The organism is Nonomuraea sp. NPDC050556 (assembly GCF_044457355.1).
In the GTDB taxonomy this organism is placed as follows: Bacteria; Actinomycetota; Actinomycetes; order Streptosporangiales; family Streptosporangiaceae; genus Nonomuraea.
In genome coordinates this window covers 2,943,474-2,996,809 of sequence record NZ_JBITGU010000001.1, presented here as the reverse complement: position 1 = coordinate 2,996,809, position 53,336 = coordinate 2,943,474, and the positions used below count along the sequence as shown (strand labels likewise).

Genomic DNA, 53,336 nt, shown 5'->3' with positions numbered 1-53,336 from the left:
CGGCGGACGCATCACCGCGGCGGTCCTTCGCGATGCCACGCACTGGGATGAGGTCATCGCAAAGCTTGGCTAGGAGTACCTGCGCCGCCACGATCTTCGCCACACCGGCCTCACCTGGATGGCCGATGCCGGTGTGCCCGTCCATGTGCTCAGGAAGATCGCTGGGCATGGGGCGCTGACCACCACCCAGCGCTATCTCCACCCCTTCGCCGACGCCATCGCTGCGGCAGGCATGGCACTCAGTGCTCACCTCACGACTGAAGGCGGTCTGGATGATCAGCATCATCTCCCACACAAGCAGAAAGGCCAGTCGACCCGGGCTTTCGCCCAGACCTACTGGCCTGTTCCAACCGTCGGGACGACAGGATTTGAACCTGCGACCCCTTGACCCCCAGTCAAGTGCGCTACCAAGCTGCGCTACGTCCCGGTTGTGCCTTCGCCCCTGCGGGGCGAGACGTCATAACCTTAGCGCACATCCGACCCACCCGCGTACACGTAAACCCCGGAGGCGAGCCGTGCCCCGCAAGCCCACCATCGATCGTGAAGAGCTGTCCACGCTGGTGGCGGCGGGTCGCAGTGTGCAGGAGCTGGCGGTGCACTTCGGGGTCAGCGAGTCCGGGGTGCTGCAGGCGAAGCGGGCGGCTGGACTGTCCAAAACGATGCTCGATCATCGTGCGGCGCTGCCGTGGAAGGTGGAGCGGAGGCATGGGCAGTCGGGGCCTGCTACGAACCTGCGCAATCTGTCGGCGGCCGCGCAGGGGAAGCCACCGGCGGCTGAGCGGCTGAACACGGCTATCCGCTGGGCCAGGCGGCTCGCGGCCGAGGGGTTGGATGTGGCTTATGACTCTGAGGTGGGGTTTGTGGAGGTTCCTGTGTCGTCGCAGGGCTCACATGTCGCAAAAGTCCTGGCTGATGCCTTGAAAGCCGTGGAGGACGGCGAAGCGTAGCGTTTCGGACAGCGTCTCCTGGGCAGTCGCGGGGTCAACCCGACGACCCGGAGGCGACAGATATGACCACCGAGACCCTCATCTGGGTAGCCGTCGTCGTGGTTGTGGTGGCGGCGATCGCCGCAGTCGGCTACGTCGTACTGCAGCAACAGCGCCGCAACCGCCTCCGCGACCGGTTCGGCCCGGAATACGAGCGGCTCATGGCCGAGAGCGACAACAGGCGTACGGCCGAGCAGGAACTGCTGGCCCGCGAGCAGCGCCACGACCAGCTGGACCTCAAGCCCCTCAGCGACGAGAGCCGGCGCGAATACACCAACCGCTGGACGGACGTCCAGGAACGATTCGTCGACGCGCCCGCATCAGCGGTGACCGAGGCCGACCGCCTCGTGACCGCGGTCATGGGCGAGCGCGGTTACCCCGACGACGACTTCGAGCAGCGGCTGTCCGACCTGTCGGTCGGGCACGCGGCGACGCTCGACCATTACCGGCAGGCGCGCGAGATCAGCGTCAGGGCCGCCAGGAAGGAAGCCTCGACCGAGGACCTCAGGCAGGCGATGGTCCACTACCGCGCCCTGTTCCAGGAACTCCTGGACGAGGGTCGCGACGACGACGTCAGGCGCGACGACGACACGAGAGCCAGGCGCAACGACGCCAGGCCCGCAAAACACACAGGCATGGACCCGACGCGCAATGACGTGGACCCGGCGCACGTGGATCCCAGGCACAACGACGTGGATGCCACGCGCAGCTCTGGCGACGTCAGGAACCTCGACGACGCCAGGCATGACGGCAACCCGCCCGAGCGGGCCGACGACCGGTCGGCCCACCGCGACCCCCCAGGACGGTGATCATATGAACGACCGCGAAGAGCAGCAGCGCATGGAAGACGACCCCGAGGTCAAGACCGGGTACGGCAGGCCGTACGAGAACGACGCCACCTTCGTGGCGGGCGAGCACGGAACCACGCACGTGACGAACGAGCCCGGCAACGTGCTCGATGACGAGGCGGACGAGACGACAGTGCACGCCGTACCAGGACAGGACGAGTACGTCACGAATGACGTAACCCCCCACGACGAAACCATCCGCGACGACGACCTCCAGGACGAAGACGACGACCTCCAGGACGAAGCGGCCCGGGACGAAGACCTCCAGGACGAAGCCTTCCAGGACGCAGGAGTCCGGGACGAGGCGTTCCAGGAGGCGGCGGACCACCAGGCCGCGCCGCTGTTCGACCAGGACCCCGCCGAGCTTCAGGAGCGCTGGCGAGACCTCCAGTGGGCCTTCGTCGACGAGCCCCGCCAGACCGTGGAACGCGCCGGCGGCCTGGTCGAGGAGGTCGTGACCAGCCTCACGAGCGCCCTCTCCACCCGCACCAGCGAGATGCGCGACCGCTGGAAGAACACAGCGGAGAACGACACCGAGCAGCTCCGCCTGGCCCTGCGCGAGTACCGCGACGTGCTGGAGCGCCTGCTCACCCTGCACGGCGGAAAGGAGAGCTGACCATGCTCGCGATTGTCGCAGCGATCATCTTCGGGATCGGGTTCCTGCTCGACCTGCTCAACACCAGGATCGGCGGCGGGATCAGCGGAACCACGTTCATGCTGCTCGGCCTGACCCTGCTGGCCCTTCACCAGGCGGGCATCGGTACGGCGAGCGTAGGAAGCATGCGGGGCAACTGGCGCGGCCGTAGCCGCCGATAGCAAGACGCGGGCACCCTCACGGCACGGCCGGCGAGGGTGCCTCCGCGGTCAGCGCGTACGTCTCCACGATCTCGGTGCACGTCCCGTGCTCGCCCATGACGCACAGCGCGAGCGTGGTGAAAAGACCGGAGAACGGCCGCGGATCGAGCGGCTCGGACAGCGCGTCGCCGCGCGACACGAAGCGCGCCACCGTGATGTGCGGCCGGAACAGCTCGCCGACCTCGTCGTACCCCCACCGCTCCAGGTTGTCGCGCGCGACGGCCGGGGCGGTGAGCCGGTACTCGGCGAGAACCCGCCCCACGGGGTCGCGCCGCCGCAGCCCGGTGCGCAGCGGGGCGAGGGCCGCGATGACGTCTTCCTGGAGCTTCGTCAAACCCGCCGAAGCGCGGTAGAACAGCTCGAACATGCCCTGGTCGTTGCCGGAGAAGTGGTCGCCCTGAAGAGGCAACGACGGCGTACGAGCACTAAGGCCGCGCAAAAGCGCAGAAGCCTCAGCGCATGCCGAAGAATCAAAATTCGCCATAAAGAGAGACAAGTGTGAATAAGGGCCATCCGGGGTCAGGACGAACTCGGTGGCGGCGAAGGATGCGCACCTGCGGCTCAGCCGTACCGACGCGTCGTCGACCTCCTGGGGCGGCAACAGCACGACGTCGTAGACCGGGAGATCGCCCATGAGGATCACTATAGGAGAGGAAGGCGTCAAGCGATTGGCCGGTGTTGGCCACTTTGGGCAAATGGCTGTACTCAACCTGATCTGTCACTGATTGTGATCACACGGAAACGTGTCGTGAGAGTTAGGTGAGGTAGCCATGAGGACGAAGACCACCGCATTGGCAGCGGCGATCGCGCTCGGCGCGATGCTGACCGGAGCTCCACCCGCGCTGGCCGACGGGGAGGTGGCCGACGTCGGGGTCTCACTGAACGCGGCCTCGCAGGGGCTGCTGCGGCAGACCGTCATCCTCACCGGCACGCTGACGAACTACGGCCCGTCCGAGGCGAGCGAGACGCAGATCCGCTTCACCTACCCCGCGCAGTTCCGCCTCGTCGACGCCGCTGACTGCGCGGCCAACACCGAGACCAGGATCGTCTCCTGCAACCTCGGCACCATCCCGGTCGGCTCGTCGGCGAGCACGCAGATCCGGGTCAAGGCCGAGCTGCTGACCATCGGGCTGCCCGTCACGTTCAACGCCAGCCGCTCGTTCAGCCTGCCGCCCGAGGACGGCAACCCGGCCAACGACACCGCCAGCGACTCCTGCGTGGCGATCACGTCGCTGCTGGTGTCCTGCTAGGCCCAGATCTCCGGGTAGTAGCGCGGGCACACGCAGTTCCTGTCGTCCTGCGGCGGGTCCACGACGCGGGCGGCGGGCAGGAGCGGCTCGATGGACCGCGCGGCGGCGACCGCGGCGTCCGTCACGCTGTACGGATCACCGGTGTCGGCCACGCTGATCCGCAGGAGCTCGCCGTGGCACCACACGTGCGCGCGGTGCCCGGCGATCTCCACGTGCCCCGGCTGCGCGATGTCGGGAAATCCGGGAATGGGCAACGAGAACCGGGCGTACTCGGCAGCCGTGTAGGCCTGTCCGGGAACCGGTGAGGAAACGTCCGTCACCACCGGAATGCCGAGCGTGTCCATCACCTCCAGGAGGCCGCCCCGCGTGTCGACGCGCAGGGCGGCCAGGAGGTGGTCGCCGTCGTTGGCATGCCCGCCGTACGCACGGCAGAACCGGAAATACCGCAGCTCCCGCGCCCAGACCCGGATGCGATCCATCATCCGCCGGATGCTACCCGGGTCAAGCCGTGGGAGAGAACGCGAATGGCCTTCAGTACGGCTGGCCAGCACGTCGCGGAGCCGGAGAGGGCGCGCAGGGACGCGGCGGACGTTCGCCAGGAACTGGAGGAGGCCGAGCCGGACGGATCCCGGGTCCTGGACGCACTCAAGAGGCTCTCCGCGCGCGCCGGAGAGGTGACGGCGATCGTCGAGGTCATCGCCCAGATCCGCGGCCTGTTCATCTGAGTACGCCCGTGTACTCCTTCACGAGGGCGTCGAGCCGGTGGGTCACCTCGCAGGCGGCGCGCGCGTACGCGGGGGAGGCGAGCCACGCGTCCAGCGTCTCGGGCAGCGGCGGACCCGCCGGGCAGGTCGCCGGGGCGGGCAGGTAGCGCGAGTCCTGCGAGACCACGACCGCGAGCCCCTCGTCCACCCACTGCGGCGCCTCCTTGACCAGGCGCGCGTGGAACTCCACGTGGGACAGCTCGTGCGCCGCGATCACCGGGTCGAGGCCGCGCGGCGACAGCATGACCGCTCTGTTGAGTACGGCGACGCCCTTCTCCCCGCCGCCACCGAGGCGGGAGTAACACTTCTCGGTGACGCAGACGAGCAAGCGCGGTGAGCTCCTGAGCTCCCCGTAGAACGCCTTGACCCGCGCCCGCGCCGCCGCGACCACGCGTAACACGTCGGCGCGCCTGCCCTCGGCGTACACGCCGTCGCCGATGCTCTCCAGGCCGTAGCAGCCGGGGCAGGTGGCGGCGGCCACCGACGGATAGGCGAGCGCCACCCCGCCCACCCCGACGGCGCCGAGCGCCACCAGGACCACCACGATGATCTTGAACAACCGCATGCCACCGAGTCTGGCCCCGCCGCGAGCCGGAGCGCATCGGACCAGGGTCTGATCGTGCAACCTGGGCGCAACCCCGCGGACCCTAAAGTGATCTTGCGTGTCCTTACTGGGCGGACACACCCACCGGGCGGGCGACTGGGCGCCCTTCGCCCGTCCGGACGCCCGCTACCACCGCAGCAACGCTGCCACCCCGTCATAACGCCCCAGCGGTCCCGCCGCCTCCGGGGTGAGGATGGTGACCGTGGCGCTGCTGTCGAGCGCCGCCTCGATCATGCGCTCGCCCAGGTCGGGCTCTGGAACGGTGTCCAGGCCAGGCTGCGGCTGGTCGTACAGGTAGCCGTCGCGCCCGCGGAAACCGCCCCACTGCGCCGACTCCTCCAGCAGCAGGTGGTCCACCCGCCCCTCGTTGAGCAGCGCCAGCGTCTGGTTGAGCCCCAGCGACCCGCGCCCGCCCGACTTGGCGGCGTCCAGCGCCCGGCTCACCAGCGCGCCGTCGCGCGCGTCGCGGGTGGTGGCGAGCTCGTCCGCCACGTGCCTGGCCACCTGGATCGGCGGCAGGTTGTCCACGATCGTGTCGACCTGTACGGCCTCCATCGGGTGCAGCCCGCTCGCCAGCACCTCGGTGAGCTCCACGTCGCCGATCAGCAGCACGTCGGTCCAGCCCCGCGTGACGGCCAGCTTGGCGACCTCGGGCGCCGCGCCGTGCAGGAAGCGGCGCAGGTTGTCGTCGACGCGCCGCTGGAACCTGTCGGTCTGGGTGGAGTTCTGCTGGCTGGTGCCGCCGGGCCCTGGGCCGCGCATCTGCCGCCAGTCGTCGGTGTCCAGGTCGAAGGCGGACTGCTCGACCTCCTCCGCCACGCCGTACCGGTAGTCGATGATCCGCAGCCCGTCGCGGGAGACCAGCACTAGACCGGCGGGCGCGCTGGTGGCCATCGCGGTGACCAGCGGGCGGATGTAGGCGGTCGACTCCAGGACGGCGCAGTCCTGGATGGGCACCTGCAGCGAGATCTTGCGCACGTCGTCGGCGGCTACGGCGGCGAACAGCGCGCGGCCGATCCCCGACTCGGCCGCGTCCACGAGCTCGCGGATGTCCGGCTCCAGGGACTCCAGGCGGGCGAGTACGGCGGGGCCGTGCTCGGCGCCCGCCACCTGCTCGCGGATCGCGGCCAGCTCGTTGCGCAGCCGGATGCCCCAGGCCGGGCGGGTGGACGCCTCCTCACGCGGGTCCGCGGTGGTGTAGAGGGACACGACGCCCACCTCGTCCTTCATGGCGACGAGATCGCGGAGGAAGGTCTGGTCGGATGCCACAGCTCATGCTCCTTAGGTCGGGTCACTAACGACTCTAGGAGCCAGAAACCACCATAAATCGCCACTTAGAGGGATGTTTCCACCCGGTTTGCCAAGGCCGTTCCCGTAACAGTTGGGAAACGGTCCGTGGCGGCCGGGTGAGTGGGGGAGGAGCATGGCGGTTGTGGCAGGGATATCCCTCAGACGGCGGCGGACGGAAGGGGCCTACGTGGCCCGGGCCGTCGCCGAGCTGCGCTCGTGGCCGGCTCTGGCGGTGAACGACACCCGCAGGGGCGTGGCCTTCGCCGTCAGGGGCACCGAGATCCTCCGCCCGACCAGCGGGGACGAGGTGCTGCTCCGCCTCACCGCCCCGGCGATCGGCCGGCTGGGTCCGCCGCTGCGCGCCTGCGACCAGGTGGCCACCTGCGCGGACGCCGCCTGGGTGATCGTCCACGTCGAGACGGGCCCGGACGTCGACCTCCTCCTGGCCCTCACCAGCGTCGCCATCCAGGCGCACAACTCGTAGAGGAACCATGGCGAAGCTGCTCTACTCCGTCACCATGTCGCTCGACGGCTTCATCGCCGGTCCCGGCGGCGACATGTCCTGGCTGACGCCGCATCTCGGGCCGAACCCGATGGTGGACGACCTCATCGCCGACATCGGCTCGCTCCTGGTGGGCCGCAACACCTTCGGCGGCGACGACCCGTACAAGGACGACGAGGAAAGGGGCGGCAAGGCGTTCGGCGGCGGCTGGGAGGGGGAGCAGTTCGTCCTGACCCACCACGAGCCCGACGCCCGGATCCCCGGCGTCACCTTCGTCGGCGACCTGAAGAGCGCCGTCGCCGCGGCGAAGGAGGCCGCGGGCGACAAGTACGTCAACGTGCTCGGCGCCGACACCGCGCGCCAGTGCCTGGAGGCGGGCGAGCTGGACGAGGTCCTCACGCTCATCGCGCCGGTCATGCTGGGCGACGGCGTGCGCCTGTTCCACCACCCGGGCGGCGCCGAGGTCAGGCTGGAGCGCACGCACGTGAGCCACGTGCCGCACGCCGTCAACGTCTGGTATCGCGTCGTTCGCTAGAGGGGTGGCTGTTCTCGACGTAGACCTGGAAGCCGTAGCCCGCGATCCCCACGATGATCGCCAGGATCAGCAGCAACTTCCACCCGCCGGGCACGAGGATCAGGATCCACAACGCCTGGATCACCGTGCCCGCGATCATCGCCAGCGCGACGCCGATCTTCCCTAAAAGCGACATCGCTCCATCATCGCAGGATGCAGGCGGTGTCCAGGCCGAGGACGTGGTTGAGCCGCCCGAACGCGAGCCACGAGCCGATGCTCATGCTCAGCTCCACGATCTCCAGCTGGCTGTACTGCGCCCCCATCCGCGCCCAGAACTCCTCGTCGAGCCCGTGGTGGTCCAGGGCGTAACGCTCGGCGTACTCGGCGGCCAGCCGGGTGCGCTCGTCGAAGTCGGGGGTCGTGCGCCACTCGGTCACCGCGTCGGCGAACGACTCCTCGACCTTCTGCCCGTCGCGCTCGGTGCGCCAGTCGAGGCAGAACACGCAGCCGTTGATCTGCGCGATCCGCAGCCTGGCCGCCTCGAACTCGCGCAGCCCCAGCGTGGAGTGCGCGTAGACGGACAGCGAGAAGTGCGAGGCGGCGACGCCGATGCCGGGCACCATCTCGCCCCACACGTACTCGATCGGGTCCTTGCCTTCTGGGATGTCGATGTTCACGAGAGCCTCCCGGGCCTCAGCGGGACGTCGAGCGCGTCGTACAGTCCTGGCTCTGCTGCCACCAGCCAGTCGATGGCGTTCACGAGGCGGCCCACGGCCGTGGCGTTGCCTCCTGCCGCGCGGTTGCCGCCCTCGTCGGTGGCCTCGACGGAGACCTCGATGCGCGGCCGCCCCTCGATGATCACCCGGTGCGCGCCGTCCCCGTCGGGCGGCGACGGCCAGTCGGGGGCGCACGAGGCGTGGATGCGGGTGACGTGCTCGACCACGATGCGCGGCGAGCCGCCGACGATGCCCTGCACCTCGAACCGCACCGCGCCCTGGGTGCCGGCGGCGAAGTCGCCCATGGCCTTGGTGGTGACGGTGTCGTCGAGCGCGCGGCGGTCGACGGTCTCGCGGATCTCGTCGAGCTCGACGCCCAGGGCCCTGGCCATGAGCCTGACCTGCCCGCCCCAGACCATCGTCGGGATCGTCGGCGCGATCATCGGCGGCTCGTAGTCCATGGGCTGGCCCATGCCGACCAGGTAGCGGACGGAGTCCTCCTGGTCGTAGGTGGTGTAGTCGAAGATCTCCTGGCAGCGGATCACGTCGACGGTGGAGCCGAGCCCGCTGATCAGCAGCGGCAGCACGTCGTTGCCCCAGCCCGGATCGACCCCGGAGACGAACAGCGACCCGCCGCCCTCGTCCACAGCGGCCTGTACGGCTTCGCGCATCTCCTGCGGCGCGTTGCGCGCGTCGTAGAGCGCGTAGAGCGACGGCGTGACGACCACGGCCCCCGCCCTGATCGCCCGGAGGATGTCGGCGAGCGCGTCGTCCGGCCTGATGTCGCCCGACGCCGCGTAGACGACGGCCTGGGGACGGGCGGCGAGCGCCGCCTCGACGTCGCCGGTGGCGGCGACGCCCAGCTCGCCCTCCAGCCCGGCGAGGTCTCCTGCGTCGCGGCCGACCTTGGCCGGATCGTGCACGACGACGGCGGCGAGTTCCAGCGCGGGATGGGCGTGGACGGCCCGGATCGCCGCCCGCCCGACGTTGCCTGTGCCCCAGACAATCGTGGAGATCATACGGCGGAGCGTAGCAAGCGCTTGGTTAGTTTGCCAGAGTGTAGGTGAGGACGGTTGCCCCGTTGGAGAAGCCGCGGCTGTCGGCCAGGTCGAAGCGGGTCGGGCGGAACTCGCCGGTGAAGACCGGAATGCCGCTCCCGGCCACGACCGGGTAGAGCTTGACGATCATCTCGTCGATCTCCGGCAGGACCTGCGCGGCCAGGATGCCGCCGCCGCACAGGTAGATGTCCATCCCGTCCTCCCGCTTCAGCCGGCGCACCAGGCCGAGCGGGTCGCTCCCGACGAGCTCCACCTCCGGGTGGTCGATCTCCTTGATCGACGAGGAGACGACGTACTGGCGGAGCGGTGAGTAGGGGCTGGCCACGCCCTGGTCGTAGGTGCCCCTGCCCATGATCACGGTGTCGAACCGCCTGGCCGTGCCGTCCAGCCCGATCATCGCGCGGATGTGGGCGGGGACCACCTCGGGGTGGCGGTCGTTGAGGTAGGCGGCCATGTCGTCGCTCAGAGGGTAGAAGTCGATCTCCCCGCCGGGACCCGCCATGTAACCGTCGAGGGAAATGCCTACGTAATAGACGAGCTTGCGCATACAATCACTCCATTCGTAGTGGTTCAAACGTAGTACTACAGATGGAGTGGTGTCAAGTGGTGCGCAGGAACGTGGAGCGGCGGGCCGCGCTGGTGGACGCCGCCATCGAGGTGCTGGCCAGGGAGGGTGCGCGCGGGCTGACGTTCCGCGCGGTCGACGCCGAGGCGGGCGTGCCGACCGGCACGGCGTCCAACTACTTCGCCAATCGGGACGACATGTTCACCCAGGCGGGCGGCCGGGTCTACGAGGTGCTGCGTCCGCAGGACGTGCCGCTGACCGGGCCGCCCACCAGGGAGCGGCTGAAGGAGATCATGCGCGAGGTGGTCGACCGGGTCAGCACCTACCGCTCCGGCTACCTGGCGCTGCTGGAGCTGCGGCTGGAGGCGACCCGGCGGCCGGAGCTGCGTGCCGTACTCACCAGGACCATCAGGGCCGACGTGGACGCCAACGTGCGCGGGCACCGCGAGTCCGGGCTGCCCGGGGACGACGCGGCGGTGCTGCTGCTCTACCTGGCGCTCAACTGGCTGGTGGTGGAGCGGCTCACGCTGCCCGGCCTGTTCGGCGAGGAGGAGCTCAACGCGCTGGTGGACCTCGCGGTGGAGCGGGCCGTCCCGGCTTAGGGTGATCCGCATGCAGATGAGCGATTCGGTGAAGAAGATCCTGGACGGCGTGAACCCCGGCGTGCTCGCCACGGTGAACGCCGACGGCAGCCCGCAGACCTCGGTGGTGTGGCTGATGCTCGACGGCGAGGACATCCTGATCTCCTCCCAGGCGGGGCGGCGCAAGGACCGCAACATCGCGCGGGACCCGCGGGTCAGCCTCACCGTCTACGACGTGCGCGACCCCCTGGCGTACGTGGAGGTGCGCGGCACGGCCACGCTGGCCGAGGACGAGGGGCGCGCCCTCGCGGTGGCGCTGGCCGAGCGGTACGAGGGGGCGGGAGCCGGGGAGGAGTACCTCCAGCTCCCGCCCGAGGTCGTGCGGATCGTGATCCGGGTCTCCCCGAATCACGTGGCCGGTTCCGCGACGTAGGCGTAACTGCGCTCGACCAGGCGCCAGACCGTCTCCAACTCCTGGTCGTCGCGCGGGCCGTACACCATGATCACCGACGGGGCGACGGGGTGCCGCTCGGCCCACCCGGCGGCGATGGCCGCCTCGGTGTCGCCGGGCGACAGGACCATGTGCAGGCTGCCGTCGGCGGCGCCGTGCAGGTGGGCGAACTCCCTGCCGATGAGGAACACCTCGCTCACCGGCTCGTGGGTCAGGTGTAGCGCCCTCGTGTCCGGGAGCGAGATCCCGCTGGGGCCGGTGGTGACGCCGTCGAGGGCGGCCATGCGCCGCCACAACTCCTCCTGGAGGTGTGCGGGCGCGTTCTGGGAGAGCTGCTGGTGCGGGATGCGCGGCCTGGTCGAGGGGCGCGGGCCCTTGCGTGTGTCCATGCCTCGGACGCTACTATCCTGAGGATAGTAATAACCTAATGGAAAGTGGCTATCCCGTGGATCCCTGCCCCATCTCGCCGGTGATCGACCTGATCTTCGGGCGCTGGACGTCCCAGGTGCTCTGGGTGCTCAACCACGACGGCCGCCAGCGCTTCACCGAGCTACAGCGGCGCGTGCCCGCGATCACCCCCAAGGTGCTGGCGCAACGGCTGCGCCAGCTGGAGCGCGACGGCCTGGTCGAGCGCACCTACCACCCCGAGGTGCCGCCGAGGGTGGAGTACGAGGCCACCGAGCTGGGTCGTTCGCTGGTTCCGGTGTTCCAGGCGATGGTCACGTGGTCGGACGCGCACCTGCCCGACGTTCTGGCCGCTCAGGCCGCCTATGACAGCGCGCGGTAAAATACCTGTAATACCTACTCGTCTAATGGGAAAATAGGTCTACCGTCGTGGCTGTGCTGACTGCTGAAGACTTCGTCCCCGACCCTTCGAACGCCCGCGTCGCCGTCGCCCCGCCGCAGACCGGCGACGGGCACTGGGCGGGCGCGCCCAGTGCCGTGGCCGCCGACGGCGCCGTCTACCTCGCCTACCGGTTGCGCAGGCCGATCGGGCACGGCCGCGGCTACGCCGTCGTCGTGGCCAGGTCGGCGGACGGCGAGCGGTTCGAGCCGCTGCTGACGATCGGCCGCGAGCAGATGGACGCCGAGTCGCTGGAACGGCCCACGCTGCTGCGTACCCCGGAGGGGCGCTGGCGGCTCTACCTGAGCTGCGCCACCTACGGCACCAAGCACTGGCGGGTGGAGGTGCTGGAGGCGGCCGACCCCTCGGGCTTCGACCCGGCCCAGCGCAGGACGGTCCTGCCCGGCGACCCCAAGACCGGCGTCAAGGACACCGTCATCGCCAGGCGCGACGGCGTCTGGCACCTGTGGGCCTCCTGCCACCCGCTGCACGACCCCGACGAGGCCGACCAGATGGTCACCGACTACGCCACCAGCGCCGACGGGCTCACCTGGACCTGGCACGGCACCGCGCTGAGCGGCCGCCCCGGCGCGTGGGACTCGCGCGGCACCCGCGTCAGCGCCGTGCGCTTCCTCGGCGACGAGGTCGTGGCCTTCTACGACGGCAGGGCCAGCGCCGCGGAGAACTACGAGGAGCGCACCGGCGTCGCCGTCGGCACCGACCCCGCCGCGCTGACCCCGCTCGGCGCGACCCCCGTCGCGTCCTCGCCGTACGGCGGGCTGCGCTACCTCGACCTCGTCGACGTGCCCGGCGGGCGCAGGCTCTACTACGAGTGCACCGGCGAGGACGGCACGCACCGGCTCATGACGGAATTCAGAGCCTCCTGACCCCGTTGCGCGCCTGGCGCTGGCCCTCGGGCCGGTTGCCGACCAGTCCGCCTGAGCGCTGCCTCGGCTGCAGCCAGTCGCCGTAGTCCTGCCCGGTGACCTCCTGCAGCAGCGCGATGTCGTCGGCGAAGTGGCCGATCAGTGCGCTGCGCTGCTCCCACGTCAGCGGCCGCCGCGCGCGGCCGCTGCGCTGCAACATACCTTCCAGGGGTATGGCCAGCGGAGGCAGCGCCCTGACCGCCAGCGACAGCAGCCGATGGCGGCCGCCGGGGGAGGGATGCGCGGTGACGTTCTCCCTCGGGACCTCGGTCAGCAGGCCCGTGGAGACGCCGAGGAAGGCGCAGATCCGGTCGAGCGTGTCGGTGGGACGGTCGACCAGGTCGCGGTAGCGCAGCAGCAGCACCTGGTCGCGGGGGAACAGGGTGAACAGGTGGCGCAACTGCTCGCCGTACCGGCCGAGCTGGAGGTAGTGCCAGAACGGCGACCAGCCCGCGGCGATGCGGCGCGGCTCGTCCGCGCACGCCCGCACCACGTCGCCGATCGGTTCGAGGCCGGCCGACCACAGGTGGGTCCAGTTGGAGTGCGCCCGCTCCACCGGGTCGCGCAGCACGGCGATCAGCCTGGCGTGCGGGATCGCGGCGTGGATGCGGCGCTGCGCCTCCAGGGAGTACAGGTAGAACGGGGTGGACTCACCGCGTAACGCCCCAGGTGGGGCGCCATCGAACAGGGCGGAGTAGTCGGCGCGGCGCCACACGTGCTCGCGGTAGGTCCTGGCGTCGCCTGGACCGCCCGTGCGTGGCGGCGGGCCGTCGGTGAGGAAGTGCTTGGGCTCCTTCACGGCGGTCATGAACAGCTCGGGGTGCCGTGCGAGCGCGGCGTGCAGTGCGGTCGTGGCGGCCTTGGGCGCGCCGACCACCAGGAAGTCCGGCAGATGCATGACCCATGATTACCCACTTTTCCTACTTAGACTAACTGGATTATGGATATGGACATCTCCTGACATCGGAAAGAACGCCGGATTTCGTGCAGACACCACCGCCGCCGGCATGGTTAAGATCTCCCGGAGGTGATGGCGATGGCTGACGTTGACAACCCCAAATACGACTACCTGAAGAACCTTCAGACCCAGGTCCAGGCGATCCAGACGGAGATGGCCAAGAAGCTCGACAAGCCTGCCGTCAACATGGAGAGCGGCCAGGTGTGGACCAGCAAGACGGCCACCGCCTGGAAGGGCAAGCTCAACGAGAACGTCAAGACCTACAACAGCGCACTCAACTCCCTCGACGACGAGGTCGCGGCCATGCTGAGCGCCACACCGCGCAAGTGCTCGCAGAAGGAAGCCGACGACTGGTACGCGCAGATGAACTCCTACAACCGCACGCGCAGGTTCTGACGTGGCGCCTGAGCCGCAGCAGGAGTTCGCCGGGATCGACCCGGTCCAGCTCAAGAAGATGATCGGCGACCTGTCCGACGCCGCGCAGATGGTCAACGCGCGGATGTCCCGATTACGGGACGACTTCGGCCGCGCCGGCATCGACGCCAAGCACATCACCAGGCTGGAGGGTGTGCGGGACTGGATCCAAGGCGAGCTGCCCATGCTCAGGCGCCGCCAGACGATGACCGAGCAGATCTCCAAGGAGAACAACCAGTACGGCTTCAACGGCCCGATGGTCGAGTCCGAGTGGGAGGGCTACTTCAAGAGCCCCGAGGAAGCCCAGGCGAAGGCGAAGGAGCTGGCCAAGCAGTACAAGAAGCCGGGGGAGCTACCGCCGGGCGTCTGGGAAGAGATCCGGAAATATCAGTTCGACCCGGACTTCGCCGAGGCGTTCGCCCGCGAGCTCGGACCGGACAAGCTCGGCTGGCTGGCCGGGCGCGCCACCAACCCCGAGTCCTGGGGCGACGACGACGAGAACACCGAGGGCAGGTTCACCGCCATCGCCAACATCCTGGCCGTCGCCAGCCACCGGGGCATCATCGACGACGCCTGGCTGAAGGGCTTCGACGCGACCGGCCGCGGCACGGACTACAACCTGCTGGCCGACCTGATGATGCACGGCACCTGGAGCAAGGAGGCCGTCGCGAAGATCGTCAACGCCGGTCTCGGCGAGAACGGCACGTCCAGCCCGCAGACGATGGCCGCTCTGCTCGACGCCGCAGCGCGCAACCCCTTCGCCGCCAACGAGATCTACTCCAAGAACTTCGACCGGATCAACGGCATGGTGTCCGGCAACGCGTGGGGCTGGACCGGGGTCAAGGACGGCAAGATGGGCGATCCGCTGGCCCGCTTCGTCAAGGCGGCCACCCTGGACGCGCACGAGAACTACGAGCGCATGCGCCAGCCGGGCAACGCCACCTGGCAGAACCCGGCGGAGCCGCTCATGGCCCGCATCCTCGGCCTCACCCAGACGAAACGCGGCTTCACCAGCCCCGTGGGCGGGGTGCAGCAGACGCTCAACGTCATCGTCTCGACGTACGGCGAGAAGCTGACCGTGCCCAACCCGCAGATCGACGTGGGCGACGGCTTCACCTACGAGCCCGCGTCGGTGCCACCCCTGGACCCCAAGGTGCCCGTCGACTGGGAGATGGTGAAGCAGGGCGGAGTGGGTGACTGCTGGTTCCTCGCCGGGGTGATCGGCGAGCTCAAGCGCGACCCCAACTTCCTGGCCAAGCGGATGACCCTCAATCCCGACGGCACCTACACCGTGACCTTCTTCCGTGACGGCAAGCCGGTGAAGATCAAGATCGACGGCCAGACGATGGACAGGGGCGCGCAGCCGCCGCTGGTCAACATCTTCGAGAAGGCCTTCGCCCAGTTCCGCGGCAACGGCCGCTACCGGGGCACCGAGGGCGACTCGGAGTACATCCCGGACATCGGCGAGTACTTCTCGCCCAACCGCTGGCGCGACGGGCACGTGCTGCGGCCGTGGGAGGACCTCAATGGCAAGGACCGCCCGATGATGGACGGCGACGACATCACCTTCGACAAGCTGAAGGCGCTGGTCGACAAGAACGTGCCGATGACCATGAGCGTCCCGAACGGCTACAACGCCGACGGCCGCACGGGACCGGGCGAGAAGCTGGTCAGCGACCACGTCTACGTCATCGAGAAGGTCTTCAAGGACCCGAGCGGCAAGGAGATGGTCCTGCTGTCCAACCCCTGGGGTCCGCATGCTGGCGCCGACCAGAAGGTCGAGATCCCGCTCAAGTGGATCCAGGACCGGGTGCACGGGACCATCCCGCTGCTGGAACGGGTCGAAGTGAGTGGAGAAGAACGATGAGATGGCGTGTGATCGGGCTGGTCGGCATCGCAGCGGTCCTCGTGACCGCAGTCCTGGGCGTGCGTGCCTGGAACGAGCGCCCACCCGCCCCCACCCCGGGGCTGGTACGGCTGACGCTGCCGCGCGCCTCCGGCCTGCCGCCGCTCCAGCACACCTACCCGGGCGGTGAGGTCTCCCTCAACGCCGTGCTCAGCGACGACGAGGTCTTCATCGGCCTGAACAACCCGGGCCGTGAGGTCCGGGTGCGCAAGGGCCAGACGATCGACATCCCCGGCGCGACGCTCACGCTGGTCGAGGTGTGGAATGTCATGCAACGCGGCTACGACGCGGTGGATGTGGGCATCGTCCAGAAGTCGTAGGGTTGTCCCCCATGGTGCGTACCCGGTTGTACAGGAATGGCGTTCTGGAGAAGAAGGGCTTCCCGATCGCCGACGTCTCCGACTACGTGTGCCAGCCGGACTGCACCGTGTGGTTCGACCTGTGCGCCCCCTCCCAGGAGGACCTCGACTCGATCGCCGAGGAGCTCGGCCTGCACGCGCTGGCCGTCGAGGACGTGCTGAACGACCACCAGCGCCCCAAGGTCGACATGTACGACAGTCATCTGTTCATCACCGTCTACGGGGTACACTTCGACGAGGGCTCGCTCGACCCCGTCGAGCTGTCGATCTTCGTCACCAGGAACGCGCTGGTCACCGTCAGGGAGAACGACCACTTCGAGATCGACAAGGTCGTCGAGCGCTGGGACGCCAGCACCGAGATGGCCAAGTACGGCGTCACCTACCTGCTGCACGGTTTACTCGACTACGTCGTCGACGGCCACTTCGACCTCGTCCAGGACCTCGACAGCCAGGTGGAGGAGCTGGAGGACGCGCTCTTCGACGACAACCTGCGCAGCCGCGAGCTGCAGCGCCGATCCTTCGACCTGCGCAAGAACATGGTGCAGTTCCGCCGCATCACGCTGCCGATGCGCGAGGTGGTCAACACGCTCATGCGGCGAGAGCCCAACAAGATCGACCGCGCGATGATGCCCTACTACCAGGACGTCTACGACCACGTCCTGCGCGTGGCCGAGTGGACGGACTCGCTGCGCGACCTGGTGGGCAACCTGCGCGAGACGCACCTGGCGCAGCAGGGCTTCCGGCTGAACGAGATCATGAAGCAGATCACGAGCTGGGCGGCGATCATCGCGGTGCCGACGGCGATCACCGGCTTCTACGGGCAGAACGTGCCCTACCCGGGCTCCGGCCAGCCCTGGGGCTTCTGGATGTCGACGGCGGTCCTGGTGGCCCTGTCGCTCTGGCTGTACACGGTGTTCAAGAAGAAGGGCTGGTTGTAGGGCTCGGGGCAGGCCTGGGCCGGGGTCCCCGGCGCGACCGTCTCCAGCTCCAGCCGTACGGCATTGGCCCCTGCGGAGGGGAAGAGCGGCAGGCAGCCGCGGCCGCTCACCAGCGTGCGGCGGCCGACCGGGGAGGCGATGAGGTCGAGCGAGGTGTAGGTGGCCGGGGCGTCGAGCCACAGGACCCACATGCCGCCGGGAAGGCGCGAGCGCTGCCCCTCGATCGCGTAGTAGTCGAGCACGCCGCCGCTGGTCGAGACGACGGCGCGCATGGTGAAGGCGTCGTCGCCGACGGTGAAGATCTCGGCGCTCGGGGCGTGATGGACTGAATGGACGTAACCCAGAGCGAACCACTCGCCGGACAGGGGCAGGCCGCCGATGGCGGGGCGCCCGCCCGAGCTGCCGGAGAGGCAGAGGGCGAGCGCCACCACAGCCGCGAGCCTGAGGATCAGCCCTTCTCCTTGTAGTAGCGGGCGGCGCCCGGGTGCAGCGGGATCGGGTCGGACTGCTGACCGATCTTGACGTCGAGCTTCTTGGCCTCCGGGTGCACCTTCGCCAGCTCGGCCTTCTTCTCGAACAGCGTCCTGGTGATGTCGTAGGCGAGCTGCTCGTCCATCTTGTCCGGCACCAGCAGCACGTTGGCCACCCCGACCGTCTTGATCGAGCCCGCCAGCTTGTAGACCCCCGCCACGTCGATGTCCAGCCCCACGTACGTCTGGCCGAACTTGCCCGACAGCCCCGGCAGCACGTCGCTGGTGTCGAGCAGCTTCATGTCCGGCTTGCTGGTCGCCAGGTCAGTGATGCCGGCCGTGGGCAGGCCGCCGACCCAGAAGAACGCGTCGACCGTGCCGTCCTTGACGGCCTCCACCGACTCGTTGATGGACAGCTGCAGCTTGGTCACGTCGGTGTCCGGGTTGAGCCCGGCGACCTCCAGCATGCGCCTGGCCACGACCTGGGTACCCGAGTTGGCCGGGCCGAGCGAGACGCGCTTGCCCTTGAGGTCGGCGATCTTGGTCGCGGTGACGCCCGGCGCGATGACGACGTGGGTGTAGTTGTCGTAGATGCGGGCGATCGCCTTGACTGGCTGCTTGGCCGTGAACGAGCCCGTGCCGTTGACGGCGTCGGCCGCGGCGTCGGTCTGGGAGAAGCCGATGTGGGCCTTGCCCGCCACCAGCAGCTTGATGTTCTCGATGGAGGCCGAGGTCACCGAAGCGGTGGCCTTGGTGTTGGCGATGTTGGCGGACAGCTGCTTGGCCAGGCCGCCGCCGTAGACGTAGTAGACGCCGGTCGTCCCCCCGGTGGCGATGGTCAGCCGGTTGCCCTGGCCACCGCACCCTGTCAGTGCGAGAACCATGACGGCCGCCCCCGCGATGAACCGTTTCACGCTGGTGTTCTCCTTTTCCTGAAGAGGTGTACGGCTGCCGCGAGCGCCAGGAAGACCAGCCCCGCGACGATGGGTACGGTGTCGAGGAACAGCAGCAGGACCGCGGCGACCGCCGCGAGCACCCGTTCCGGCCAGCCGGCCAGGCCCCCCGTGGCCATGGCCAGCGCCGCTACCGCCAGCGCCGAGACCACCGTCATGACGACGACCAGGCCGAACGGCCCCTGGCCGAGCAGCGCCTGCCCGTTGGGCGTCAGCACGAAGGCGAACGGCACCAGGAAGGCGGGCAGCGTGTAACGCCAGGTCATCATCATGGTCTTGTAGGTGTTGCCGCCGGTGATCGCCGCCGCCGCGACGGCGGACAGCGCCGTGGGCGGGCTCACCTCCGACAGCACCGCGTAGTAGAAGACGAACATGTACGCCTCGGCCGGGGTGACCCCCAGGGTGGTCAGCGCGGGACCGATGATGACCGCCGCGATGATGAAGCTCGCGGTGACGGGTACGGCCAGGCCGAGCAGCATCACCGCGACACCGGCCAGCACCGTGGTGAGGATGAGGTTGCCCGCGGCCACGTCGACGATGATCGAGCTGAGGTTGAGCCCGAGCCCGGTCTGGGTGATGACGCCCACGATGATGCCCGCCGCCGCGCACACCGCGGTCACCGGAAGCACCTCCAGGGTCCCCCTGGCCAGCGCCTCTCCGGTGCGCCTGGGCGTCATGCGGTGCTCGGGGTCCAGGAAGGACAGCAGGAAGGCGACGCCGGTCGCGATGACCACGGACTGGAAGGCCGAGCGCTCCATCGCCATCAGCACGACGATGAGGATCAGCGAGCTGAAGTGGTAACCGAACCGCAGCATCAGCCTGCCGGCCCTGGGCGCGTCGACGGCGACGGCGTGGGTGCCGAACCGGCGCGAGTCCACCTCGATGGCCAGGAAGATGCCCAGGTAGTACAGCAGCGTCGGGATCGTGGCGTAGATCAGCACCTGGAGGTAGCTGACGCCCAGGTACTCGGCGATGATGAACGCCGCGGCGCCCAGCGTGGGCGGCGAGAGGATCGCGCCGATGCCGCTGGCCGCCAGGATGCCGCCCGCCGGCTCCTTCGGGTACCCGGCGCGCTTCAGCACCGGCCACGCCACGCTGCCGAGGCTGACGGTGGTGGCCACGCCGGAGCCTGACACGGTGCCGAGCAGGAATCCGGCGGTGGTGACCGTACGGCCAGGGGCGGCACGCGACTTGCGGAACGCGGCGAAGCTCAGGTCGATGAAGAACTTGCTCGCGCCCGAGTAGTCGAGCACCGCCCCGTAGATCGTGAACAGGATGATGTAGCTGGCCGCCACCTGCATCGGCACGCCGAAGAAGCCCTCGGTGCCGGTGTAGAGCTGCGAGACGATCTGGCTCAGGTCGAAGCCCGGGTGCGAGATGGACCAGCCGATCGGCAGGTAGGTGCCGAAATAGGCGTAGATCAGGAAGCCGACGCAGATGGCGGAGAAGATCCAGCCGACCGTGCGCCGCACCGCCTCCAGCAGCAGCGCGGTCAGCAGCAGGCCCGCCGTGATGTCCAGCGGGGTCAGCTCGACCCCGGAGCCCCGCTGGATGAAGGCGTCCATGTCGGTGAGCGGGTAGACCAGCACGGCCAAGGACAGTGCGGCCAGCGCCCAGTCGAGCACGGTCGGGCGGCCGTTCCTGCGCCCCAGGCCGGAGGAGTAGCACAGGAAGACCAGCGGCAGCGCGACCGCCAGGAAGGTCATGCGGTAGGCGGTCGGCTCGACCGGACGGAAGACCACGTAGAGCGCGTAGACGGACAGCAGCCCGCCGATGACCCAAACCCCGATTTTCAGCCGTCCGGACAGCTGCCTGGCCGGACGTTCCTGCTCGTGCGCCGCGACCAGCTCCGCGGTGCGATCACCCACCTCGGTCAACGGTCCTCCCCAGAGACGTTGGGGGGACTTTACGGTCCCTTTACTCTCCTGGGGAAGCCCTTGTCATATCGATTTGACGATCTGGGCGATATGCAACGGTCCAAGCTGGCTGCCGTCTCTCAGCCGCACCGACGGCAACCCTCCGGCCACCTCCCTGGCCCCCACGACCAGGTGGTACGGCACCAGCCGGTGCGCCCTGATGCGTGCGCCGAGGGTGCCGCGGTCGGGCGGCGACAGCTCGGCGCGCAGCCCCTCGTCCAGGCACTGCCGTACGAGCTCCTGGGCGAAGCCCATCTCGGCGTCACACAGCGGGAGGACCACGGCCTGCACGGGCGCCAGCCATGCGGGCAGCGCGCCGCCGTGCACCTCGACCAGGTGCGCGACCAGGCGTTCCAGCGCGCCGACGACGCTGCGGTGCACCATGACCGGGCGGTGCTCGCGCTGGTCGGGGCCGACGTAGCTCAGGTCGAAGCGGCCCGGCATGTACAGGTCGACCTGCACGGTCGACAGGGTCGACTCGCGGCCCAGCGGGTCGGCGATCTGGACGTCGATCTTCGGGCCGTAGAAGGCGCCCTCGCCCTTCTCCTCGTCGTAGGCCAGGCCGCGGGCGTCGAGCACCCCGCGCAGGATCGCTTCGGAACGCTCCCAGAGTCCGGGGTCGTCGACGTACTTGCCGTCGTCCCCGCCCAGCGAGAGCCGGTAGCGCGCGGCGGCGATGCCCAGCCTGGCGTGCGCCTGTTCGATCAGGTCGAGCGCGGCGTTCACCTCCTGCGCCGCCTGGGAGAGGGCGCAGAAGACGTGGCCGTCGTTGAGCTGCATCGCCCGCACCCTGGTCAGGCCGCCGAGCACGCCGGACAGCTCGGAGCGGTACTGGCCGCCCAGCTCGGCCAGGCGCAGCGGCAGGTCGCGGTGGCTGCGCGGGCGGGCCTTGAAGATCAGCGCGTGGTGCGGGCAGAGGCTCGGGCGGAGCACGAACCGCTCGCCGCCGACGTCCATGGGCGGGAACATGTCGTCGGCGTAGTGCGCCCAGTGGCCCGATCGTTCGTACAGCTCCTGCTTGGCGAGCACGGGGGAGTTGACGTGCTGGTAGCCGTTGCGTCTTTCCAGATCGTGGACGTAGTCCTCGATGGCTTTGCGTACGGCTGCGCCGTTCGGAAGCCAGAACGGCAGGCCGGAGCCGATCAGCGGGTCGGTGTCGAAGAGGTCGAGCTCGCGGCCGAGCCTGCGGTGGTCGTTCATGTCGTTCAGCCTTTGCATGAAAGGGCGAACGACCATCCCGGGCATTCGCCCGGGGACAGAAGTCAGCGCGCCGGGACGGGGTCCGGCGTCGTCGTCATTTCAGCGCGCATGCTCTGAGGCTAGCACTCAGCCCTTGCCCGCCGCATTGACGATTCTCGTGGTGGAGCGGCCGGGGATGGCCTCCAGCTCCCAGCACTCGGCGCCCAGGAGCGCGGCGGCGGCGCACCTGCCGCCGGCGTGGGGGTCGCCGGCGGTGTGGGCGAGCGCGCCCGGCTCCATGGGGGCGAACAGGTCGATGTAGTCCTCGGGGCCGTGCGCCTCGGGGGGTCCTGACACGACGAACACGCCCGCCACGCACCTGAGGGCGGCCAGGAGCTCGGCTCGCTCGGTGGCGGTGTTGAGCGGGCGGGTGGGGCCTTTCCAGGCGCGTACCCGCTGGTCGTCCTCCACGCCCACGACCAGCGGGAGGCCGCGCTCGGCCACCGCGGTCAGGAAGCGGACGTGGCCCACGTGCAGGATGTCGAACACGCCGGTCACTATCGCGGCACCCGGGTGCTCCCACGGCTGCACCCAGACGGCCTCCAGGCTGCTCACTCGGCGCGCTCCCCTAACAGTCGACTCGTCGAACGCAGCGTACTCGGTCCCCGCGAACACTCGGCGAACCCCCACCTCTCACGCCCCCGCCCCGCGCACCCCACTCTCAGCCTTTGGAGCCTTAAAGGGACCTGTACCCCTTCATGACCTTCAGGGTCTGCGGGGCCTTCAGGGGTTGAGGGCCCTTCAAGCCTTCCATCCCCGCACTCGGGCGAGAGTGAGGGGTGGGGTTGCTGGGGTGGGGGAGAAGCGCAGGTCATGAGGGTTGCGGCGGCTAGAGGTTTCCTACCTTTTCGAGATATCTCGACGCCCCCGGTCACGCGTCATTACAGCGTGACTCGAATCGGGGAGGTCGCAGTGGCAGCACCTGAGCTCGAAGGGACCGAAGTCGACGGTCCGAATCTGCTGGTCCGGTTGCCAGGGGTGCCCGCGCAGGTGTCGGCGGCCAGACACCTGGTGACCACGACCCTGGGCCGCGACCACCCATTACACGACGACTGCGTCCTGCTGACCAGCGAACTCGCCACCAACGCCGTCCTGCACTCCCAGTCAGGCGACGGCGGCGCGTTCACGCTCGCCGTCCACGCGACCGGCCGGCGCGTCAGGGTCTGCATCGCCGACGACGGCTCGGACGAGCCCCCCTGCGCCTGCCGTACCACCACCCACGGCACCAGCGGCCGCGGCCTCCCGCTCCTTGAAGCGCTCAGCCACCGATGGGGCTTCATCAGGGAGAACGGCGCCAACACGGTGTGGTTCGAGCTCGTCCTGGTGACCGTACCGGCTGGCTGGGTCTAGAGGTCGAGACGGCACAGCCCCTCGGCGAGCGCCTTCGTCGTCAGGCGGGTACGGCTGTCGCAGCCCAGCTTGGCGAAGATGTGCTCCAGATGCGTGGTCACCGTACGAACGGAAAGCACGAGCGCGGCGGCGATCTGCGGGTTGGAGTCGCCCGCCGCGACCCTGGTCAGGACGTCCACCTCCCGCCCGGTCAGGTCGTAGGGCAGCGAGCAGGCCCGCTCGGCCACCACCGCCCCCTGGATCGCCCCCTGGAACCCCACCCCGGCCCTGACCACCCGGACCTCGCGCCACTGCCCGTCGCCGTCCAGCCACAACCCCCGCCTGGTCAGCTCGCGCGACTCGATGAACGCCCTGGCCAGCCCCGCCAGCCCGGCCGCCGCCCGCGACGGCCGCACGCCGGGCACCTCGCGCCTGTTGCCCGCCCGGTCGAAGGCCACCGCGCCGAACCCCGGCGGCAGCCCGACCGGGTCGATGACGCACCTGGTCAGGTCGGTGACGTGGGCCAGCGTGGGCGACACCGCGGCGAGCATCGTGTCGCAGCGCTCGGTGTAGGCGGCCGGGTCCTTGGAGGCCAGGTGCAGCAGCCCGGTATATCGCCCCTCGGGCAGGAACAGCGGCGTGGTGAGGCCGGAGCGCCAGCCGTACGGCTCCAGGTGGCGGCGGAAGTAGCGCTCGGTGCCAGGCTCGCGCATGGACAGCGGGCGGCGCGCGGCGACGGCCCTGCGGTAGGGGCCGAGCTTGACGTACTCCTCCGCGGCGTCGCGGTCGATGCGGGCGTGGCCGTCGGCCAGCAGGCTCTGGTGGACGCCGGTGGCGGGGTCGAAGGCGACGAACTCGTAGGCGTCCATCGGCAGCACGCCGCGCAGGGCGTCCATCGCCGCCTGAGCGCCTCCACTGCTCGCGACGTGGAAACCCACTTCGGCGAACGTGCGCAGCAGGGCGATCTCGGCCACGGTTCTTTATATCAGCCCCATTCCCAGCAAAACCCGACCAAACCCGGCTGGATGGCATCGGTGGCCAGGTGAACGGCGTGATGGGCGTTGAGCGTGAGGTCGACCGACGCGCGCTGCCCGCCGGAGCGTCGGCTGTAGCGGCGGATGCGTACCGGCAGCTCGGCGGGGTCGAAGCCGACCCTGAGCACGTAATGACCGGCGGGGAAGCGGAAGCCGCGCTCGTAGTCGCACACCTCGGCCCCGCCCCGGTCGGTGAGCTCGTACCGCAGCACCTGCGTCTCGCCGATCCGCAGCGTCCTGTCGAACAGCAGCTCGGCCACCAGCAGCTCGGCCGCCGGGTCGCGGCGCACCCGGCCCACCCGGCAGTCCTCCAGCGCCGTGACGCGCACGCGCTCGACGTCGCAGCCAGGATCGCCCCGGTAAACCATGATGTAGCGGTCGGCCGCGTCCTCGTGCGCCTGGACGACCTGCACCGTCTCGCGCCGCTCCAGCCCACGGTCGCGGCCGATCCGCACGGTCTCGTACATCCCGGCGATGTGCAGCCGCCGGTCGTCGGCCACGCCGTCCAGCTGCTCCAGGAGCACGGCCAGCGCGTCGGCCCGCGGCAGGATCGCGGCGTAGCCGACCGCGCCCGGCGGCAGGCCCGTGTTGCGCCCCCTGGGGCGCGGCGGGCCGAGCAGGGAGCTGAGCGAGCGCGGCGGCAGCGTCAGGATCTCCTCCAGCGCGGCCACGGCGAGCAGCGACTCGGCCCGCTCAGGGCGGCGCAGGCCCTGCTGCCAGTAGCTGAGGCTGGTCACGCCGACCCGCAGGCCGCGCCGTTCCAGCCGGTGGCGCAGCCGGTCCAGGCTCAGGCCACGCGCCTCGATCGCGGCCCTGAGCGCCACATGGAAGGGGCCAGTCTGGAGTGCTTCGTGCAGATCGTCCGGCACGAGTGAATGTTCACAGATTTTCCCCTCCGCGTCACCGCTTCTCCGAGGGCCGTTCACACCCGCCTGTAAGGCCTCATGACCCTTCTTGTACGGCCGGCGTCACCGGCCGACCATCACCCGCATGAAGGTCTTCCTCACCCTGCTCGTGGCCGCGACCGCCTGGCTCGCGTCCGCCGCCCCCGCCCACGCATGGACGTGGTACCGCCTCGACTACACCCAGCAGGCCCAGGAGTACTCCAACTGGTGCTGGGCCGCCACCGGCAACTCCGTCGCCGCCTTCTACGGGTACTCCTACAGCCAGAACCAGTTCTGCAACATGGCGTTCAACCGGCCGGTCAACTCGGGATGCCCCAACAACCAGGCCACCCTCGCCAACGACCAGAACGCCTTCCGCCAGATCGGCATCAACCCCGGCACGTACGTCTACGACTACCTGGCCTACACCTCGATCATCCGCGAGATCGACGCCGAGCGGCCGGTCATGGCGCGCATCCAGTGGACCAGCGGCGGCGGGCACATGGAGGTCCTGTACGGCTACGACAAGAGCAAGTCGTGGGTGTACTGGGGCAACCCGTGGCCGTCGAGCACCCGCTACAACTGGACGACGTACAACTACTACGTCTCCAACAACTCCTTCTTCTGGACCCACTCCCTCGACTACATCGGCGCGTGAAGGAGGCCATGCCATGAAACTCCTCGTGACCCTGGCGGCGGCCGCCGCCGCGCTCATGCTCACCCCGACGGCGGCGCTCGCCTACCCGGTGCCGGTGGCTTATCCGGTGCCCGTCGCCGCCGTGTCCCTCGCGGCGCCTTTTGCGGCGCCCGACCCGGCTGCGGTGGCCGCGGACCCGGCGCCGCCGTCCGCCACTGACATGACCGCCGCCTCCCAGGTCGCCGCGGCCAGCCGTACGACGGTCGGGAAGTTCTTCGGGGCCAAGGGCAAGACGCCGAACGGCACCTCGGTGTCGGCGGCGGTCGCGCCCCAGGCCGTGGCCGTCTACGACCTCAACCCCGCGTTCGTCAGCGGGCAGGCGCCGCAGATCGCCCGCTTCGCCTTCCTGGCCAGCCGGGCGACGGCGGCGGACGGTCAGACGGCCTCCGTGTGGACCGCCCGCGGTCCCTCGGGGGCGTGGGAGGTGGCCAACATCACGACCGGCGACGACGAGCCGCGGTATGCCGCCCAGGAGGGGACGGTGTTCCGCGAGCCGCAGCTCAACGCGTGGTACGCGTTGCGCGGTGGCCAGGTGGTGCCCTTGAACTCCGAGGCCGTGGCCTCCGTGGGGTCCGCCGGTCTTCCCGTGGCCGACTACCAGAAGGTGGTCCACGACCGGTACGCCGACAAGCAGCCGGGCTCCGCGTACGCCAGAGACGGCCGTGCGGGCGGATACGGCGACGCGTATGGTGCTGGCGCCCCGCCCGCCAGCGCTGGTCCGAGCGCCCCGCTGCCGGGTGGGGGCTCGACAGGCATCTGGGTGCTCGCCGCCGCAGCCGCCCTGGTAACCGCCGCCTTCGGTCTACGCCGCCTCGCCCGGCGCTGACCGCTTCGGGGAAGGTCGCGGTCACCCCTGAGCGGGGCCACCGCGACCTTTCCCGCCTCCCTCACCGAAAGAACTCTCAGGGCCCCAGGACTATCGGGTTGGGACCCCGTGAGGGCTGGGGTCCTTCAATATCTGGGGGATTGTGAGGTTTGGGGCAGGGCGTTTCGCGGGGTGTTGATCATCGGGCTACCCTCGCTGCATGGCTGGTGCTGACCTCGTGGCGCGACGGGTGACCGACGTCATGTCCCCCCAGGTGCTCGTGATCGCGATGCCCCCCGTCGTCGGGATGATCGCGCACGGCTGGCAGGGCGCGCTCTGGGGGCTCCTGGCCTCCGCGCTGTGCGGGGGAGTCCCCGCCCTGGTGATCGCGATCGGCGTGCGGTCGGGCAGGCTCGACTCCCACCACCTCGTCGACCGCACCCGCCGCCGAGGCCCCCTCCTGGCCGCCGTCGCCGCCGTCGTGGCGGCGCTCGTGCTGCTGGCCGTACTCGACGCGCCCACCCTCCTCGTGGCCACCGTCACCGCCATGCTCGCCGCGCTCGCCGTCACCGTGCCGATCACGCTGGCGTGGAAGATCTCCTTCCACGCCGCCGTCTCGGCGGGAACGGTCGTCGTGTTCGCCCACGTCCTCCCGCCCGTCCCCACCGCCGTCATCGGCGCGGCCATCGTGGGGCTGATCTGCTGGGCCAGGGTCAGGGTCGCCCACCACACACCCGCCCAGGTCCTCGCGGGCGCGATCGTCGGCACCGCCGTAACCTGGTCGACCCTGGCCGCCTTCGGCGTGTAGGTTCAGGTGCTTGTGCACGACTACCGGATCATGATCAGAGGCAGGTTCAGCGACCTCACCGAGGGACAGCGGGCCGCACTGCTGCCCCAGGCGGACGACTTCTCCCAGGTCGGCTTCACTCAGGAGGGCGGCCTGGCCTTCTACTCCGACCTCGGCCCCTTCACCTTCCGCGTCATCGTCACCGTGGACGACGCCGAGGGGGAGAAGGAGGCCGTGGACGAGGCTCTCGCCAGGGCCGCAGCCAGGCTCGGAGGTGGACGCGAGGGCGGCTACGGGCACGGGCCGCTCGACGTCACCGTGACCGACATGCGTGACGTCAAGATCCGCCGACGTTGACGTTGCGGCTGAACAGGTTGGCCGGGTCGGCCGCGCGCTTGATCCGCGCCAGCCGTACCCCTGTCTCGCCCGGGTAGACCGCGGCCAGGTCTCGAGGCCGGACCTCGCTCAGGAAGTTGGCGTAGGCGCCCCGGCCGTACGGCTCGAACCCCGCCCACATGGCGTCGAAATCATCCACGTCGTGCTCGGCCGGGGTCCCGAGCACCGCGGTCGTCAGCATGATCTCGCTGTCGCGGTGCGCGAACGCCGTCGCGCCGGACGGGACGCGGCCCATCGCCCCGCCCAGCGCCCGCAGCTCCATCACCATCATCGGCACCCGCCCGGCCGCGGCCACCACGAGGTCGATCAGCTCGTCGCCCAGCGACGGCACGAACCGGTTGCGGACCATCGGCAGCCACCCCGGCGGGAACTCCATCGGGGTGCCCAGCGTGTCCTGGTACGGCACGCGAGCCAGCTCCTTGCTCTGCACCGTCCCCAGCCGCAGCAGCGGCTCGACCGCCGACGCGTCCTCCCCGGCGAAGCAGACGGTGATCATCAGCGCGCCGCCGTCGAACGGCAGCAGGTGCACGGTGGTGGTGAGCTCGTCCGGCGCCTGCCGCATGGCGTCGCGCCACCCCCTGAGCACCGTCGCCGCCTCGTCGAGGGGGTAGGTGATGGTGCCGAAGACCACGGTCGTCTCGCGCCGCGCCCTGACCTCGAACGTCGTGACGATCCCGACGTTCCCGCCGCCGCCCCTGACCGCCCAGAACAGGTCGGCGTGGTGCTCGGCGTCGATCCACAGGACGTCGCCGTCCGCCGTCACGAGCTCGGCGGCGACCAGGTGGTCGAGCGCGAGGCCGTGCTTGCGCACCATCCAGCCGATGCCGCCCCCCAGCATCAGCCCGCCGACGCCGACGGTCGAGGTGTCCCCAGAGGAGACGGCGAGGCCGTGCGGGGCGAGCTGGGCGGCGACCTGGCCCCAGGTGGCGCCGGTGCCGATCCTGACGAGGTCCCCGTCGACCTCCACGCCGTCGAGGCGGGACAGGTCGATGACCATGCCGCCGTCGTTGGTGCCGAACCCGGCGCCGCTGTGGCCGCCGCTGCGCACCGACAGCTCCAGGCCCTCCTCGCGGGCCTGCCGTACGGCCTGGGCCACCTCGCGGGCGTCGGCGGGAAGGATGATCACGGCGGGGGAGCCGGTGTGGGTGAAGGTACGGCGGAGCTGGTCGTACTGCGCGTCGCCTGGGTGAATTGTCGTCATGCTCCGTGGTCGGAGCCGCGCCACCGTTTTCTACCTCCCAAAGCGGAAATATCCGAAGAAGTCTGGCGGTTGCCGCGCTCATGGAGACTGCACAGAAGGGCCGGGTGCGCGTGGAGCCCTCGGCGAAGCGGGTGCGCGTGTACTTCGGCGGGACCAAACTGGCCGACACCACCGGGGCGCTGCTCGTGTGGGAGGTGCCGTACTACCCGACGTACTACTTGCCGCTCGCCGACGTGCGCCAGGACGCGCTGAAGGCCGACGGCGGCACCAGGCACTCGCCCAGCAGGGGCGACGCCACCCTCTACACCGTCACCGCCGGAGGACGCAGCGAGGCGGAGGCGGCCCTCGTCTACCCGGACTCCCCGGTGCTCAAGGACTACGTGCGCTTCGAGTGGAAGCTCATGGACGGCTGGTTCGAGGAGGACGAGGAGGTCTTCACCCACGCCCGTGACCCCTACACGCGGGTCGACATCCTGCACTCCTCCCGCCACGTGCGCGTCGAGGTGGACGGCGAGACCGTGGCCGACTCGCGCAACGCCACCCTGCTCTTCGAGACGGGCCTGCCGACCCGCTACTACCTCCCGAAGACCGACATCCGCCAGGACGCCCTCACGCACACCGACACGGAGACCCACTGCCCGTACAAGGGGCAGGCGGAGTACTGGTCCGTGAACGGCCACGCCGACCTCGCCTGGTCCTACCGCACCCCGCTGCCGGAGTCCCAGAAGATCACCGGCCTGGTCGCGTTCTACAACGAGAAGGTCGACATCTACGTGGACGACGTGCTCCAGGAGCGCCCCAGGTCCAGGTTCTGAACGGTCCCCGAGGACGCTGAGGCGCGGGCGGCCTCGACGAGGTCGACGGCCGCCGCCGCTGCCGCGCCGGGGGCGTGGTTGGGGCCGGTGCCAGCGATCAGGCGGGCGAAGGCCTGGACCGGGGCGTACCTGGGCCAGACCGGGTCGCTGGTCGGCTGCGTGACGCGCCGTTCCCAGCCGTCGTGGCGGCGGATGACGGCCGTGCCGTACTGGAGGTCGTGCTCCACCGTCCCCGCCGTGCCGTAGTAGCGCAGCACGTTCCTGTGGGGGAGGCCCTCGGGCAGCGTCCCGGTGGAGGCGAGGCTGACCAGGGCGCCGCCGGTCAGGCGGACGGTGAGGGCGTCGCTGACGTCCACGTCCAGGGCGTGGCTCGCCATCATCGCGAAGACCTGCGCGGCCGCCTGGCCCGTCGTGTGGGTCAGGGCTCCGGCCAGGTGGGTGAGCTGGCCGCGCGCCTGCCCGTCGGCGTAGGTGGGGTTGGTCGCGATCAGGCCCATCATGGTCGAGGCCAGCTCCCCGCTGACGCAGGCCAGCTCCCCGATCTCCTCCTGTACGGCCGCGCGGGCCGCCACGGCCGCGCCGGTGTACTGGGCGGTGTAGCCCACCGACAGGTGCAGCCCGGCGCGCTCCGCGCGGTCCACCAGATCCCATGCCTCCGGACCGCTGGTCGTCATCGGCTTCTCCACCAGCACGTGGAACCCGGCGTCGAGCGCCGCCGCGGCCAGCGGATAGTGCGTGTGGTGCGGAGTGGCGATCACCACCCCGTCCGCCGTGCCAGGAGCGGGCAGCGACTCCTCGGAGACCGACGCCAGCGACGCGTCCGGGCATTCGGCGATCCCCGGCAGGTGGGCGAACCGCGCCCACCAGCCCGTCCCGACGACCGCCAGGCGCACGGTCATCGGGTGACCGGCCGCTGCAGCTCGACCGACGGGTCGAGGTCCAGGCCGAAGCCCGGCGCGTCGGACAGGGTGACCGTACCGTCGACGGGCAGGACCTCCCCGGTGAAGATCGGATGCTGGGGGACCAGGCCCGAGCAGTCACCGGCGAAGATGCCGAACTCCGCCAGCGGCGGCTCCGGCCGGGTGGCGACGAAATGGTAGGCGTGGTGGCCGCCGGTGTGCGGGATGAGCCGTACCCCGTGCTCCCGCGCGACCTCCGAGATCCTGCGCAGCTCGGTGAGCCCGCCGCACCAGTTGGGGTCGGGCTGGATGACGTCCACCCCGGCCTCGCACAGCAGGCGGAACCCGTCCGCGGTGTACTCGTGCTCGCCCGAGGCCAGGTCGAGCCCGCGCGGCAGCCGCGAACGCAGCCGCCGGTGCGCGGCGTAGGCGTCGGGGCGCAGCGGCTCCTCCAGCCAGTGGAACCCCAGCGGCATCAGCGCGGCGCCGAGCCTGGCGGCGTAGGAGACGTCGAGCGACATCCAGCAGTCGTACATGAGCGGAAAATCCGCCCCCACCGCGGAGCGGGCATCAGCGGCGATCGCCAGATTGGCGTCGAACCCGGCCAGGCCCTCCACCGGCGCGTACGTCAGCGGGATCTTCGCCCCCCAGAACCCCAGCTTCTGCGCCACGTCCGCCAGCGGCCCCGTCGCGTACAACGACACGGACGAGTGGATCTTGCCGCCGAGCAGCTCGTGCACCGGCTGCTGCGTGATGCGCCCGTGCAGGTCCCACACCGCGAGGTCCACGGCCGAGATCGCGTGCAGCGCCAGCCCCTTGCGCCCGTAGTGCAGCGTGCTGTTGAACATCCGGTCCCACAGCACCTCGTGCGCGAACGGGCTCTGCCCCTCCACCAGGTAGGCCAGGTGCAGCTCCACCAGCGCCGCGACCACGACGCCGCCGTTGGTGGTGCCCACGCCCACGTGCCCAGAGGCGCTCTCCACCTCCACGACCACGGTCTGCTGCGAGTTGGGCCCGATCGCCGCCATCCGGTTGTCGCGGAAGTCGGCGTGCTGGCTCATCGGGCTGGCCACCTTGCGCCGCTTCCACTGGCGTAACCCCTCGGGGTCGCCGTCGGCGGGCGCGGAGGGCGGCAGGTTCACGTAGTCGGCCACGAAGGCCCGCACGGCGACGATCCGGTCCACGCTGCTCCTAGCTCTGTTGCTTGTACGGTTTGACCGCCTCGTGTGCGGCCGCCATCGCCTCGGCCGCCTGCTCGAACGAGCGCTGCGCTATCGCGATGAAGAGCATGTCCACGACGGCCAGCTGGCCGTGCCTGGAGGCCAGCGACTCGGTGCGGAACCCGGTCTCGCGCACCGAGGTGAGCAGGACCAGCTCGGCCGTCGCCGCCAGCGGCGACTCGGCGTCGTTGGTGACCGCGACCGTGGTCGCGCCGTGCGACATCGCCTCGTTCAGCAGGTCGACGGCCTCCTTGGTGCGCCCGCCGTGCGAGATGGACACCATCACGTCGCGCGGCCCTGCCAGCGCGGCGGCGCTGAGCGCCACGTGGGTGTCCATGGACGTCCACGCGGCGATGCCCAGGTGGTAGAGGCGCTGCTGCAGCTCGGAGGCGACCGTCGAGCTGCCGCCCGCGCCGAACACCCAGACCCTGCGTGCCACCGTGAGCTGCGCGGCCACCCGGTCGAGCACGGCCAGGTCGAGCCCGGCGACGGTCTCGGTCACGGCGGCGGTGATCGTGGCCGAGACGACCTCGGCGATGCGGTGGATGTCGTCGTCCTCGGCCACGTCGGCGCCGATCGCCATGCTCCACGGCTGGGCCGTGGTCGTCCTGACGCTGTCGGAGGCCAGGGCCAGCCGCAGCTCCGCGTAGCCGGTCAGGCCCAGCGCGCGGCACAGCCGCGTGATGCTGCCCGTGGAGACCCCGCACCGCTCGGCCAGGTCGAGGATGGTCATTCTGGCCACCGCGCCTGGATCGGCCAGCACCAGCTCGGCGATCGACCGCTGCGCCTCCGGCATCGCGGGCGCCAGCTCGCCGAGCCGGTCGACGATGCCCTCAACGCTCGCCATGGAGTCCCCCTTCTCGTGTCCGACACGGAGAATAATTCTTCTTCGCTCTGACCGTCAATGTCTTGACTTGGACGGCAAACGGCCTCATCTTATCGCGACATGGAGAAAAATTTGTCGCTCTCTGCGGCCGGTTACCTGTCCGCCGTCCACGACGCCGTGGCCAGTGTGGGCCTGAGCCAGGCGCCGCTCGTCGACAAGGCGGCAGAACTGGTCACGAACGCTATCGAGGCGGGCGGGATCGTGCAGGCCTTCGGGAGCGGCCACTCCGAGGCGTTCGCGATGGAGATGTCCGGCAGGGCCGGCGGGCTCGTCGCGGCCAACCGCATCACCGTCAACGACCTTGACGGCGCGGACGACCCGCTGCTCGAACGCGACCCTGGCGCGGCCCAGCGGCTCTACGACACGGCCGCGGTGCATCCGGAGGACATCTTCATGATCGCCTCGAACTCCGGGGTCAACGGCCTGATCGTCGAGTTCGCCGGGCTGGTCAAGCGGCGCGGCCACGCGCTGGTCGCGGTGACCTCGGCCAGGCACTCGCGCCAGATGCCCTCCAGGCACCCCTCCGGTCTGCATCTGGCCGACCACGCCGACGTCGTGCTGGACAACGGCGCGCCGTACGGCGACGCCGTCCTGCCGCTGCGCGGTGGGGGCCGCGCCTGCGGCATCTCCTCCATCACCAGCGCGCTGCTCGGCCAGCAGATCGTCGCCGAGGTGCTGCGCCGCATGGAGGAGGCGGGACGCACCCCGCCGGTCTACCTGTCGGCCAACATCGCCGGCGGCGACGCGCACAACAGGGAGCTCGAGAACACCTACGACGGACGCATCCGTCGCACCACGAGGAGGAACCCATGACCACCCCCACCAGGCGCCAGGTCTTACGCGCCGGGCTCGCGCTGCCCTTCACCGGCCTGCTCGCCGCCGCCTGCGCCTCGCCCGGCGCCCCGGCCGTCCAGGCCACCGCCACCGGCGCGATCAGCGCGGGCAACCCGCTCGGCATGGACGAGGGCGGACCGCTCGAGATCGTGATCTTCGACGGAGGGTACGGCGACGCCTACGCGCGCACCATCCACGAGCCGATGTTCCTGGCCAAGCACCCCAAGGTGCAGCTCAAGCACGTCGCCACCAAGGAGATCTCCGGCACCCTGCAGCCGCGCTTCGTCGGCGGCACCCCGCCCGAGGTGATCAACAACGACGGCGCGCAGTCGCTCGACCTGGCCGCGCTGGTGCAGGGCGGCCAGGTGCAGGACCTGACGCCGTTGCTGGACGCACCCTCCTGGGACGACCCGGGCAAGAAGGTGCGCGACGTGCTGCTGCCCGTCGCCGTCGAGACGGGCTCCTTCAACGGCACGCCGTACAGCGTGCCGTACGTCTTCATGATCTGGGGGTTCTGGTACTCCACCAAGCTGTTCAGCGCCAAGGGCTGGCAGCCGCCGACGACCTGGGCGGAGTTCCTCACCCTCTGCGCCGAGATCAAGAAGGCCGGGATCGCGCCGTTCGCCTACGCGGGCAAGTACCCCGGCTACGTCTGGGAGGCCATCCTGGCCATGGCCGTCAAGAACGGCGGCCTGGACGTGATGAAGCGCGTCGACAACCTCGAGGACGGCGCCTGGCGGGCTCCGGCGCTGAAGCAGGCGGCCGCCGCGTTCGGCGAGCTGCACGCCAGGGGCTTCCTGCTGCAGGGCACCGAGGGGCTGAACCACACCGAGTCGCAGGCCAGGCACAACGCCGGTGAGGTCGCGATCATCCCCAACGGCTCCTGGCTGGAGAACGAGCAGAAGGACGTCGCGCCCGCCGACTTCGGCTACGCGATGTTCCCGGTGCCCGCGCTGTCGGACAAGGAGGCGCTGCCGCAGACCGCGCTGCACGCCGCGCCAGGCGCCGGGTTCATCGTCGCCGCGCAGAGCAAGAACCCGCGGGCGGGCATGGAGTACCTGCGCACGATGGTCTCCAAGGAGGGCGCGGGCAAGTACAGCGGGCTCGTCTCCACGCTCACCACCGTCCAGGGCGCCGAGCTGCCCGCAGACGCCAAGCCGGGGCTCAAGAGCGCGGCGGCCGCGCTCTCCGCCGCGGGCACCAACACCGTCGACTGGCGGTTCAACAGCTGGTACGCCGAGCTCGGCACCGAGCTGGACGCGGCCACCGGGCAGCTGATGACCGGGCGCATCACCGCCGACCAGTGGGCCGACCGCCTGCAGAAGAAGGCGGACGCGGTGAAGAAGGATTCTTCGATCAAGAAGTTCTCGCGGTGAGGAAGGGCCGACTGCGCTTCGCCGCCGGCTTCCTGGCAGCGCCGCTCCTGCTCTACGTGGTCTACGTGATCTCGCCCTACGCGCAGGCGTTCCAGATCTCGATGACCGACTGGCGCGGGCTGAACGCCAGCCCGCGGTTCGTGGGGCTGGACAACTTCGTCCGGCTGGCCGGCGACGAGGTTTTCTGGAAGGCGCTCAGCCACAACGCGGTGCTGCTGCTCACGCTGCCGGTGATCACGATCGCACTCGGCCTCGTCTTCGCGTATCTGCTCAACCAGGGCGGATTCCGGGCCGCCGGGTTCTACAAGGTCGTCTTCTTCTTCCCGCAGGTGCTGTCGATCACGGTCATCGCGGTGATGTTCCAGTCGGTGCTCAGGCCGGACGCCAGCGGTGTGCTCAACGGCGCCCTCATGGCGCTCGGCCTCGACCCGGTCGGGTTCCTCACCGATCCCGGGCTGGCGCTCTGGTCGATCCTCGGCGTGCTGGTCTGGCAGGCCACCGGCTTCTACGTGGTGCTGTTCTCCGCCGGGATGGCCGCGATCCCGCGCGAGCTGCACGAGGCGGCGCAGATCGACGGCGCGTCCAAGGCGGCCTCGTTCCGCCACGTCACGCTGCCGCTGCTGCGCCACACCGTGCAGGTCGGCTGGGTGTACCTGGGGGTGGCCGCGTTCGACGCCTTCCCCATCGTGTTCGTGCTGACCGCCGAGCACGGCGGGCCTGACTTCTCCACGACCGTGCTGGCCAACGAGGTGTACCGCAACGCGTTCCAGTACGCGAAGTTCGGCTACGCCTCGGCGATCGGGGTCGCGCTGTTCTTCTGCACGATGACGTTCGCCGCCCTGACGATGCGGCGGTCGCGGTGATGCGCCGGGTCGCGCACGTGGCGCTGCTGTTCTGGGCGGTCGTCGTGGTCGTGCCGATGGCGTGGACGCTGCTCGCCTCGTTCAAGAACACCAGCGAGATCTTCGGGCCCGCCTGGTCGCTGCCCGCGCGGCTGCGGGTGGACAACTGGGTGCGCGCCTTCGAGCAGGCGCACATCGGCACCTACCTGGGCAACACCGTGCTCGTGGTGGCCCTGTCGACGTCGGGCACGATGCTGCTCGGCTCGATGGCCGCCTACGTGCTGGCCCGCTACCCGTTCCGCGGCAGCCACGCGATCTACCTGGTGCTCGTGTCGGGCATGGCGTTCCCCGTCTACCTGGCGCTGACGCCGCTGTTCTTCGTGGTGCGCAACACCGGGCAGCTGATCCCGTTCATCGGGCTGGACACCCACGGCGGGCTGGTGCTCGTCTACATCGCCTACTCGCTGCCGTTCACCGTCTTCTTCCTCACCGCGTTCTTCAAGACGCTGCCCGAGTCGGTGGCCGAGGCCGCGTTCATGGACGGCGCCTCGCACAGCCGGGTGTTCTTCCAGGTGATGCTGCCCATGGCCAGACCGGCGCTGGTCAGCATCACGATCTTCAACGTGCTCGGGCAGTGGAACCAGTACCAGTTGCCGCTGATCCTGCTCAGCGGCAACGCGCGCGACAAATGGGTGCTCACCCAGGGCATCGCCGACATCTCCACCGCCGCCGGATACAACGCCGACTGGGGTGCGCTGTTCGCGGCGCTCAGCATGGCGATCCTGCCCATGCTGCTCGTCTACGTGATCTTCCAGCGGCACATCCAGTCCGGGCTGACGGAGGGGGCGCTCAAATGACCCTCGCGCTCGGGCTCGACGTCGGCGGCTCGACCACGCGGGCCGTCGTCGTGTCCGCCTCGGGATCCGTGCTGGGGTCCGCCCGAGGACCCGGCGCCAACCCGGTGGTGTACGGCGAAGCAGCCGTCTCGACGATCGCCGCAGCCGTCCGGCAGGCCGTCGCCGATCTGCGCGTCGAGGCGTCGGTGATGGGCATCGCGGGCGGCCTCGGCGGTTTTGACGGTGACTTCGCCCGGATGTGGGCGTCCTTGGGGGTGCCGCCGCCGCGGCTGGTGAGCGACGTGGAGCTGGCCTTCGTCTCCGGTACGGCCAGCCGTACGGGCAGCGTGCTGCTCGCGGGGACCGGCGCGGCAGCCTCGCACGTGGTGGACCGGGTCGCGGTGGCGACCGCGGACGGGCACGGGTGGCTGCTCGGCGACCTCGGCTCGGGCGTGTGGCTCGGCCGAGAAGCCGTCCGCCACCTCCTCACCACCATCGACCAGGCCTCTTCGGGGGGCCTGCTGGCGGCGCGTGTCCTCGAAGGGCTTTTCGGGGAGCCGCGCCCGATGACGCGCGAGACGGCGTCGGAGGCCATCCACCGCGTGCACGCCGCGCCCGTGCCCACCCTCGCCTCACTCGCCCCGCTCGTCCTGGCAGCCGCGGAACACGACCCGCACGCCGCCGACATCCTCGACCGCGCCGCAGCACACCTGCAAGAGACCCTCGCCACCGTCAGGCCCAAGGACGACGACTCGCCCATCGTCCTCGCCGGAGGCCTCCTCGCCCAGGGCAGCCCGCTCGCCGCCCGCCTGCCGTACCCCACGATCACGCACGCCGGTGACGCCGCCCGCGCCGCCGCGTGGCTGGCCCTGCACGACCTCAGCCTCGACACCCCCCACCCACGAGAGGTCCGCACATGAAACGGCTCGTCGTCCCCCTGTTAGCCCTCGCCCTGTACGGCCTGCCCGCCCTCCCCGCAGAAGCGGCCGTCGCCCCCGCGCTCACCGACACCTTCGACGGCGCCCGCGACACCGACCCCACCTACGGGCTCAACGACTCCCTCGCCACCCGTCAGAGCGGCACAGCGCGCGGCGTCACCTACACCCGCGTGTCCGGCTCGTGGGACACCAGCACCCCGCCCGCCGAGTACTACTCGCAGGTCAACCACCCCGACCACCCCGGCAAGATGCTGTTCGCCCTGGGCCGCTCCGCCGTGCGCCTGGACGCGCCGATGGAGGGCGACACCTACACCGTCACCGCCGTCGTCGACCCCGACCCGCTCGTGCGCGGCACGGCGGCCGACTGGAGCTCGGTCATGCTGTCCCGCTCGGCGAAGTCGGCCGGGTACGTCACCAACACCGACGTCGACCTCGGACTGACCGTGGCGCGCGACGGGCGGGTGCAGCTCTTCCGCAACGGCACCGCGCAGTGGGCCACCCCGCTGCAGACGACGCGCGCGTCCAACGGTTTCGCCACCAGCGTCGCCGTGTCCGGCACGTCGGTGACGGTCACCGTGAACGGCGCGAGCCGTACCGCCACGCTCGGGTCGGCGATGGTCAGGCCGTACCTGTACCTGGGCGCGTACGTGAGCAACGCCCAGCAGGTCAGCACCGTCGACAACCTGACCGTCAGCCGCATGACCAGGTTCGCCGACACCTTCGAGGGCTCCACCGACACCGACCCCGGCTACGGGCTCAACGACAAGCTGGGCGGCAGGCAGGTGCCGCTCAACACGGTCGGCTACACCCGCGTGTCCGGCGACTGGGCCACCGACGCCACGCCGCAGCCGTACTACTCGCAGGTCAACCATCCCAACCACCCCGGCAAGCTGATCTTCGCGCTCGGCCGGTCGGCCGTCAGGCTCGACGGCGCGGTGATCGCCGACTCCAGCGACTCCTACACGGTCTCCGCCGTGGTGGACCCCGACCCGCTCCTGAAGAGCGCGCCGAGCGACTGGAGCTCGGTCATGCTGTCGCACACCGCCAAGTCCACCGGGTACGTCACCAACGGCAACGTCGAGATCGGCCTGACCGTCAGCCGCGACGGCAAGGTGCAGCTGTTCAAGTCGGGCGACCAGCAGTGGGCCACCCCGATGACCGTCACCAGGGCGTCGAACGGCTTCGCCGTCACGATCGCGGTCACCGGCGCCTCGACGGCCAACCCGTCGGTCGTCGTCACCGTCAACGGCTCCAGCCGCACCTTCGGGCTCGGCGTGCCGCTGGCCAAGCCGTACCTGTACCTGGGCGCGTGGGTCGGCAACAGCCAGCAGGTCAGCACCGTGGACGACCTGGTCATCAGCCGCGTCGACCCGTACCCGAACGTCGAGTACTACGGCTACTTCGCCACCCGCATCCTGTCGCGCTGGGGCAACCACATCCCCGAGGCCAAGGGGTTCGCGAACATGCACTTCATCAGCATCTCGCCCGACAACCCGGGCGAGCCGTACGCGATCGAGGACCTCAAGAGCTGCCCGCCGCACTCCTGCGCCCTCTACGCGGGCTACGAGTTCTTCCCCGCCGAGTGCTCCGGGACGTGCCCGATCTTCCCGACGATGGACCGGTGGAACGCCTTCGTGGAGCTGGTCAAGCCGTACCAGGACCGGCTCATGGGGATCTACCTGAAGGACGAGGCTCAGGTCTACGGGGTCACCAACGCCGACCTGCAGAAGATGGCGTCGGCGGTCAAGGCGTCGATGGCGCCGGGCAAGGGGTTCGGGCCGTTCCCGATCATGATGACGCTCGCCGCTGGGGACGCCTCGCCCAGGACGTACGTCCCGGACGAGGTGGACTGGCTCGGCGTCGACGACTACGGCGCCGACGCGGCCAGGCTCGACTCGCTCCTGACCACGCTGGAGAAGATGGGTGATCGTCCGCGCCGCACCTACATCTTCCCGCCGACCGTGGTCGGGCCCTACACCGGGCAGTACGACACCCCCGCCAAGATCGAGGCGGTGCAGCACGTGTACATGGAGGCCGCACGGCAGCACCCCAGCGTGATCATGGTGCAGAACTTCGGCGTGTGGGTGGAGGCGTGGGAGGGCCAGCCCGTCACCAACCCGTGGCAGATCCCCGCCATCTGGGCAACCCAGGAGCGGTACGGCACCGCCGTATCGATCAAGCGCTAACGACCCAGCAGCGTCCGGATCTCGGTGAGCTGGGCGCCGGTCAGCGGGCCGAGGGTGAGCGCCGCGGCGTTCTCCTCGGCCTGCGCGACCGTCCTGATCCCAGGAATGGGCACCGTACGGCTGTCGCGGGCCAGCAGCCAGCCGAGCGCCCCCTGCGCCAGGGTGCGCCCACCCGCGGTCAGCACCTCGCGGACGGCGGCCAGCCGGTCCAGGTACTCGGGCGCAGGACGGCCGCCGCGGAAGTAGCGTCCCTCGGGCTCGGCGCGGACGTCGTCCTCGGGCAGCCTGCTGTCGGCCGTGTACTTGCCCGACAGCAGGCCCATCGCCAGCGGACCCCGGTCGACGCTGGCCAGGTCGTGCGTGGCGCACACGGCCAGCATCTCCGGCGTGTCCTCCAGCACGTTGATCTGGTGCTGCACCGCCGTGCACCGGGGGCCCTTGGCGAAGGCCGCGGCCCGGTCCGGGTCGTCGGTGCTCCACGCGTACGACCGGATCAGGCCCTCGTCGGCCAGCTCCTCCAGCGTGGCGAGCACCTCGTCCACCCGCTCGTACGGCATGGCGCCGTAGTGCAGCTGGTACAGGTCGATCCAGTCGGTGCCGAGCCTCTCCAGCGAGGCGCGGCACGCGCTGCGGATGTACGCGGGGGAGACGTCCTGCCCGGTCAGCTCGCGCGTGGCCGCGTCGAAGGTGTTGCCGAACTTGGTGGCGATCACCACCTGGTCCCTGCGCCCGTCCAGCGCCCGGCGCAGCACCTGCTCGCTGTGGCCGGTGCCGTACACGTCGGCGGTGTCGAAGAAGGTGACGCCCAGGTCGAGCGCCCGGTGGATCGCGGCGACCGACTCGTCGTCGTCCACCGCGCCCCAGCCGACCGGCTGGCCGCCCGCGCTGAACGGCCCGCCGATCGCCCACGCGCCGAAACCGATCTCGCTGACCTCGATGCCGCTGCGTCCAAGAGTTCTCATGGGTCAGACGGTGTCACCTGGAGTGCGATCCAGGTCAAGCGCGAACGGTTCCGTGCTGCCGGTGAACGGGCCGTCGGCGGTGTCGCCGTGGTAGACGATCCGGTAGGTGCCGGGGGCGGCGGATTCCCAGGTGATGGTCACGGTCGACGCCGCCCGACCGTGCCTGGACCAGCGGAAGGTCGTGGACCAGTCGCCGTCGTCGGCGATGATGGTCCATCCTTCGTTCTCCTGCTTCTGCACTTCGAGGTAGGTGCCGCCCCTGCGCAGGTCGTTGCCGGGGTGGGCGCCGACGAAGGTGGCGGTCGCCCTCCCGTCCTTGATCTCCAGGGAGAGGAGGTCGCCGAACCTCCTGCCCGGATGCGGCACGTCCGGCGGAGGGTTGTGGCGGCTGTGCCGTACGCGAGGCTGTTCCGCCGGTATGCCGCGGCCTACGGGGACGCCGTCGCGCATGGCGGTGGCCAGGGCGGCGGCGGTCTGGCACAGCGCGGGCAGCTCCCAGCGGCCGAACAGGGTGCTGCCGCCCTCGTACTCCTGCGCGTCGTACTCCTCTGGCGTGGTCACGTAATGCGCGTAACCGTTCGCGTAACCCGCGACCAGGACGTCCCTGAGCTCCGCCCCCACGATGGCGGCCACCGTACGGCGGAGCCGCAGCCCCGCCACGATCGTCACCTCGCCCGGGATGCCCACGAGGTACAGGCGGCCGATGCGCAGGAGCTGGACCGGCACGCGCTCCTGGACCATGCCGCGGGCGGGCACGAACAGCGCCTTGGGCACCTGGGCGTCGCGCAGCTTGGGGGACAGCGGGTAGACGAGGCCGCGGGAGAGGGCGGCCCAGAGCGGGTTGTGATGCCCTTCGCGAAACCCCTTGAACGCCGGGCCGTCCGCCCAGGCGCCCGCGAAGGCCGACGCTCCGGCGATCGGGGCCGAGGTGCGGTGGGCGCGGCCGTCGCCGGTGAACTCCGGCCTGACCAGCACCCGGGACAGGTGCAGATGGGTGAACCGGTGGTCCAGCGCGGCCACGACGGGTTCCCCGGTCAGGACGTTTGCGGCTTCGTACTGTCGTGTGCCGATGATCCGGGTGTTCTCGCGTTCGTCCTCCGTCGGGCCGTGGCCGGGCTTGAGCCGCAGGTTGGGCGACATGTCGCCCGCGTTGGTCTGTGCGAACGCCGCCACCAGCCCCTCCTCCCGGCTCTCCCAGTGGTAAGCGGCGTAGCCCTTGTTGTCGGCGCTGATCAGCGTGTTGGTGTTGGTCATGCTCGTGTTGTGGGTGGCGAACCAGTTGACCGCGCCGACCGTGACGCCCTCGCGCACGATCCGCAGCAGCGTCGTCTGCGGGTCGATCGCGCCCGGGAAGAACGCCCGCTCCTCCTCCTGGTCCCGGTCGAAGGCCTGCTTCGAGCGGTTGACGCTGGCGTCGCGCAGCTCGCCGTGGCCGAGCAGCAGCGTCGCCGGCGCGAGATCCGCGTGGGCCTTCGCTGACGCCTCGACGATGCCGTCCACGATCGCCTCGAACGTCCTGCGCCGGAACCCGCCCGCGTTGCCGTTGTACAGCCGGTGATGCGCGTAGCCGCCCGGACCGCAGTGCGTGTGGGTGGCGGTGATCATCACGTTGGCCTCGGTGTAGCCGTCCGGCAGCCGTGCCAGCACCGCGTTCACCACGCTGGGGAAGATCAGGGGGAGCTCGCACACCACGAGCAGCGTCCGCATGCCGCCCGTGGCGAAGGCGAACGCCCTGGCCCGCAGGCGGGTGTGGATGCCCGCGCTCTGCTGGTCGGCTTTGCCGTACCCGAGCATGCCGCACTCGGCGGCCTCACCCGTGATGTCCGCGCTGCCGCGCCCGGCCAGCCACACGTCAGGCCGTCGCGTTGGGGATCGTCACGGGCAGATCCGTCGCGGGGAGGCCCTGCGCCTGCGCGGGGAGGCCCGTCGCCGGGAGGTTCGTCGCGGTGAGCGAGTAGAGGATGGGCAGGTGCGTGTCGCCGAGCGGGAGGCGGTAAAGGCCGTCGGGGCTCTGGGTGAGGAGGCCGCGGGGGTCGAGATCCGTGGCGACGTGCTCGCCGAGGTGGCGGAGCGTGAGCCCGGCGTTGACGGCGGCGGTGACGATCTCACCCAGCGAGTAGGGGTACTGGACGGTCTCCTGGGCCGGGGTGTCGACGGCGGCGTCGGCGTAGGTGCCGGTGACGGTCTCGCGCTGGGCCTGGCCCCCGCCGTACGGCCAGTCGGCGACCAGCGGGTCCACGGACGCGAGCGTCTGGAACACCGGGTGCATGTCCACCAGCAGCAGGCGGCCGCCCGGCCTGAGCGCCATGGCGGCGCCGCGCATCCAGCCGTCGAGCTCCCCGATCCAGCACAGCACGCCGTAGGTGGCCACCACCAGATCGAACCGGCCTTGGAGTACGGCAGGCAACCGCTGGGTGTCCGCCTCCAGGAACGTGGCCTCCACCCCTGCTTGTACGGCGAGCCGCCTGGCCCTCCCTACCGCAACGGGCGAAAAGTCCACTCCCGTGACCCGGGCGCCGAGGCGGGCCCAGCTGAGCGTGTCCATGCCGAAGTGGCACTGCAGGTGGAGCAGGTCGAGGTCCTTCACCTCGCCCGCTAGGTCTCTTTCGATGCTGTAGAGGGTCTGGCGGCCGTCCAGGAAGGAGTCGACGTCGTAGAAGCGGTCGGCGGGGGTGGAGCCGTGGAGGCGTGCGCGGACATCCCAGAGCGCACGATTGAGCGCGGTGCTTTCCGGCTCGGGGTGATCGGACATCCCCCGACAATGCCACCCCCACCCAAAACCGAACACCCCCACCCGCATGGGCGATCCCCGCAACCCCTGACCGACCTCCCGCCGCCCCTTTGACGACGCACACCCGCAACCCCCCGACCCCCAACCCCGCGCCGCCCACTCTTGACGACCCGCCTTGCCCACTTTGGCCCTGGCACCGTCCTCGCTCTGGCGACACGGTAATCGGGCGTGGTGGTACAGGCCGTCCAGGGGCACGAGAGCCTGGGTGACGTGGAGGAGGGACGGGTGGCCAGCCGGGCTGGGTGCCTAGGGATGGCGGGAGGTCGTCGGGCGGTGGCGCTACGGCGAGGGGTAGCCGAGGGGTGGGGTTAAGGGGTGATGTGGCGGAGGGTGTACTCCTGGGAGGCGAAGGGGCCACCCTGGGGGTTGGTGGGGATGAAGAAGGCGTCCGGGTCGTCAAGGTCCCTGGCGAAGTCTTCGGCGTTGTCCTGTGGGGTGTAGACGTCGCTGAGCTCCCAGAACCGCCGCGTGTTCGCGGACACCGCGTAAAAGGCGGCGAAGCCGTCCATCTTCATGGTCAGCGCGGCCACGAAGAAGCCCGCGCAGTCGCGGGGGCTCAGCCACGTGGCCAGGTGGCGGCCGTCCTGGGGGCGGTCCTCCAGGCTGCCGATGCGCACGCACACCACCTCGAGGCCGAACTTGTCGACGTAAAGACGCCCGAGGGCCTCGACGGCCGCCTTGCTCACCCCGTACAGGCCGTCAGGACGGAGGGGGTCGTCGGGGGAGAGGGTTTCGCCGATCGGGTAAGCCCCGGTCAGGCGGTTGCTGCTGGCGATCACCACGCGGGGGACGCCGGTGCGCCTGGCGGCTTCGAGCACGTGGTGGGTGCCGACGACATTGGCTGTCATCAGGTCGGGCAGGGGCGCCTCGTCGGGGATCCCGGCGAGATGCACCACCACGTCGGCACCGTCGATCAGCGGGGCGATGTCGTCGACGGAGGTGAGCTTGACCTGATGGGCTGTCTCATTGGGCGCTTCCGCCCGTATCGGGGCCTGGTCGACCAGCACCAGGCGTTGTGCCGCCCGTCCCAGCGGTCCACGCACCGCCGACCCGACCAGCCCGGCTGCCCCCGTCACGACCACAGTCCCCAGAATCATGCGCCCAGTGTGCCAGCCACCCCCGACACTTCCCGCCCAGCCGGTGCGCGCGTATCCGCGGTACGCCCAACGATCGCAGGGCCGTGGAGCCGCCAGGGGGTGGTTTGTCGCGGGCTGTGGGGGCCGCGTGGCGGTGCAGAAGCTGTGCCACGCGGCTCGATGACCTCGTTGTGCGGCCCTGGCGCGGGCAGGGTCAGCAGACGGCGCCGGGCGGCAGGTCCGGCGGGCAGAGGTCGACGTCGGGCGTCGAGGTGTACGGCGCCTTGGGGCCGCCGGTCACGTAGCCGGGCGGGGCGATCGATCCCGGGCACGGCTTGTGGGCGCCGGGCGTGCCGTGCCCTCCCGGATGCCCGTACGCGCCCGAGCCGGTGGCGGGATCGCTGGGCTTGGCCGGGTCGGTGGCGGGCTGTCCGTAACTGTCCGTTGGGGTGGTGGGCTGGTAGTCGGGGAGGTTCACCGGGACGTCCACCGTGGCCTCGTGGTCCACCGCCACGCCTGCGCAGCCGGCCGCGCAGGCGTTCGGATAGGTCTTCCCGTCAACCCCCACCACCGGCCGGTACTCCATCGTGCACACGCACGAGGAAGGCTCAGGGCTGGCAGCGGAGGCAGGCGTGACGAAGGCGCAAAGAGCAAGCCCCGCCACAAGGACGGCACCCGTGAGAATTCGTTTCATGCACTCACTATAGGTAGTGAATCAGTTACTACCCGTGAGGAGACGCGTCAGGACTTTCACGCCGAACTCCAGCCCCTCCACCGGCACCCGCTCATCCTTGCCATGGAACATCCCGAAATAGTCCAGATCCGGCCGCAACATCAGCGGCGCGAAGCCGTACCCCTTGATCCCGATCCTCGCGAAGGACTTGGCGTCCGTCCCCCCGCTCATGACGTACGGCACGGGCCGCGCCTGAGGATCCTCGGCCACCAGCGAAGCCGCCATCTCGTCGAAGAACGACGACGGGTAGGGCGCGGACGGCGCCTCCTCCAGGTTGACGAACTCCCGGGTGATCTTGGGACCGAGCAGCTCGTCGATCGTCGACAGGAACTCCTCCTGCAGCCCAGGGAGATAGCGCCCGTCAATGTGCGCCTCAGCCGTGGACGGCACCACGTTGACCTTGTACCCGGCGTTGAGCATCGTCGGGTTCGCCGAGTTCCGCATCTGCGCCTTGAATAGCGATCCCAGGCTGCCCAGCCGCGCCGCCTCCGCGTCCAGCCGGTCCAGGTCGATCGGCTGCCCGGTGATCTCCGCCAGGTCCTCGATCAGCGCCGCCACCGCCGGCGTCAGCCGTACCGGCCACTGGTAGGACGCGACGCGCGACAGCGCGTGCGCCAGCGTCGCGACCGGGTTGTCCACCGGCGGCCGGGACCCGTGCCCGGCGACGCCGTGCGCGGTGACCTTCATCCACGACGTCCCCCGCTCGCCCACCGCGACCGGATAAATCCGCTCATTTCCGGAGGTGACGGAAAACCCGCCGGACTCGCTGATCGCCTCGGTGACCCCGTCGAAGAGCGAGCGGTGCGAGGTGACCGCATACCGCGAGCCGTAGTCGCCGGTCGCCTCCTCGTCGGCCAGGAACGCCAGCACGACGTCCCGCTTCGGCCGCACCCCCCGCGCCGCCAGGTCGAGGGCGGTCGCGATCGTCATCGAGCACGAGCCCTTCATGTCGACGGCCCCGCGCCCGTAGACGCAGCCGTCGGTGATCTCTCCGGAGAACGGGTGCAGCTGCCACTCCGCCGGGTCGGCCGGCACCACGTCGAGGTGGCCGTGGATGAGCAGCGCGTCGGGCGAGTCGCCCTCGATGCGCGCCACCACCGTCGTGCGCCCGGGAGCGGATTCGAACACCGTGGGCTGGATCCCCGCGTCGGCGAGCAGCGTGGCGACGTACTCTGCCGCCGGCCGTTCCCCGGACCCCGGATTGGTGGTGTCGAACCTGATCAGATCCGAGCAGATCTCCCCGACGCTTTTCACCGGTCGTACCCCTTGAAGATTCGTTCGTAGAAGGCCAGCTCGGCCTCCAGTACCGCGACGATAGTTTCCTCCCTGCGCCAGCCGTGCTGCTCGCCGGGGAAGGTGAGCAATGCCCACTCTTTGCCATGCCTGTCCAGCTCCGCGACAAACCTCTCGGCTTGCGAGACGTCCACGATCGCGTCCTCCAGCCCGTGCATCATCAGCACAGGACCTGAGGCTTGAGCCGCGTGAAGGAGCGGCGATCTGTCCAGATACCGCTGCCTTTCTGAATCCAGCGGCCCGATCAGACCGTCCAAATACCGCGACTCGAAGTCATGCGTCTCCGCCGCCCACCCCTCGGGGTCGGTGATGGCGTAATGCGCCACCCCGCCGGCGAACACGTCGCTGTGCACCAGCGCCGCGACGGTCGTCCATCCGCCCGCGCTGCCGCCGCGGATCGCCAGGCGGAAGGCGTCGGCGCGGCCGAGTTCCACCAGGCCGCGGGCCACGACGGCGCAGTCCTGGACGTCGACGACGCCCCACTGGTGGCGCAGCCGCTCGCGGTAGGCCCTGCCGTACCCGGTCGAACCGCCGTAGTTGACCTGCGCGACGCCGATGCCCCTGCTGGTGAAGAAGGAGATCTCCAGGTCGAGCACCAGCGGCCTGGACCCGGTCGGCCCGCCGTGCGCGAACACCACGTACGGCGCGGGGCCGGAGACGCCGAGCGGCGGGTAGAGGTGCGCGTGCACGCCGTCGATCGTCACCGCCTCGGGCGTGGGCAGCAGCTCGCGCGCCGGCACCTGCCTGGGCGCGGACACCACCGCGTGCCCGCCGCCGTCCAGCTCGACCGCCGTCACCTCCAGCGGGCTGTACGGCGAGGCGGACACGCCCACCGCGACCCCGTCGCCCGCGCTGACCGACGCCGACCACCAGGTCCAGTCGCCGGGCAGCTCGCGCAGCTCGCCGGTGGCGGGGTCGAGCACGCCGATGCGCCGCCGGTCGGCCGTGCCGTACAGGGTGACGACCCGCTCGCCCGCGACGGCGAACCAGGTGTTGCCCGGCTTCCAGACCGCGTCGCCGAACTCCAGCGGCATCGGCGTGAGGTTGCGCTGGGACCCGTCGAGGCCGACCAGGTGCAGGTTCCACCAGCCGGTGGGGTCGGTGACCGCGTACAGCGAGGTGGCGTCGCGCCACTCGGCCTGCACCACGGACTCGGCCGGTCCGCCAGCCACCACCTGACAAGGGCCACCGTCAAGAGCCATGACGCACAGCTCGGTGCCGTCCCACGGCATGTTCGGGTGGTCCCACCCGATCCACGCGATGTGCTGCCCGTCGGGCGAGATGCGGGGGTTCATCAGGAAGTGCTGTGCGCGCACGAGCACCCGCGAAGGGCCGCCGTCCAGCGGGATCGCCACGATGTCGCGGACGGTGCCGACCTCGCGGACCGCCCACACCTCGTCCAGGCCGGGAGGCACGTAGAGATCCCCGAAACGGCCCTCGGGGGAGATCGCGACCGGCTCGCCGTCGAGGAGCAGGAAGACGCGCTGCCGCTCCCAGTCGGTGAACACCAGCCCGCCGCCCGGCAGGGGACGCCACGACCGCCCGCCGTACTCGATGAGCCTGTTGCGCGCGTTCCACCCCTGCGGGAGCACGTCGGCGAGTCGGCCGTCGGCCGTCCGCCGCACCACGCAACGGCGTCCGCCCTCGTGCGGGCGCGGCTCGTCCCACCAGATCTCGGCTCCGACGGCCTCCACCCACAGGGGGCCGCCGTCGACGCGCGCCACTTCAACAGGACTGATGCTCATGACTCACCAATTGCCGTCGGACGAGGGAAGGGGGACGTGCGGCGGGTGGATGACGTAGACGATCCCGCCGCTGCCGGTGCTGCGCAGCCACACGTTCTCGAACGCGGCGCGCGGATACACCCGCCGCACCTCGCCGTCGGACGGCGCGGCCGGGTCGTTGGCCACCACGTCGCCCGAGGGCGTGAACCCGGCCACGACCATGATGTGGCCGCGCGTGGAGTAGCCGGAGCCGGGCAGCTCGTGGTCCTTGAACGACAGCGAGGTGATCACCGGGATGCCCGCCGCGACGAACCGCTCCAGCTCGGTCAGCGACCGCAACCGGGTGACGAACCCGGACAACCCGTGGCTGCCCGCGTAGGCGACGCTGAACGGCCAGTTGCCCGTGCCCTGGTAGCTGTGGTCGTACATGCCGCGCGCCGCGTGGTCGACGGCCGGGCACGGGTCGCCCTCGCCCACCCAGGCGAGGTCGTCCCGGTGCGGACCGCGCCCCCAGAACTCCAGCACCATCGCCACCGAGGCGGGGCTGCACCAGTTCTCGCCGCCGCCGTCCCACTGCGGGTAGTGGCCGTGGTGCGCCTGCTGCGAGTGCGCCGGCACCTCCAGCACGATCCCGCCCGCCGTTCCAGGCTCACTCACCGGTACGGCGGGCCGCTGCGGAACGGCCGACGCCATAACGCCCAGCCCGGACACCCACGCGCCGGAACCGTACAAGGTCACCCTGACCCTGAAGGCCGTCGCGCCGTGCCGCGCCACCAGCGTGTCGACGGCCACGTCGCCGTCGTCGTCGCCCTGGCCCGGCACCGAGGTGCGGTGCACGTCGGCGTCGCCCTCGGCCCAGCGGCCCATCACGTACCACCGGGTCAGGTGCCCGGCCGACGTCCTGGCCTGCAGCTCGACCTCCAGCCAGCTCCCCGCCGGGGTCCGCGCCGTCCAGGAGGGGACCAGCTCGGTCGCGGTGAAGCCGATCTCGCGCTCCTCGCTGGTCCAGCGGCGGTGTTGCCAGGTCGTCTGGCCGCCGCCGAACGGGTCGTCCAGGACGGCCGCGCCGGATTCGAGGGGTTCCTCCGGCGTGAAGCGGTGGAAGGCGACGCGGCTGAGATCGACGGTGAGCACCGGCCCCATTGTGGTCGCCGCCCCGCCGTACGGCATCGGAGAGTTTACGTAGTGCTCACAGGTACAGCCCTGGACTGTCAGTGCGCGCGGACGGGGCGATGGCGCGGCCGGAGCGCAGGGCGTACAGCTCGGCCAGCGTCGCGCCCTCGGGGCCGACGCCGTCGGCTGAGCCCAGCCACCGCACCGCCTCCTCGCGCGGCAGCGCCCCCACCTCGATCTGGGCCAGGCACCTGCCGGGGCGGACGATCGCCGGGTGCAGGCGGGAGACGTCCTCGTTGGTGGTGATCGCCACGAGCACGTCGCGGCTGTGCCCCAGCAGGCCGTCGGTCAGGTTGAGCAGCCGCGACAGCCCCTGGCCCGCCACGGCTTTGGCGCCGGAGCCGATGAGCTCGTCGCAGTCCTCCAGGACCATGAGCCGCCAGCGCTTGCTGTCGTCCTCGCCGTCGTGGCCCACGGCGACCTGCATGAGGTAGCCGGGCTCGTCGAACAGCCGCTCGGGGTCGAGCACGCAGTCGACCTGGCACCACTCGCGCCACTGCCTGGCCAGGGCGCGCAGCAGCGTCGTCTTGCCCGTGCCCGGCTCGCCGTGCAGCAGGATGATCCGGCCGCTGACCTGCTCGGGGGTGAGCGTCATGAGGCGCTCCAGCGGCTGCTGGACCCGGCCCGCGTAGTTGCGGCTGATCTCCGACCACTGCGGCGCGGGCACCGACTTCTCCGAGCGGCGCGCCCGCTCCTGGGTGCGCCACCAGAAGCCCAGCTCGATGCGGCCGTCGTCGGCCTTCGGCTCCTCGGCGCCCTCCGTGGACTCCTTGAGCACCGACTGGGCCAGCTCCTCGCTGATCGCGGTGACGCTGACGAGGGCGTCGCGGTTGCGGTAGCGGACCACGCGCATCGTCCAGCCGTCGCCGCCGATCAGCCGCGAGTCCGTCCCGTCGTCCTCGTGGGCGTGCCTGATGACGCGGCCGCGCTCCGGGTGGAGGGGCGCGTCGGGGCGCACCCGCTCCAGGCGGGCCAGGCGCGCCCACGGCTGGGTGCCGTTGATGAACGGGGACAGGGCGAGGGCGTCGATGACATCGATGGCCGAGTCCTCGTCGTCCACGCTGAGATTCATGGGGAGCTCGGCATGCATGCCTTCCATGGTGCTGGGCGAGGCGGTCCGGTGTCGAAGAGTTTTGCCAGCAATAGCGGTATACCACTATTGTGGTGATATGACCGATCTCCTGCTGCGCGACGCCCGTGTGTGGGGTCACGAGACGCTGACCGACCTGCTCATCCGCGACGGGGTCGTGGCCGCGACCGGGCAGGACCTGTCCGCCGACGGCGCGCACGTCGAAGGGCTGGGCGGAAAGCTGCTGCTGCCCGGGTTCGTGGACGCGCACGCGCACGTGGACAAGACCATGTGGGGCGGCCCGTGGGTGCCGCACGACGCGGGACCCGGCCTCATGGGCAAGATCCGCAACGGCGTGGAGCGCCGGGACGAGATCGGGCTGCCCAGCGTGAACTACATCACCGCGCTGCTCCAGCAGATGATCGTCAGCGGCACCACGCACGTGCGCTCGCACGTGGACGTCGACACCACGATGGGCCTGGCGGCCGTGGACGCGGTACGCGAGGCCGTCGCGCGGCTGGACGGCCGCATCAGCATGGAGATGGTCGCCTTCCCGCAGGCGGGGCTGCTCATCAGTCCCGGTACGGCGGAGCTGATGGACAAGGCGCTCGCCGGGGGCGTCGAGCTCGTCGGCGGCATCGACCCGGCGGGCCTCGAACACGACCCGGTGCGCCACCTCGACACCGTCTTCGGCCTGGCCGAGAAGCACGGCGCCGGGGTCGACATCCACCTGCACGACGGCGGTCCGCTCGGCGTGTGGCAGTACGACCTCATCATCGACCGCGCCCTGGCCCTCGGGCTGCAGGGCAAGGTCACCATCTCGCACGGCTACGCGCTGGGCGAGGTCCCGGTGGCGGAGCAGGACCGCGTCATCGCCCGGCTGGCCGAGGCGGGCATCGGCCTGGCCACCGTCGCCCCCGCCTCAGCCGCCCCGCTGCCTTTGGTACGGCTGCGCGAAGCCGGTGTGCCGGTCGGGGCGGGCAACGACGGCGTGCGCGACCTGTGGAGCCCTTACGGCAACGGCGACATGCTGGAGCGCGCGCTGTTCCTGGCGCAGCGCAGCCGGTTCGTGCGCGACGAGGAGATCGAGATCGCCCTGGAGGCGGCGACGTACGGCGGCGCCCGGCTGTCCGGCCGGCGGGCCGGGTTCGCGGTCGGCGACCCTGGCGACTTCGTCGCGGTGGACGTCCGGACGCCCGCTGAGGCGGTCTGCGTGCGCCCGGTGCGCTCGCTGGTGGTCAAGGGCGGCCGCGTCGTCGCCCGCGAGGGCCGCCTGGTGTAGGAAGGGGCCATGGCCACACCAGCCGGACCGCAGGCGGAGTCCGCCGTCGCGCAGATCCTGGACAAGGAGGGTCGGTTGCGCGGAGCCGGTGTGCTGGTGGCGCCGGATCTCGTGCTGACCTGCGCCCACGTCATCGAGCCCGACGCCGAGCTGGGTGTGCGCGTCCAGGTGGGGTTCCCCTTCTCCTCTTCCGGCCGGTTGGAGGGCGAGGTCGTCTTCTCGCTCCCCCCGGAGCCGAAGGTACGCACCCGCGTGAACGACCTGGCGGGGATCCGGCTGATCGGCCCCCTGCCGACCGATCTCCGCCCAGCGAAGCTCGTGTCGGATCTGTCCACCAGGCAGAGGGTGAGGATCTACGGCTTTCCCAGCGGATGGGACGATGGCGCCTGGGCCGCTGCCGAGACGGTCGGGGGACTACCGGGCGGGTTGTTCCAGCTGGGACCTTCCGGCAACGGACGCCGCGTGGAGAGGGGTTTCAGCGGCGCGCCCGTCTGGAGCGAGGACGGTGAGGGGGCGCTCGGCATCGTCGTGTCCGTCGAGGAGTCGGAGACCTCCCACACAGCCCTCATGTACTCCACGGACACCCTGCTGAAGGCCTGGCCGGAGCTGGGGCAGCTGATCGAGGGCCCCGGCGAGGAGCTCTCAACGGCGCCGCCGCCACCGGCGACGGACCGGCCCCCGCGCGAGCAGACCCAGTGGGTGAGCGACGCGCCCGCGGAAGACGACGCGCTCAAGCGCGACGCCTTAGCCTCCGTCCTGGCCAAACAGCTCCGCCACGCCCGCGGCGAAACCCCGGACACCTCGTTCCTCGTGCACGTGGACGGCGCCTGGGGCACGGGCAAGAGCACCCTGCTCAACCTCCTCGCCGCCCGGCTGCGCAGCGACAGCCTGGTCATCTCGTTCGACGCCTGGCGGCACGTCAGGGTCGACCCGCCCTGGTGGGCGCTGCTCGCGGCGGTCCGCGCCGCCGTCACCCGCGACCTGCCCGGGTGGCGCCGCCCGCTGTTCCGCGTCCGCGAGACCTTCGCCAGGGTCGGCCGCGACGGCTCGGCCCAGCTCGCCTCCGCCCTGCTCCTGATCGCCACGGCAGCGGCGCTGTTCTGGCTCGGCGCCGCCACGGCCAAGGGCATCGAGGACGCGGTCAAGACCGCCACGACGGCGGCCGCCGCGATCGGCGGCCTGTGGGCGGCGGGGCTGTTCGTCAGCCGGTACGTGATGTGGGAGTCGCCCAGGCGGGCCAGGTCGTTCGAGCAGTCGCACACCAACCCCATGAACGACGTCGCCGAGCACTTCGCCTGGCTGGTGCGCCGGGCGCGACGGCCGATGGTGATCTTCGTGGAGGACCTCGACCGCTGCGACGC

General features: G+C 70.4%; 62 protein-coding genes and 1 tRNA gene (2 of these 63 cut by a window edge). 32 read left to right on the top strand and 31 right to left on the bottom strand.

Annotation, left to right across the window (positions count from 1 at the left end; translation table 11 throughout):
• Positions 1-73 carry the end of a hypothetical protein gene (locus ACIBG8_RS14435; RefSeq protein WP_397343167.1) on the top strand. 92 nt of this gene lie to the left of the window's left edge, so only the last 73 of its 165 coding nucleotides appear in the window; the start codon falls outside the window, past its left edge; its stop codon occupies positions 71-73.
• Positions 74-79: 6 nt separating this feature from the next.
• Entirely contained in the window at positions 80-388 is a 309-nt protein-coding gene (locus ACIBG8_RS14430) for a tyrosine-type recombinase/integrase (RefSeq protein WP_397343934.1), read from the top strand.
• Here the strand turns inward: ACIBG8_RS14430 and ACIBG8_RS14425 are convergent.
• Positions 354-427: transfer RNA gene (locus ACIBG8_RS14425), tRNA-Pro, on the bottom strand. The genes ACIBG8_RS14430 and ACIBG8_RS14425 overlap by 35 nt on opposite strands.
• Before the next feature lie 88 nt (positions 428-515).
• Here ACIBG8_RS14425 and ACIBG8_RS14420 point away from each other — a divergent pair.
• From ACIBG8_RS14420 to ACIBG8_RS14405, 4 genes are all read left to right on the top strand, one after another.
• Entirely contained in the window at positions 516-947 is a 432-nt protein-coding gene (locus ACIBG8_RS14420; RefSeq protein WP_397343166.1) for a hypothetical protein, read from the top strand.
• A 62-nt stretch (positions 948-1,009) separates the two neighbouring features.
• Complete coding sequence (locus ACIBG8_RS14415) at positions 1,010-1,795, top strand: hypothetical protein (RefSeq protein WP_397343165.1); 786 nt, start codon at positions 1,010-1,012, stop codon at positions 1,793-1,795.
• A gap of 4 nt (positions 1,796-1,799) precedes the next feature.
• The gene (locus tag ACIBG8_RS14410) at positions 1,800-2,450 is read left to right on the top strand and encodes a hypothetical protein (protein ID WP_397343164.1); all 651 of its coding nucleotides are present in this window, start codon (positions 1,800-1,802) and stop codon (positions 2,448-2,450) included.
• 2 nt (positions 2,451-2,452) lie between these two features.
• The gene (locus ACIBG8_RS14405) at positions 2,453-2,650 is read left to right on the top strand and encodes a hypothetical protein (protein ID WP_397343163.1); all 198 of its coding nucleotides are present in this window, start codon (positions 2,453-2,455) and stop codon (positions 2,648-2,650) included.
• A gap of 16 nt (positions 2,651-2,666) precedes the next feature.
• Here ACIBG8_RS14405 and ACIBG8_RS14400 read toward each other — a convergent pair whose 3' ends face one another.
• Positions 2,667-3,323 (bottom strand): 2'-5' RNA ligase family protein, encoded by a 657-nt coding sequence (locus tag ACIBG8_RS14400; RefSeq protein WP_397343162.1) that lies wholly within the window; start codon positions 3,321-3,323, stop codon positions 2,667-2,669.
• 136 nt (positions 3,324-3,459) lie between these two features.
• On the opposite strand from ACIBG8_RS14400, the gene ACIBG8_RS14395 reads away from it, so the two are divergent.
• Positions 3,460-3,939 (top strand): hypothetical protein, encoded by a 480-nt coding sequence (locus ACIBG8_RS14395; protein WP_397343161.1) that lies wholly within the window; start codon positions 3,460-3,462, stop codon positions 3,937-3,939.
• Here the strand turns inward: ACIBG8_RS14395 and ACIBG8_RS14390 are convergent.
• Complete coding sequence (locus ACIBG8_RS14390) at positions 3,936-4,421, bottom strand: hypothetical protein (protein ID WP_397343160.1); 486 nt, start codon at positions 4,419-4,421, stop codon at positions 3,936-3,938. The two genes, ACIBG8_RS14395 and ACIBG8_RS14390, sit on opposite strands and share 4 nt — an antisense overlap.
• Positions 4,422-4,463: 42 nt before the next feature.
• Between ACIBG8_RS14390 and ACIBG8_RS14385 the strand changes: the two genes are divergently transcribed.
• The gene (locus ACIBG8_RS14385) at positions 4,464-4,664 is read left to right on the top strand and encodes a hypothetical protein (RefSeq protein WP_397343159.1); all 201 of its coding nucleotides are present in this window, start codon (positions 4,464-4,466) and stop codon (positions 4,662-4,664) included.
• On the opposite strand, the gene ACIBG8_RS14380 is transcribed toward ACIBG8_RS14385, so the two are convergent.
• Together ACIBG8_RS14380 and ACIBG8_RS14375 are read right to left on the bottom strand one after the other, a co-directional pair.
• Positions 4,657-5,268, bottom strand: coding sequence for a hypothetical protein (locus ACIBG8_RS14380; RefSeq protein ID WP_397343158.1), 612 nt, complete (start codon positions 5,266-5,268; stop codon positions 4,657-4,659). The two genes, ACIBG8_RS14385 and ACIBG8_RS14380, sit on opposite strands and share 8 nt — an antisense overlap.
• A 165-nt stretch (positions 5,269-5,433) precedes the next feature.
• The gene (locus tag ACIBG8_RS14375) at positions 5,434-6,576 is read right to left on the bottom strand and encodes a VLRF1 family aeRF1-type release factor (RefSeq protein ID WP_397343157.1); all 1,143 of its coding nucleotides are present in this window, start codon (positions 6,574-6,576) and stop codon (positions 5,434-5,436) included.
• A 163-nt stretch (positions 6,577-6,739) separates the two neighbouring features.
• Between ACIBG8_RS14375 and ACIBG8_RS14370 the strand changes: the two genes are divergently transcribed.
• On the top strand, positions 6,740-7,081 hold the full coding sequence (locus tag ACIBG8_RS14370; RefSeq protein ID WP_397343156.1) for a luciferase family protein: 342 nt from the start codon (positions 6,740-6,742) through the stop codon (positions 7,079-7,081).
• A 7-nt stretch (positions 7,082-7,088) separates the two neighbouring features.
• Positions 7,089-7,634, top strand: a complete 546-nt coding sequence (locus ACIBG8_RS14365; protein WP_397343155.1) for a dihydrofolate reductase family protein — start codon at positions 7,089-7,091, stop codon at positions 7,632-7,634.
• Here ACIBG8_RS14365 and ACIBG8_RS14360 read toward each other — a convergent pair.
• The 4 genes from ACIBG8_RS14360 to ACIBG8_RS14345 are packed head-to-tail and all read right to left on the bottom strand — an operon-like array spanning position 7,606 to position 9,934.
• A complete protein-coding gene (locus tag ACIBG8_RS14360; RefSeq protein WP_397343154.1) occupies positions 7,606-7,809 on the bottom strand; it encodes a hypothetical protein in 204 nt (67 codons plus the stop codon). The two genes, ACIBG8_RS14365 and ACIBG8_RS14360, sit on opposite strands and share 29 nt — an antisense overlap.
• A 7-nt stretch (positions 7,810-7,816) precedes the next feature.
• Positions 7,817-8,290, bottom strand: coding sequence for a carboxymuconolactone decarboxylase family protein (locus ACIBG8_RS14355; protein WP_397343153.1), 474 nt, complete (start codon positions 8,288-8,290; stop codon positions 7,817-7,819).
• On the bottom strand, positions 8,287-9,348 hold the full coding sequence (locus tag ACIBG8_RS14350; protein WP_397343152.1) for a dihydrodipicolinate reductase: 1,062 nt from the start codon (positions 9,346-9,348) through the stop codon (positions 8,287-8,289). Before ACIBG8_RS14350 ends, ACIBG8_RS14355 begins: the two co-directional genes overlap by 4 nt.
• Before the next feature lie 25 nt (positions 9,349-9,373).
• Entirely contained in the window at positions 9,374-9,934 is a 561-nt protein-coding gene (locus ACIBG8_RS14345) for a dihydrofolate reductase family protein (protein ID WP_397343151.1), read from the bottom strand.
• Between the two features lie 59 nt (positions 9,935-9,993).
• Here ACIBG8_RS14345 and ACIBG8_RS14340 point away from each other — a divergent pair, with 59 nt between their 5' ends.
• Together ACIBG8_RS14340 and ACIBG8_RS14335 are read left to right on the top strand one after the other, a co-directional pair.
• Positions 9,994-10,554, top strand: a complete 561-nt coding sequence (locus ACIBG8_RS14340; RefSeq protein ID WP_397343150.1) for a TetR/AcrR family transcriptional regulator — start codon at positions 9,994-9,996, stop codon at positions 10,552-10,554.
• 10 nt (positions 10,555-10,564) lie between these two features.
• Positions 10,565-10,966, top strand: coding sequence for a PPOX class F420-dependent oxidoreductase (locus tag ACIBG8_RS14335; protein ID WP_397343149.1), 402 nt, complete (start codon positions 10,565-10,567; stop codon positions 10,964-10,966).
• Here ACIBG8_RS14335 and ACIBG8_RS14330 read toward each other — a convergent pair.
• Positions 10,942-11,373, bottom strand: a complete 432-nt coding sequence (locus tag ACIBG8_RS14330) for a luciferase family protein (RefSeq protein WP_397343148.1) — start codon at positions 11,371-11,373, stop codon at positions 10,942-10,944. The genes ACIBG8_RS14335 and ACIBG8_RS14330 overlap by 25 nt on opposite strands.
• 56 nt (positions 11,374-11,429) lie before the next feature.
• Between ACIBG8_RS14330 and ACIBG8_RS14325 the strand changes: the two genes are divergently transcribed.
• Both ACIBG8_RS14325 and ACIBG8_RS14320 read left to right on the top strand, forming a co-directional pair.
• The gene (locus ACIBG8_RS14325) at positions 11,430-11,771 is read left to right on the top strand and encodes a winged helix-turn-helix transcriptional regulator (protein WP_397343147.1); all 342 of its coding nucleotides are present in this window, start codon (positions 11,430-11,432) and stop codon (positions 11,769-11,771) included.
• Between the two features lie 53 nt (positions 11,772-11,824).
• Positions 11,825-12,715 (top strand): hypothetical protein, encoded by an 891-nt coding sequence (locus ACIBG8_RS14320; RefSeq protein WP_397343146.1) that lies wholly within the window; start codon positions 11,825-11,827, stop codon positions 12,713-12,715.
• Here ACIBG8_RS14320 and ACIBG8_RS14315 read toward each other — a convergent pair.
• A complete protein-coding gene (locus ACIBG8_RS14315) occupies positions 12,702-13,652 on the bottom strand; it encodes a sulfotransferase family protein (RefSeq protein WP_397343145.1) in 951 nt (316 codons plus the stop codon). The two genes, ACIBG8_RS14320 and ACIBG8_RS14315, sit on opposite strands and share 14 nt — an antisense overlap.
• 138 nt (positions 13,653-13,790) lie before the next feature.
• Here ACIBG8_RS14315 and ACIBG8_RS14310 point away from each other — a divergent pair, with 138 nt between their 5' ends.
• Genes ACIBG8_RS14310 through corA form a run of 4 tightly spaced genes read left to right on the top strand, consistent with a single transcriptional unit; the run spans position 13,791 to position 17,329 of the window.
• Positions 13,791-14,108 carry a hypothetical protein gene (locus tag ACIBG8_RS14310; protein WP_397343144.1) on the top strand — a complete coding sequence of 106 codons (318 nt, stop codon included), beginning with the start codon at positions 13,791-13,793 and terminating at the stop codon, positions 14,106-14,108.
• A 1-nt stretch (position 14,109) separates the two neighbouring features.
• Positions 14,110-15,993 carry a C2 family cysteine protease gene (locus ACIBG8_RS14305; RefSeq protein ID WP_397343143.1) on the top strand — a complete coding sequence of 628 codons (1,884 nt, stop codon included), beginning with the start codon at positions 14,110-14,112 and terminating at the stop codon, positions 15,991-15,993.
• Positions 15,990-16,352, top strand: a complete 363-nt coding sequence (locus tag ACIBG8_RS14300) for a hypothetical protein (protein ID WP_397343142.1) — start codon at positions 15,990-15,992, stop codon at positions 16,350-16,352. The genes ACIBG8_RS14305 and ACIBG8_RS14300 overlap by 4 nt, the downstream gene beginning before the upstream one ends.
• Positions 16,353-16,363: 11 nt before the next feature.
• On the top strand, positions 16,364-17,329 hold the full coding sequence (gene corA, locus ACIBG8_RS14295; RefSeq protein WP_397343141.1) for a magnesium/cobalt transporter CorA: 966 nt from the start codon (positions 16,364-16,366) through the stop codon (positions 17,327-17,329).
• On the opposite strand, the gene ACIBG8_RS14290 is transcribed toward corA, so the two are convergent.
• The 5 genes from ACIBG8_RS14290 to ACIBG8_RS14270 all read right to left on the bottom strand — a co-directional run bounded on the left by ACIBG8_RS14290 (position 17,224) and on the right by ACIBG8_RS14270 (position 22,462).
• Positions 17,224-17,760, bottom strand: coding sequence for a DUF1850 domain-containing protein (locus ACIBG8_RS14290; protein WP_397343140.1), 537 nt, complete (start codon positions 17,758-17,760; stop codon positions 17,224-17,226). The two genes, corA and ACIBG8_RS14290, sit on opposite strands and share 106 nt — an antisense overlap.
• Positions 17,761-17,777: 17 nt before the next feature.
• On the bottom strand, positions 17,778-18,713 hold the full coding sequence (locus tag ACIBG8_RS14285) for a TAXI family TRAP transporter solute-binding subunit (RefSeq protein WP_397343139.1): 936 nt from the start codon (positions 18,711-18,713) through the stop codon (positions 17,778-17,780).
• A complete protein-coding gene (locus ACIBG8_RS14280; RefSeq protein WP_397343138.1) occupies positions 18,710-20,620 on the bottom strand; it encodes a TRAP transporter permease in 1,911 nt (636 codons plus the stop codon). The genes ACIBG8_RS14285 and ACIBG8_RS14280 overlap by 4 nt, the downstream gene beginning before the upstream one ends.
• A gap of 72 nt (positions 20,621-20,692) precedes the next feature.
• Positions 20,693-21,868 carry a threonine--tRNA ligase gene (thrS, locus tag ACIBG8_RS14275; protein ID WP_397343137.1) on the bottom strand — a complete coding sequence of 392 codons (1,176 nt, stop codon included), beginning with the start codon at positions 21,866-21,868 and terminating at the stop codon, positions 20,693-20,695.
• Between the two features lie 126 nt (positions 21,869-21,994).
• Positions 21,995-22,462: an adenylyltransferase/cytidyltransferase family protein gene (locus ACIBG8_RS14270; RefSeq protein ID WP_397343136.1), complete on the bottom strand. Its 468-nt coding sequence runs from the start codon at positions 22,460-22,462 to the stop codon at positions 21,995-21,997.
• Between the two features lie 357 nt (positions 22,463-22,819).
• Between ACIBG8_RS14270 and ACIBG8_RS14265 the strand changes: the two genes are divergently transcribed.
• Positions 22,820-23,257, top strand: coding sequence for an ATP-binding protein (locus tag ACIBG8_RS14265; protein WP_397343135.1), 438 nt, complete (start codon positions 22,820-22,822; stop codon positions 23,255-23,257).
• Here the strand turns inward: ACIBG8_RS14265 and ACIBG8_RS14260 are convergent.
• Positions 23,254-24,210 (bottom strand): LuxR C-terminal-related transcriptional regulator, encoded by a 957-nt coding sequence (locus ACIBG8_RS14260; protein ID WP_397343134.1) that lies wholly within the window; start codon positions 24,208-24,210, stop codon positions 23,254-23,256. The two genes, ACIBG8_RS14265 and ACIBG8_RS14260, sit on opposite strands and share 4 nt — an antisense overlap.
• An 11-nt stretch (positions 24,211-24,221) precedes the next feature.
• On the bottom strand, positions 24,222-25,139 hold the full coding sequence (locus ACIBG8_RS14255) for a hypothetical protein (RefSeq protein ID WP_397343133.1): 918 nt from the start codon (positions 25,137-25,139) through the stop codon (positions 24,222-24,224).
• Positions 25,140-25,260: 121 nt separating this feature from the next.
• On the opposite strand from ACIBG8_RS14255, the gene ACIBG8_RS14250 reads away from it, so the two are divergent.
• The 4 genes from ACIBG8_RS14250 to ACIBG8_RS14235 all read left to right on the top strand — a co-directional run bounded on the left by ACIBG8_RS14250 (position 25,261) and on the right by ACIBG8_RS14235 (position 27,800).
• Positions 25,261-25,812 (top strand): papain-like cysteine protease family protein, encoded by a 552-nt coding sequence (locus ACIBG8_RS14250; RefSeq protein WP_397343132.1) that lies wholly within the window; start codon positions 25,261-25,263, stop codon positions 25,810-25,812.
• A gap of 13 nt (positions 25,813-25,825) precedes the next feature.
• Entirely contained in the window at positions 25,826-26,677 is an 852-nt protein-coding gene (locus ACIBG8_RS14245; RefSeq protein WP_397343131.1) for a hypothetical protein, read from the top strand.
• 199 nt (positions 26,678-26,876) lie between these two features.
• The gene (locus tag ACIBG8_RS14240) at positions 26,877-27,464 is read left to right on the top strand and encodes a hypothetical protein (protein ID WP_397343130.1); all 588 of its coding nucleotides are present in this window, start codon (positions 26,877-26,879) and stop codon (positions 27,462-27,464) included.
• Between the two features lie 6 nt (positions 27,465-27,470).
• The gene (locus ACIBG8_RS14235; protein ID WP_397343129.1) at positions 27,471-27,800 is read left to right on the top strand and encodes a DUF6204 family protein; all 330 of its coding nucleotides are present in this window, start codon (positions 27,471-27,473) and stop codon (positions 27,798-27,800) included.
• Here the strand turns inward: ACIBG8_RS14235 and ACIBG8_RS14230 are convergent.
• On the bottom strand, positions 27,781-29,040 hold the full coding sequence (locus tag ACIBG8_RS14230; RefSeq protein WP_397343128.1) for an FAD-binding oxidoreductase: 1,260 nt from the start codon (positions 29,038-29,040) through the stop codon (positions 27,781-27,783). The genes ACIBG8_RS14235 and ACIBG8_RS14230 overlap by 20 nt on opposite strands.
• 80 nt (positions 29,041-29,120) lie before the next feature.
• Between ACIBG8_RS14230 and ACIBG8_RS14225 the strand changes: the two genes are divergently transcribed.
• Entirely contained in the window at positions 29,121-29,855 is a 735-nt protein-coding gene (locus tag ACIBG8_RS14225) for a DUF427 domain-containing protein (RefSeq protein WP_397343127.1), read from the top strand.
• Here the strand turns inward: ACIBG8_RS14225 and ACIBG8_RS14220 are convergent.
• From ACIBG8_RS14220 to ACIBG8_RS14210, 3 genes are read right to left on the bottom strand one after another with little or no spacing between them, the layout of a single operon-like run.
• Positions 29,810-30,754: a Gfo/Idh/MocA family protein gene (locus ACIBG8_RS14220; protein ID WP_397343126.1), complete on the bottom strand. Its 945-nt coding sequence runs from the start codon at positions 30,752-30,754 to the stop codon at positions 29,810-29,812. The genes ACIBG8_RS14225 and ACIBG8_RS14220 overlap by 46 nt on opposite strands.
• Complete coding sequence (gene rhmD / locus ACIBG8_RS14215) at positions 30,751-31,938, bottom strand: L-rhamnonate dehydratase (RefSeq protein WP_397343125.1); 1,188 nt, start codon at positions 31,936-31,938, stop codon at positions 30,751-30,753. Before rhmD ends, ACIBG8_RS14220 begins: the two co-directional genes overlap by 4 nt.
• Before the next feature lie 7 nt (positions 31,939-31,945).
• Positions 31,946-32,821 carry a MurR/RpiR family transcriptional regulator gene (locus ACIBG8_RS14210; RefSeq protein WP_397343124.1) on the bottom strand — a complete coding sequence of 292 codons (876 nt, stop codon included), beginning with the start codon at positions 32,819-32,821 and terminating at the stop codon, positions 31,946-31,948.
• Positions 32,822-32,920: 99 nt separating this feature from the next.
• Here ACIBG8_RS14210 and ACIBG8_RS14205 point away from each other — a divergent pair, with 99 nt between their 5' ends.
• From ACIBG8_RS14205 to ACIBG8_RS14180, 6 genes are read left to right on the top strand one after another with little or no spacing between them, the layout of a single operon-like run.
• Entirely contained in the window at positions 32,921-33,673 is a 753-nt protein-coding gene (locus ACIBG8_RS14205; RefSeq protein WP_397343123.1) for a sugar isomerase domain-containing protein, read from the top strand.
• Positions 33,670-35,070 (top strand): N-acetylglucosamine/diacetylchitobiose ABC transporter substrate-binding protein, encoded by a 1,401-nt coding sequence (gene ngcE, locus ACIBG8_RS14200; RefSeq protein ID WP_397343122.1) that lies wholly within the window; start codon positions 33,670-33,672, stop codon positions 35,068-35,070. The genes ACIBG8_RS14205 and ngcE overlap by 4 nt, the downstream gene beginning before the upstream one ends.
• The gene (locus tag ACIBG8_RS14195) at positions 35,067-35,933 is read left to right on the top strand and encodes a carbohydrate ABC transporter permease (RefSeq protein ID WP_397343121.1); all 867 of its coding nucleotides are present in this window, start codon (positions 35,067-35,069) and stop codon (positions 35,931-35,933) included. Before ngcE ends, ACIBG8_RS14195 begins: the two co-directional genes overlap by 4 nt.
• The gene (locus ACIBG8_RS14190) at positions 35,933-36,769 is read left to right on the top strand and encodes a carbohydrate ABC transporter permease (protein ID WP_397343120.1); all 837 of its coding nucleotides are present in this window, start codon (positions 35,933-35,935) and stop codon (positions 36,767-36,769) included. Before ACIBG8_RS14195 ends, ACIBG8_RS14190 begins: the two co-directional genes overlap by 1 nt.
• Positions 36,766-37,668, top strand: coding sequence for an N-acetylglucosamine kinase (locus ACIBG8_RS14185; protein ID WP_397343119.1), 903 nt, complete (start codon positions 36,766-36,768; stop codon positions 37,666-37,668). The genes ACIBG8_RS14190 and ACIBG8_RS14185 overlap by 4 nt, the downstream gene beginning before the upstream one ends.
• Positions 37,665-39,872: a hypothetical protein gene (locus ACIBG8_RS14180; RefSeq protein WP_397343118.1), complete on the top strand. Its 2,208-nt coding sequence runs from the start codon at positions 37,665-37,667 to the stop codon at positions 39,870-39,872. The genes ACIBG8_RS14185 and ACIBG8_RS14180 overlap by 4 nt, the downstream gene beginning before the upstream one ends.
• Here ACIBG8_RS14180 and ACIBG8_RS14175 read toward each other — a convergent pair.
• The 9 genes from ACIBG8_RS14175 to ACIBG8_RS14135 all read right to left on the bottom strand — a co-directional run bounded on the left by ACIBG8_RS14175 (position 39,869) and on the right by ACIBG8_RS14135 (position 50,714).
• Positions 39,869-40,834: an aldo/keto reductase gene (locus ACIBG8_RS14175; RefSeq protein WP_397343117.1), complete on the bottom strand. Its 966-nt coding sequence runs from the start codon at positions 40,832-40,834 to the stop codon at positions 39,869-39,871. The two genes, ACIBG8_RS14180 and ACIBG8_RS14175, sit on opposite strands and share 4 nt — an antisense overlap.
• Before the next feature lie 3 nt (positions 40,835-40,837).
• Positions 40,838-42,685 (bottom strand): neutral/alkaline non-lysosomal ceramidase N-terminal domain-containing protein, encoded by a 1,848-nt coding sequence (locus ACIBG8_RS14170; protein WP_397343116.1) that lies wholly within the window; start codon positions 42,683-42,685, stop codon positions 40,838-40,840.
• 1 nt (position 42,686) lies between these two features.
• On the bottom strand, positions 42,687-43,586 hold the full coding sequence (locus tag ACIBG8_RS14165) for a class I SAM-dependent methyltransferase (RefSeq protein ID WP_397343115.1): 900 nt from the start codon (positions 43,584-43,586) through the stop codon (positions 42,687-42,689).
• Between the two features lie 347 nt (positions 43,587-43,933).
• Entirely contained in the window at positions 43,934-44,722 is a 789-nt protein-coding gene (locus ACIBG8_RS14160) for an NAD-dependent epimerase/dehydratase family protein (protein ID WP_397343114.1), read from the bottom strand.
• A gap of 193 nt (positions 44,723-44,915) precedes the next feature.
• The gene (locus ACIBG8_RS14155) at positions 44,916-45,395 is read right to left on the bottom strand and encodes a Kazal-type serine protease inhibitor domain-containing protein (protein WP_397343113.1); all 480 of its coding nucleotides are present in this window, start codon (positions 45,393-45,395) and stop codon (positions 44,916-44,918) included.
• 21 nt (positions 45,396-45,416) lie between these two features.
• The gene (locus tag ACIBG8_RS14150; RefSeq protein WP_397343112.1) at positions 45,417-46,688 is read right to left on the bottom strand and encodes a M20/M25/M40 family metallo-hydrolase; all 1,272 of its coding nucleotides are present in this window, start codon (positions 46,686-46,688) and stop codon (positions 45,417-45,419) included.
• Positions 46,685-48,472: a prolyl oligopeptidase family serine peptidase gene (locus ACIBG8_RS14145; protein ID WP_397343111.1), complete on the bottom strand. Its 1,788-nt coding sequence runs from the start codon at positions 48,470-48,472 to the stop codon at positions 46,685-46,687. Before ACIBG8_RS14145 ends, ACIBG8_RS14150 begins: the two co-directional genes overlap by 4 nt.
• Positions 48,473-48,475: 3 nt before the next feature.
• Positions 48,476-49,594: a C39 family peptidase gene (locus tag ACIBG8_RS14140; protein ID WP_397343933.1), complete on the bottom strand. Its 1,119-nt coding sequence runs from the start codon at positions 49,592-49,594 to the stop codon at positions 48,476-48,478.
• Positions 49,595-49,640: 46 nt separating this feature from the next.
• Positions 49,641-50,714: a DUF5925 domain-containing protein gene (locus ACIBG8_RS14135; protein WP_397343110.1), complete on the bottom strand. Its 1,074-nt coding sequence runs from the start codon at positions 50,712-50,714 to the stop codon at positions 49,641-49,643.
• A 79-nt stretch (positions 50,715-50,793) separates the two neighbouring features.
• Between ACIBG8_RS14135 and ACIBG8_RS14130 the strand changes: the two genes are divergently transcribed.
• Complete coding sequence (locus ACIBG8_RS14130; RefSeq protein ID WP_397343109.1) at positions 50,794-51,975, top strand: amidohydrolase; 1,182 nt, start codon at positions 50,794-50,796, stop codon at positions 51,973-51,975.
• 9 nt (positions 51,976-51,984) lie between these two features.
• Positions 51,985-53,336 carry the 5' portion of a P-loop NTPase fold protein gene (locus ACIBG8_RS14125; RefSeq protein ID WP_397343108.1) on the top strand. 856 nt of this gene lie beyond the right edge of the window, so only the first 1,352 of its 2,208 coding nucleotides appear in the window; its start codon is at positions 51,985-51,987; its stop codon lies beyond the right edge, outside the window.

Excerpts from the sequence above, each read along its gene's own strand:
- ACIBG8_RS14415 (WP_397343165.1), top strand. The coding sequence starts at position 1,010 with ATGACCACCGAGACCCTCATCTGGGTAGCCGTCGTCGTGGTTGTGGTG.
- ACIBG8_RS14410 (WP_397343164.1), top strand. The coding sequence starts at position 1,800 with ATGAACGACCGCGAAGAGCAGCAGCGCATGGAAGACGACCCCGAGGTC.
- ACIBG8_RS14405 (WP_397343163.1), top strand. The coding sequence starts at position 2,453 with ATGCTCGCGATTGTCGCAGCGATCATCTTCGGGATCGGGTTCCTGCTC.
- ACIBG8_RS14400 (WP_397343162.1), bottom strand. The coding sequence starts at position 3,323 with ATGGGCGATCTCCCGGTCTACGACGTCGTGCTGTTGCCGCCCCAGGAG.
- ACIBG8_RS14395 (WP_397343161.1), top strand. The coding sequence starts at position 3,460 with ATGAGGACGAAGACCACCGCATTGGCAGCGGCGATCGCGCTCGGCGCG.
- ACIBG8_RS14390 (WP_397343160.1), bottom strand. The coding sequence starts at position 4,421 with ATGATGGATCGCATCCGGGTCTGGGCGCGGGAGCTGCGGTATTTCCGG.
- ACIBG8_RS14385 (WP_397343159.1), top strand. The coding sequence starts at position 4,464 with ATGGCCTTCAGTACGGCTGGCCAGCACGTCGCGGAGCCGGAGAGGGCG.
- ACIBG8_RS14380 (WP_397343158.1), bottom strand. The coding sequence starts at position 5,268 with ATGCGGTTGTTCAAGATCATCGTGGTGGTCCTGGTGGCGCTCGGCGCC.
- ACIBG8_RS14365 (WP_397343155.1), top strand. The coding sequence starts at position 7,089 with ATGGCGAAGCTGCTCTACTCCGTCACCATGTCGCTCGACGGCTTCATC.
- ACIBG8_RS14360 (WP_397343154.1), bottom strand. The coding sequence starts at position 7,809 with ATGTCGCTTTTAGGGAAGATCGGCGTCGCGCTGGCGATGATCGCGGGC.
- ACIBG8_RS14350 (WP_397343152.1), bottom strand. The coding sequence starts at position 9,348 with ATGATCTCCACGATTGTCTGGGGCACAGGCAACGTCGGGCGGGCGGCG.
- ACIBG8_RS14345 (WP_397343151.1), bottom strand. The coding sequence starts at position 9,934 with ATGCGCAAGCTCGTCTATTACGTAGGCATTTCCCTCGACGGTTACATG.
- ACIBG8_RS14335 (WP_397343149.1), top strand. The coding sequence starts at position 10,565 with ATGCAGATGAGCGATTCGGTGAAGAAGATCCTGGACGGCGTGAACCCC.
- ACIBG8_RS14330 (WP_397343148.1), bottom strand. The coding sequence starts at position 11,373 with ATGGACACACGCAAGGGCCCGCGCCCCTCGACCAGGCCGCGCATCCCG.
- ACIBG8_RS14315 (WP_397343145.1), bottom strand. The coding sequence starts at position 13,652 with ATGCATCTGCCGGACTTCCTGGTGGTCGGCGCGCCCAAGGCCGCCACG.
- ACIBG8_RS14310 (WP_397343144.1), top strand. The coding sequence starts at position 13,791 with ATGGCTGACGTTGACAACCCCAAATACGACTACCTGAAGAACCTTCAG.
- ACIBG8_RS14300 (WP_397343142.1), top strand. The coding sequence starts at position 15,990 with ATGAGATGGCGTGTGATCGGGCTGGTCGGCATCGCAGCGGTCCTCGTG.
- corA (WP_397343141.1), top strand. The coding sequence starts at position 16,364 with ATGGTGCGTACCCGGTTGTACAGGAATGGCGTTCTGGAGAAGAAGGGC.
- thrS (WP_397343137.1), bottom strand. The coding sequence starts at position 21,868 with ATGAACGACCACCGCAGGCTCGGCCGCGAGCTCGACCTCTTCGACACC.
- ACIBG8_RS14250 (WP_397343132.1), top strand. The coding sequence starts at position 25,261 with ATGAAGGTCTTCCTCACCCTGCTCGTGGCCGCGACCGCCTGGCTCGCG.
- ACIBG8_RS14245 (WP_397343131.1), top strand. The coding sequence starts at position 25,826 with ATGAAACTCCTCGTGACCCTGGCGGCGGCCGCCGCCGCGCTCATGCTC.
- ACIBG8_RS14240 (WP_397343130.1), top strand. The coding sequence starts at position 26,877 with ATGGCTGGTGCTGACCTCGTGGCGCGACGGGTGACCGACGTCATGTCC.
- ACIBG8_RS14230 (WP_397343128.1), bottom strand. The coding sequence starts at position 29,040 with ATGACGACAATTCACCCAGGCGACGCGCAGTACGACCAGCTCCGCCGT.
- ACIBG8_RS14225 (WP_397343127.1), top strand. The coding sequence starts at position 29,121 with ATGGAGACTGCACAGAAGGGCCGGGTGCGCGTGGAGCCCTCGGCGAAG.
- ACIBG8_RS14220 (WP_397343126.1), bottom strand. The coding sequence starts at position 30,754 with ATGACCGTGCGCCTGGCGGTCGTCGGGACGGGCTGGTGGGCGCGGTTC.
- ACIBG8_RS14210 (WP_397343124.1), bottom strand. The coding sequence starts at position 32,821 with ATGGCGAGCGTTGAGGGCATCGTCGACCGGCTCGGCGAGCTGGCGCCC.
- ACIBG8_RS14205 (WP_397343123.1), top strand. The coding sequence starts at position 32,921 with ATGGAGAAAAATTTGTCGCTCTCTGCGGCCGGTTACCTGTCCGCCGTC.
- ngcE (WP_397343122.1), top strand. The coding sequence starts at position 33,670 with ATGACCACCCCCACCAGGCGCCAGGTCTTACGCGCCGGGCTCGCGCTG.
- ACIBG8_RS14190 (WP_397343120.1), top strand. The coding sequence starts at position 35,933 with ATGCGCCGGGTCGCGCACGTGGCGCTGCTGTTCTGGGCGGTCGTCGTG.
- ACIBG8_RS14185 (WP_397343119.1), top strand. The coding sequence starts at position 36,766 with ATGACCCTCGCGCTCGGGCTCGACGTCGGCGGCTCGACCACGCGGGCC.
- ACIBG8_RS14180 (WP_397343118.1), top strand. The coding sequence starts at position 37,665 with ATGAAACGGCTCGTCGTCCCCCTGTTAGCCCTCGCCCTGTACGGCCTG.
- ACIBG8_RS14175 (WP_397343117.1), bottom strand. The coding sequence starts at position 40,834 with ATGAGAACTCTTGGACGCAGCGGCATCGAGGTCAGCGAGATCGGTTTC.
- ACIBG8_RS14165 (WP_397343115.1), bottom strand. The coding sequence starts at position 43,586 with ATGTCCGATCACCCCGAGCCGGAAAGCACCGCGCTCAATCGTGCGCTC.
- ACIBG8_RS14160 (WP_397343114.1), bottom strand. The coding sequence starts at position 44,722 with ATGATTCTGGGGACTGTGGTCGTGACGGGGGCAGCCGGGCTGGTCGGG.
- ACIBG8_RS14155 (WP_397343113.1), bottom strand. The coding sequence starts at position 45,395 with ATGAAACGAATTCTCACGGGTGCCGTCCTTGTGGCGGGGCTTGCTCTT.
- ACIBG8_RS14145 (WP_397343111.1), bottom strand. The coding sequence starts at position 48,472 with ATGAGCATCAGTCCTGTTGAAGTGGCGCGCGTCGACGGCGGCCCCCTG.
- ACIBG8_RS14140 (WP_397343933.1), bottom strand. The coding sequence starts at position 49,594 with ATGGGGCCGGTGCTCACCGTCGATCTCAGCCGCGTCGCCTTCCACCGC.
- ACIBG8_RS14135 (WP_397343110.1), bottom strand. The coding sequence starts at position 50,714 with ATGCATGCCGAGCTCCCCATGAATCTCAGCGTGGACGACGAGGACTCG.
- ACIBG8_RS14130 (WP_397343109.1), top strand. The coding sequence starts at position 50,794 with ATGACCGATCTCCTGCTGCGCGACGCCCGTGTGTGGGGTCACGAGACG.